Below are 41,404 nucleotides of genomic sequence, written 5' to 3'. Positions count from 1 at the left end.
AGCGTGCAACGCCAGCCCGAACGAATTCGCAAGTATTTCGAGCACGGCCCTGTTCGCTATGCAGCTTGATACAAGTTCACAGGGGCCGGATCAATAATGATGAATTCGCGCATCAACGGCCACACGTGGGGCGTGCCGTTCCAGCGTTCGACCATCGTGATGTACTGGAACAAGGACCTGTTCCGCGAGGCCGGTCTCGACCCGGACCGCGCGCCCGCGACCTGGGAGGAACTGGCCAGTTACGCGCAGAAGCTCACCCGGCGCGACGCCGCGGGCAACGTGACGCAGTGGGGCATCAAGGTGCCGTCGACGGGCTTCGGCTACTGGCTGTTCCAGGCGTTTACGACGCCCGCCGGCATCGAGCTCATGAACCCCGCGGGCACCAGGACGTTCCTGAACGCCCCGCAGGCGGTGGAGTCGCTGCAGTTCTGGGTCGACCTCGCCACGAAGTACAAGGCCATGCCGACGGGCTCGATCGAATGGGGCACCACGCCGAAGGACTTCCTCGAGAAGAAGGCCGCCATTATCTACACGACGACGGGCAACCTTACCAATATCCGCACGAATGCCACGTTCGCGTTCGGCGTGGGCAAGATGCCGGCCAAGGTGCGCGGCGGCAGCCCGACCGGCGGGGGCAACTTCTATGTGTTCAAGAAGAGCTCGCCGGAGGAGAAGCAGGCGGCCATGACGTTCATCAAGTGGGCGACCACGCCCGAGCGCGCGGCGCAGTTCGGCATCGACACGGGCTACGTGGCGGTGACGCCGGCTGCCTGGGAAACGCCGGCGATGAAGCAGTACGTGCAGAAGGTGCCCGCCGCGGCCGTCGCGCGCGATCAGCTCGGCAGCAGCGTGGCCGAGTTCTCCACGCACGACAACCAGCGTGTGACCAAGGCGCTCAACGACGCACTGCAGGCGGCGCTGACGGGCACGAAGTCGCCGAAGCAGGCGCTCGACGACGCGCAACGCGAAGCTGACCGCATTCTGCGGCCATACGCGCGTTAAGTTGCCAGTTAAGGTGCCAGTTAAGCTGCCAGTTAAGGTGCCAGTCAAGCTGCGCGTTAGACCGCGAGTTAACAAGCCTCAACGCCGGCCAGACTTGCTGCTGGTGGCGATGGCGCCGATCGCACCGGATCGGCCCGTCGCCGGCTGTCTGGCCGAACGGCGGCGCCGGCGCGCCTGCACCACCGTGTGGCGCGCTTTCGCCCTGGAGGCTTCGAATCGATGGACTGTCGGATGAACCGTCATGCTCACGCGTGGGCGCCCTGGCTGCTGCTGCTGCCGGCACTGGTGCTGCTCATCGCATTCACTCACTATCCCGCCATCGCCACGCTCTGGCACAGCGTGTTCTCGACCGCGCGCGCCGGGGCGCCGTCCGTGTACGTCGGCGCCGAGAACTATCGGCTGCTCGCCGATGACCCGGTCTTCTGGCAGGCGCTGCGCAACAATGTGCTGTTCGCACTGATCACCGTGCCGGCCGCGATCGTGCTGGCCGTCGTCATGGCGCTGTGGGTACATCGCCAGATGCCGGGCCGCGCATTGCTGCGTCTGGCGTACTTCACGCCCGCGATCCTGCCGATGATCGCCGTGGCCAACATCTGGCTGTTCTTCTACACGCCGCAGTACGGCCTGATCGCGCAGGTCGCGCAGGCGTTCGGCTGGGGTGAGCGCAACTGGCTGGGGCAGCCGGGCACGGCGCTGCCCGCGCTGATGGTCGTAACCGTGTGGAAGGAAGCGGGATTCTTCATGATCTTCTACCTGGCGGCGCTGCAGCAGATCCCGCCCACGCTCGCCGAGGCGGCCGCACTCGAAGGCGCGTCGCGCTGGCAGTGCTTCCGGCGCGTGCAGTGGCCGCTGCTCATGCCGACGACCGTGTTCGTCGTCATCAACGCGCTCATCAATGCGTTCCGTCTCGTCGACCATGTCGTGGTGATGACGCGAGGCGGGCCCGATAACGCGACTCAACTGCTGCTGTACTACATCTACCAGGTGGCGTTCAGCTTCTGGGACACCGCGTATGCGGCGGCGCTGACCGTGGTGCTGCTCACGCTGCTGGCCGTCGTGGCCTTCGTGAAATTCCGACTGCTCGACTCACGCACGCATTATCAATGACCCCCTCTTTGCCTTCGATCCCGGACGCGCGGACGTCCGTCGACAAACGTGCCCGGCGTGCCGTGTTCTGCGCCGCCGGGCGCTCGGGCGGACTCGACGTGGCCGGCGCCTGGCTGCTCGGTCTGCTGTGGCTGCTGCCGCTGCTCTATGCCGTGTGGAGCGCGTTCCATCCGGCGGCCTACGCCACGCGCTTTTCGCTGAGCGCACCGCTCACACTCGAGAACTTCGCGCACGCGTGGCGGGCCGCGCCGTTTGGGCGCTACCTCGTCAATACCTTCGTGCTCGTGACGGTGATCCTCGCGGCGCAGATCGCGCTGGCCACGCTCGCGGCCTATGCTTTCGCGCGCTTCACGTTTCGCGGCAGCGATATCGCGTTCATGATCGTGCTGCTGCAGTTGATGGTCATGCCCGACGTGCTCATCGTGGAGAACTACCGCACGATCGCGTGGCTGGGGTTGCGCGACACGATCGTGGGCATCGCGCTGCCGTACTTCGCGTCGGCCTTCGGCATCTTTTTGCTGCGTCAGGCGTTCAAGACGGTGCCAAAGGAGCTCGACGACGCCGCGCGCGTGGAGGGCGCCAACGCGTGGCAGGTGTTGTGGCGCGTGTACGTGCCCTTGGCGCGTCCGGTGTACGTGGCATATGCGCTGGTGTCGATCAGCCATCACTGGAACAACTTCCTGTGGCCGCTCATCGTGACGAACTCGGTCGAGACGCGCCCGCTCACCGTCGGCCTGCAAGTGTTTTCGTCGACCGATCAGGGCATCGACTGGTCGCTCATCACCGCGGCCACGCTCATGAGCGCTGCGCCGCTGTTCATCGCGTTCCTGCTGTTTCAGCGCCAGTTCGTGCAGTCGTTCATGCGCGCCGGGATTCGCTGACGGCACGGCGGGCGGCGCCGCGCCAAGCAGCGCCGTTTTGCGCCGTTTTGCGCCGTCTCACGCCGTCTCACGCCGTCTCACGTCGTCTCGCGCCGTCTCCCAACCCTGTCTCGCCGCCGCGCCTCGGCAGCTTGCGTCGAGCGCGCACGCCAATGCGAATACGGCACGCGCGAGGGCGTGCCGTGATTCAGCGTCTGACGTAAAGCCCCTTGCGCCCGACCGGCCGGCCGCGTTCTTCGGCGGCCTGGCGCCGCCGGTCTCGCGCGTGCGCCGTGCGTCGTGGCTGCCCGGGGCGAAGCTCGCGCCGCAGTTATTTGTCGGCCGCCTTCACGAGCAGGATCGGCAGCGTCGTGATACGCAGCAGCGTTTCGGCGACGCTGCCCAGCAGCAGACGGTTCAGACCGCGCCGGCCGTGCGTGCCGAGCACGATCACGTCGGCATTCCACTCCTGGGCGTCGCGCAGCACGGCGTCGGCGATTTCGTCGGTGCCGGCCTCGAGCGAGATCATCTTCGTCTCGGCGTCGACGCCGCGCTTCTTCAGGTCGGCCTGCGCAGTGGCGAGAATCTCGCTCGTTTCCTTCTCGAACGATTCCTGGCTCTCGAGGGGAACGAAGCCACTGTAGGCGCCCGCGGCGTAGGCGTTGGCGAGGGAGGGAACGACCGATACCAGGCGGATCTTGCCGTGGCTGAGCGCAACGAGCTTGACCGCTTCATCGATGGCGCGGTTCGAGGGTGTACTGCCGTCGATTGAAACCAGAATGCGTTCGTACATGATGGCGTCCTCTTTGGGCTGGTGGTGCGTGAATGGCGTAATGACGTGGATCGCGTAATGACGTGAATGGCGCGGGTGGCGTGAGCGAATGGCCCGGATCCGCGCACGTGGACGGTGCCCGACGGCGCCCGTGCGCGATCCCGGAGCGCGAGTGGCGGCGGACACGCCCGGCGCGGCAACTCGTCGCGACGATTCGATTCTCGCACTGCGTGCGGCGTAAGTCACCCCGCGCCATGGCGGCACATTGATCGCACGCAATAATGCATCGTAATGCCAACCGGGGACGGATGCACGCCAGGGCGGCGTGCCGCAGGGCCGCGGCGGCGTCAGTTCGCGTGGCAGGCGATGACGAGATTGGCCACGCCGCCGCTCGCCTCGCGCGTGAGCACGTCGTAGTCCTTCTGCGCGCACTGGGTGCGTGCGCGTTGCTCGCAATCCCCGGCGCTGGCGGCCGAGCACTGGATCTGCTGGGTCGGCCGCCCGTCGGAGGTGAACAGCGGGGCAGACGAGCCACAGGCCGAAAGCGTGACGGTGAGAAGCCCCGAGGAAAGCAGAATGGCGATCTTGGCGAGATTTTTCATGGTAGTCGTCTTACAGGCTCACGCGAGTATAACGCGGCGTTGCGACAGCGCACGCGGGGCTGCCCGGCCGGTCGCGGCCCGTCGGCAAACGCCCCGAATCGTCCCGGGTCGTGCGCGACGCCGAGCGCTTCAGACGTCCCCCGCGCCGTCGGGCGGGGGACGCAGCTCGCCGGCGAGCCGCTGGCGATGCAGGGTTCGCAGGCTGTCGAACACGATCAGTGCCACGCCGATCCAGATTGGGACATACGTCCACAATCCGCTCGCGGTGAAAGGCTCGCCGAGCAGGAAGACGGACACGGCAAAGAGCAGTACCGGTTCCACGTAGCTCAGAATGCCGTAGACGCCGATCGGCAGAATGCGCGCGGCCGCGAGCGTGCTGGCGAGTGCGCCCGCGCTGAGCAGGCCCAGCGCGGGCAGCCAGAACCAGAAGCGCGGCTCGCCCATGACCAGGGCGTTCTGGGGCCAAGCCTGCCACAGCACGACGGCGGCGACCGGCGTCATCGCCATCAGTTCGAGAATGAAGCCGCTCAGCGCATCGATGCGCAGCCGGCGGCGCAGCATGAAGTAGGGCGGATAGCCGAACATGATCACCGCCGTCACCCACGACAGTGCCCGTGTCGCCCAAAGTTCGTGGGCAACGCCGAGCGCGGCGGCGATCACCGCTGCCGTCTGCAGCGGCGAGAGGCGCTCCTTGTACACCGTGCGCCCGGCCAGTACCATCGTGAGCGGCAGCAGGAAATAGCCAAGCGAGGCGTCGAGCATGCGCTGCTGCAGCGGCGCCCACATGAAGAGCCAGAGCTGAACGGCGAGCATGGCCGAACACAGCAGCACCGCGCCGAGCATGGCGGGCCGATGCAACACGTGCGAGAACGTACTGCCCAGTACGTGCCAACGCCGCAGCGCCGCGACGATCACGAGCGTGCCGGGCAGGGTAAGCAGAATGCGCCAGGCGAACACATCGAGTCCGGACAGGGGCGTCAGGTGCGCGACGAGCGCGGGCATGATCGAAAACATGACCGACGCCGAGACGGAGAGCGTGACGCCGCGACCGGAAAGCATGGATGTCCCGTGAAAATGAGTGAAACCTGTGTGAGTGACGCCCGTGAGCGGGGTGCACACCCCTGGAGGCAGGCCGCGAGCATAGCAAATTTGCACCAGATTCGGGCGACGCGGGGCAATTTGTGGCGATTTCCATCGGAATTTCGCGCCGCACGCGTATCATCGTCATGTGCCGATCCGGGCGCCCGTTGTTTCGTTCCATGCCGCCTCGGGCGGCGCTTTGCAGGAGATTCGCGCATGTCGTCCGTTCCCGCTGTTGCCGCCGTGACGGAGTATGCGGCCTTCGCCGCGTCGCTGGCCGACGCCGTCCGCCCGCTCTCGCTCGGCTGGTTTCGCCGCCGCCTGGCCGTCGACGACAAGGCCGACGAAAGCCCGGTCACGATCGCCGACCGCGAGGTCGAGACGGCGCTGCGCGAGGCCATTGCCAGGCGCTACCCGTCGCATGGCATCTGGGGAGAGGAGTTCGGCAAGCAGGGGGTGGACGCCGAGTTCGTCTGGTCGGTCGATCCGATCGACGGTACGCGCAGCTTCATCACCGGCCACCCGCTGTGGGGCACGCTGCTCGCCTTGCTGCATCGCGGCCAGCCGGTCGTGGGCGTGATCGATATTCCGGCCACCGGCGAGCGCTGGGTCGGCATCAACGACGTGGCCGGCGGCGTGCGCGAGGCGCGCTTCGGTGGCGCGCCGTGCGCGACCAGCCCGGTCACGGCGCTCGCGGACGCGACCGTATACGCCACCTCGCCCGATATCTTCGATGCCGACGAAGCCGTGCGTTTCGAGCAGTTGACGAAGGCGGTGAACCGTCGCCGCTTCGGCGGCGATTGCTATGCCTACGGCCTGCTGGCGAGCGGCCACATCGAACTGGTGATGGAAGCGGGGCTGCAGACTTACGACTATCTCGCCGTGGCGCCGGTGATCGAGGCGGCCGGCGGCGTGATCACCGACTGGGAGGGCAAGCCGCTCACGCTCGAGTCGCAGGGGCGCGTGCTGGCCGCGGCCAACGCCGAGCTGCATGCGGCGGCGCTGGCGTGCATCCGGACGGTCTGAGGCGTACCCGCAGTATTCGCGACATTAGCTGACGTCAGCGACATCAGCGGACATCAGCGAACGCCAGGGGCGGGGCGGCAGGCCGTCGAGCGGCGCGGCAACGCCTGCCGGACGCCGCAGCGCCGCGCAGGCCTCAAGCGGTGCGAGGCGGTATGGCGCGCCAGATCCGTGGCAGCAACGCACCGAGCACGACGCCGCGCGTGGCGAGAAACGCCATGAGCGCCACCCACAGGCCGTGATTGCCCCACGCGTCGAGCGTGAAGGGCATCACCGCGCCGAACACCACCAATCCGATCAGCGAGGACACCAGCAGCTCGCGCGTGCGCGTCGCGCCGATGAATACCCCGTCGAGCTGGAAACACCACACGGCCACGATCGGCGAGAGGACGGCCCAAGGCAGGAACTCGCGCGCCGTCTCGCGCAGCACCGCCTGGTCGGTGAGCGTGTCGATGATCGCGCCGCCCGCCACGGCATATACGAGCGCGAATGCCACGGCGCAACCCAGCGCCCAGCCCAGCGACAGCCGGATCGCATGGAGCAGCGCATGGCGTTGCCGCGCGCCCACGTAGGCACCGACGAGCGCTTCGGCGGCGTGCGCGAAGCCGTCCAGACCGTAGGCCATGAACGTCTGGAAATTCAGGAGCAGCGCGTTGGCGGCGAGCGTGGTGTCGCCAAGGCGCGCGCCCACGCGTGCGAACCATGCAAAGGCGAGTTGCAGAAACAGCGTGCGCAGGAAGATGTCGAGGTTGAGCCGCAGCAGACGCCAGATCGCGCTGCGCTCGACGAGCGCGGCGAGGCGCAGCGGCGGCAAATGCGGGGTGCGCGCGGCCCACAGCAACCAGGCGCCGAGCGCGAAGCCCAGCACGTCGGCCAGCGCGGTGGCGGCCGCAATGCCGGCCACGCCCCAATCGAAGCCGCGCACGAACAGGAGCACCGCCGCGATGTTGACGAGATTGATGAATACCTGCACGGCGAGACCCTGCCGCACGCGTTGACACGCGAGCAGGTAGCCGAGCACGACGTAGTTGCCCAGCGCGAGCGGCGCGGCGAGGATGCGAATGCTCGCATATTCGCGCCCGAGCGCTTGCACCTGTTCGCTGCCGCCCAGCCACGACACGCCCAGCGCAATCAGCGGCGCGTGAAAGACGAGCAATACCGCGCCGATCGAGAACGCCAATGCCAGCGCGCGGGCAAGGGTGTCGCGCAACTGGACCGCGTCTCGCGCGCCGTATGCCTGCGCCGCGAGCCCGGTCGTGCCCATGCGCAGGAACGAAAAGCCCCAGAACAGCAAATTGAGAAGCAAGGCTCCGAGGGCGACGCCGCCGAGATAGGCGGGGCCCGGCAGATGGCCGGCGACCGCGGTGTCGACCGCCGAGAGCAGGGGCTGGGTGAGGTTGGCGAGCACGATGGGCACCGCCAGACGAAGCAATTGCCGGTGACCGGCGGCCGCGGGGGCAGGGTTCATGGACGTGAGCTGTGCGGCAGCCGGTCGTGGCGGCGCCGTCGGTATCCGCGCGCGGCGGCAGGTTGTGGGTGGGCCGATTATACGTCGCCGATGTCGCCACTGCCCGCACCGCCGCGCCACCGCGCCACCGCGGACCAGGCGTCGCGACGTTGCCCGCTGCGCGCGTGGCGTCCGAACGTTACAATGCATGCCTGTCCTGCCGCCTGCCAACGTCCTCGCATGTCGTCGCCGCCCCGATCCTTCTCCCGTTCCCTCTCCAGCGCCCTCTCCAGCGCCCTCTCCAACTCTCGCTTCCGTTCTCTCTTCCGCCCAGGCCCACGCCTTCCGGTCCTCGCCGCCGCACGTCGCCGCCATGCGCTGGCCGCGGTGCTGTGTCTGGCGAGCCTGCCGGTGTGGGCGGAGATCACGCTGCAGCGTGGGCCGCCGCCGCCGCGCTACGAAAACCCGCCCGCGGCGCCCAAGGGGCAGTTCTGGGTGCCGGGCTACTGGGAGTGGCGGGACGGCCGCTACGCGTGGGTCGACGGTCACATGGAGCCGAAGCGCCCCGGCATGCGCTTCACGCCGCCGCATTGGGACCAGACGGGCGATCACGAATGGACGCTGCGCGACGGTTCGTGGGAGCGCAGCGAGTGGGGGCCCGGCACGATCCACAACATTCACGCCCCGGAATAATCTCGCCCGAGCCGCGCCGCCACGATCGGCCGACGCGACATCCGACGCGACATCCAGCGCCATTCGTTGCCATGCACGACATGCCTGCGACATGGCGTCGCGCCCACACGTTGGTTTTTCATTCTCCACATGAAAAATGCCGCCTCGGGATGCGCCTTGCAAACGACGCCGCGTCAGTGCGTGCGCCCGTGCCCACCGTGCCCCACGAGCTTCCGCGTAAATTGATAAGCATACCGATACATGGAAAGGACGCGGGCGAATCTGTTGCGAGCGGACAAGGGTTATGGCGCGACATGTATTGACACTTCGGGAGCGTTGCACAACACTATGCGCACACTGCGTCGAAAGAGCGCGGAATGGTTGCAGATAACGTAATTTAAATTACTTGTGACGTGTAGTTGCACGAAGTTTTGCGTGCGGCGCATGTGCCGGATTGCGTTCGAAGCGACCAATGGGTATCGCCCGTGGCTGCCCGGGAGGAGGGGCGAAATCGACTGTCGAGCTGTCTCAACGTCTTGGGAGCCGCTATGATCACCGTACCCTTCGGCCTGAATGGCGCCATGGTTGTCGCGTCTTCGCCGGCCCGCATTTCATCGCTTTCACCGTTTTCACCGCTTTCACCGTTTTCATCGCTTTCACCGTTCGGCGACGCTGCGCCGCGACCCACGACCTGAGACCGGCGTTCACGGTCTGGTGTCTCCCTGAATCTGAAGTTTCTTCGACGCAGTAGAGTTCGTCGTCGCGACGTTCCGGCGCGCTTGCCTGTCAGGCCATTGGCCGCCGCCGCGAGCATTGCCAGTAAGGGCGGTCGACGAGCGCGCATGCCGTGCACCGGGAGCGTATATGCAATGTTCGGTTCCATTGTTCGATGCGGTGCCGTTGATCACCGTGTTCGTGTGCGTCGTCCTGGGGCAATGGCTGGGACGGCTCAGGCTCGGCCCCGTCCAGCTCGGCGGCGTGTGCGGTGCGCTGCTGGTGGCGCTGCTCGTCGGGCAGACGGGCTGCATGGTGGAGGGCTCTCTCAAGGACTTCGCGTTCGCGCTGTTCATTTTCGCCATGGGCTTTTCCGCCGGGCCGCAGTTCGTGGAAAACCTCAATCTGCGCGGCCTGCGCTTCGGCGTGCTGTCGATCATCGAAGTGGTGTTCGTGTTCGGCATCGTGATGCTTGCCGTAAACGTGCTGGGTCTCGATCCGGGCACGGCCGGGGGTCTCGCGGCGGGCGCGGCGACGGAGTCGGCCATGGTGGGCACGGCGATCGAGGCGCTCAACCGGCTGGGACTGGCGCCGCACGAATTTAAGGCGCTGCAGGCCAACGTGGTCACGGCCTATACGCTCACATACGTCTTCGGCCTCATCACCATCGTGCTCTTTACCAATCTGCTCGCGCCGCGCCTGCTGGGCATCGATCTCCGGCAGGACAGCGCACGCCTTGCACGCGAGATGGAAGACGAGAACGGTTCCGAGATCGGCGCGCCGGCTGCGCCGGATCTCGTGGGGCGCAGCTATCGCGTGGCGCATACCGGACTCACGGTCGCGGCGCTCGAAGCGGCGTTCGACGGCCGTGTGGCGGTTGAGCGCGTGCGGCGCCGGTCGGCGTCGGTGGCGATTGCGCAGTCCCTCACGCTAGAGCCGAAGGATGAAGTGCTGCTCGTCGGGCGTCGCGACGCCATGCTCGACGCGCACGCGCTCGTCGGCCCCGAAGTCGCCGGCACCGAGACGAACGAGATCGTGCTCGTCGAGCGCGACTTCGTGATGACCAACAAGCAGGCGGAAGGGCGAACCGTGGCCGACCTGCGTCGCGAGGCGCCCGTCGAATTGCGGCATGGCGTATTCGTGAAGTCGGTAAGGCGCATGGGCATGCAGTTGCCGTCGCTCAACAGAATTGCGCTGCAACGCGGCGACGTGATCACGCTGCAGGGGCTGCAAAGCGATGTGGATCGCGCGGGCGAAGTGCTCGGCAAGGCGGTGGCTTACGGCAACAAGACGAGTCTCGTGTTCGTCGGCCTCGCGCTCATCGTCGGGCTGTGCATCGGTCACCTGTCCGCGCGCATCGGCGGCGTGCCGATGACGCTCGGCTCCGGCGGCGGCGCGCTGCTCTCGGGGCTGGCGAGCGGGTGGCTGCTGTCGCACCGGCCGGCGTGGGGCACGTTCCCGCCCGCGGCCTATGAATTGCTCAAGGACCTGGGGCTAGCCGTGTTCGTGGTGTGCGTCGGCCTGTCGGCCGGGCCGCAGGCCGCCGTGTTGCTGCGCGAGCATGGGCTGGCCCTGCCGGTCGTGGGCATCTGCGTGTCGCTGATTCCGGCGCTGGTGTCGCTGTGGGTCGGCCACAAGCTGCTGCGCATCGAGGGCCCGATTCTCATCGGTGCGATTGCCGGTCAGCAGGCGAGTACGCCCGCGATCAGTGCCGTGGTGCAAACGGCGGACAGTGCATTGCCGGTCGTGGGTTACACGGTGACCTACGCCCTGTCCAACGTGCTGCTGCCGCTCATGGGGCCGGCGGTGGTGTTCGTCGCCCATCAGTTCTCGCGTTAGTCGTCGTCGCGCGCGAGCGCGAGCGCATCGGCCATGCCGGCCGAAGGCAGCCGAGCGTGGCCAGGTACGGCCAAGTGCGGCCGCCGGTTCCCCTTTTAGACGGAGGTTCTGCCGTGGAACTCGTGCATAACATTCTCAACCACGTCCCGGAGGTCGCGATCTTTCTGTCGCTGGCGCTCGGCTATGCGATCGGCGCGATCAAGTTCGGCTCGTTCCAGCTCGGTGGTGTCGGCGGCTCGCTGCTCGTTGCCGTAGTGGTCTCGCAGATCGGCATTTCGGTCGATGCCGGCGTGAAGAGCATCATGTTCGCGCTCTTCATCTACGCCGTGGGCTACGAGAGCGGGCCGCAGTTCTTCAGCTCGCTCTCGCGCAAGACGCTGCGCGAGATCGCGATGGCCGTGTTCCTTGCCGCCTCGGCGCTCGTTACCGTGCTCGTCTGCGCGAAGATCTTCGGCTTTGACCAGGGGCTCGCGGCCGGCGTTGCCGGGGGCGGCCTCACACAGTCGGCCATCATCGGCACGGCCGGCGACGCCATCGCTCGCCTCGGCCTGCCCGCCGACGAAGTCAAGCGCCTGCAGTCGGAAGTGGCCATCGGCTACGCCGTGACTTACATCTTCGGCAGCCTCGGCGCGATCATCGTGTGCGCCTCGCTCGTACCGAAGTTCATGGGCCGCTCCCTCAAGGACGACGCCAAGCGGGCCGAACTCGCGATGGCCGGCGGGCGCGCCGTGCTTGCCGCCGACCAGGTCGACTCGCTGCCCGCGCTGGTGGGCCGCGTCTATCGCGTCACGACGGGCGCCGGCCAACGCGTGGTGGACATCGAGAAGCAACTGACCGACGGTGTGACCATCGAGCGATTGCGCCGCAAGGGCAAGATCATCATCGCCACCGACGATCTGGTGCTCGAGGCGGGCGACGACGTCATGCTGATCGGCCGGCGCGAGGCTGCGACCGACGCCTGGCGGCTGCTCGGCGACGAGCAGCGCCCGTCGAGCGATCTCGACATTGCGCTGCGCATGCAGGACGTCGTGTTCGCGCGCAAGGGCGGCAACGGGAAGACGCTCGGCGAACTCAAGGCCGGCGTCGAGCGCGAGGTGAAGCACGGCGTGTACATCGCGAAGATCACCCGCATGGGGCAGCCGGTGCCCGTGCTCGACGACACCGTGGTGTATCACGGCGACGTCGTCACGCTGTACGGCGCCGACAGCGACGTGCAGCGCGCCGCCAAGGAGGCCGGCTATCCGGTCGCGTACTCGGTCAAGACCGACTACGTCTACATGGGCATCGGCATCGTCGTCGGGCTGCTCGTCGGCTATCTCGTGGTCAAGGTCGGCGGCATTCCGCTCACCCTCGGCAGCGGCGGCGGTGCGCTGCTCGCCGGCCTGGTCTTCGGATGGCTGCGCGGCAAACATCCGACCTTCGGCGCCATGCCGCTTGCCGCCAGCTCGTTGCTCAAGGAACTCGGGCTTGCCACGTTCGTGACGTGCGTCGGGCTCTCGGCGGGCGCGCAGGCATGGCAGACGCTGCAGCAAAGCGGGGTCTCGATCTTCGTCGCCGGAGTGATCGTCACGATCGTGCCGTTGCTGCTCACGTATGCGTTCGGCCGCTACGTGCTGCGCTACGACAACGTGGCCATTCTGGCCGGGGCGCTGTCCGGTTCGCGCAGCGCCAACCCGGCTTTCGGCGAAGTCCTCGACAAGGCCGAGAGCAACGTGCCGACGGTGCCGTTCGCGATCACCTATGCCATCGCCAACGTGCTGCTCACGTTGCTCGGCCCGCTCGTCGTTTCGCTCACCTAGTTCGTCGCGCTGCGCCCGCCTTCGCGCCGCGCGGCGCTTTCCGGTATTCGTCCGATCGCCCGTCGTTGCTTTCCCCGCAGACGGGGGCGTCATTGGTTGCTCATGGAGAAATCGCTATGAAATCGAAGGAACTCGATGCACTGGCCAAACTCAGCCCGTTCGAATTCAAGGACACGCTGATCGAACTCGCGCAGGAAAATGGCGCGCAGCACTCGATGCTCAACGCCGGGCGCGGCAACCCGAACTTCCTCGCGCTCGAGCCGCGCCACGGCTTCTTTCAGCTCGGACTCTTCGCGCTGTCGGAGGCATCGCGCCAGTTCACGTACATGCCCGAGGGCGTGGGCGGCATCCCGCCGGGCAAGGGCGTGGAGGCGCGCTGGCAGGACTTCGCGCGCGAGAACCAACAGGCGCGCGGCGTGAAGTTCCTGGAGATGGCGATCTCCTACGTTCGCGACCAGATGGGGCTCAACGTCGAGGACTTCCTCACCGAGATGGTTCAGGGCATTCTCGGTTGCAACTACCCGGTGCCCGATCGCATGCTGCGCAACACCGAGAAGATCGCGGCGAAGTATCTGCGGCGCGAGATGGTCGGCCGCCATCCATTTACGGGCAACTTCGACCTGTTCGCGGTCGAGGGGGGCACGGCGGCCATGACCTATCTCTTCAACACGCTCAAGACCAACCATCTGCTGCAGGCCGGCGACGCCATCGCGCTCGGCATGCCGATCTTTACGCCCTACATCGAGATTCCGGAACTGGCCGATTATCAGCTCCACGAGGTGAATCTGAACGCCGATCCGGCGCTCGGCTGGCAATACTCGAAGAAGGAGCTCGACAAGCTGCTCGACCCGAAGATCAAGGCGTTTTTCCTCGTCAATCCGAGCAATCCGCCTTCGGTCAAGCTCGATGACGCGTCGCTCGATCATCTGGCGGACATCGTCCGGAAGCGGCCCGATCTCATTCTCCTCACCGACGACGTGTACGGCACGTTCGCCGACGACTTCCGCTCGCTGTTTGCGATCGCGCCGTACAACACCATCCTCGTGTACTCGTACTCCAAGTACTTCGGCGCAACCGGCTGGCGTCTCGGGGTCATCGCCACGCACGAGAAGAACGTGTTCGACGACAAGATCGCGAAGTTGCCCAAAGCACAGCGCGAGGGGCTCAACGCCCGCTATGCCTCGATCACGACCGAGCCGGACAAGCTCAAGTTCATCGATCGCCTCGTTGCCGACAGCCGAGCCGTGGCGCTCAACCATACGGCGGGGCTGTCCACGCCGCAGCAAGTCCAGATGGCGCTTTTTTCGCTGTTCTGCCTGATGGACGAGCCGGACGCCTACAAGCACGCCGTCAAGCGCATCGTCCGGCGCCGCAAGGCCGCGATGTATCGCGCGGCGGGAATCACGGAGGCGTCCGGGCCGAATACGGTCGACTACTACAACATTCTGGATCTCGAGGTGCTGGGCACGCAGATCTACGGCAAGGGTTTCGTGGACTGGTTCATGAAGAACGTCGATCCCTCGGAAGTGCTGTTCCGTCTGGCCAAGGAAAGCGGCGTGGTGCTGCTGCCCGGCCGAGGCTTCGGCACGTTGCATCCGTCGGGGCGCGTGTCGCTCGCCAACCTCAACGAGCCCGATTACATCCAGATCGGCGCCACCGTGCGCAGGCTCATGGACGAGTACAACGAGCGCTACCTTGCCGGCGGCAGCAAGGGCGGCAAGAAGAAATGAGACGGAAGTGAGGCGGCGCGGGGAGTCGCGTCGCCCGACGATACGATGCCGCGAGCGCGGCGGCATCGGCTGGCCCCCCGTCGATCGCTCTCCATGGCGATCGAACGTTGCCCGGGACTGCGTCTCCCGGGCTTTTTTTTTTGTGATTTTGTCATGTGAAATGCCCGGATCCTGCCGGATCTTCCGCACCCCTGGCGTGTCTGTCGACTATCTGGAGCGCGCGCCGGGCCGCGGGCAAATAAAAATGCCCGCGCGAGGCGGGCGAAAATCACTACAGGGGAAGTCACGCATTAGGATCGGCAATCGGTCGAAAGAGTTCCCTCGGTTTCGTGACTGGCAGTGCGCAGTTCGATGGACGTAAAATATTCACTTGTCGCTACAACACCCTGTCGTGCCGGAAGCGGCGCACGAGGCGCAGCGGACGCAGCAGGCGGCTCAAGAGGCCGCGGCAAGGCAATCGCGCGGGGTGGCAATCTCGGGTGTCGAATGTTGGTAAAGCCGGTCGCGCGCAGCGGCCTTCTGCTGGCGGTGTGCCTTGTCGTGGGAGTCCCGCCGGGCGCGCATGCGCAGTCACTGTTCTCGGATCCCAATCCGCCATGTTTCACCGAACAGAACGCGGTGTCCTACGGTTTGTGGGATCGCGGGCTTGCGCCGCAATATTTCGCGCCGCCGCCACCGCCGCCCGAGCCTGCCACGGCCCAGGACCCTGACGCGGCGGCGGATCCCATCGCGCTCTTCGCGGGCGCCGACCCGAATGCGGGCGCCCAAGCGGTCGATCGCGAGGCCGCGCAGCGCGCGGCTGCAGCCTCTGGCGCTACCGCCGGGGTGGCAGATGGCGCCGCGCCGCTCCCTTCGCTTCCTTCACCCTCGCTTGCCGCTGCGGACTTCGCCGTCTCGCCCGAGCTGAGCGCGGACGGGACCGCGATTTCGGCAGTCGACATCGACGCACCCGTGGCGGCGCCGGACACGGCTGCCCAGGCGCCCGCCCCGGACGTCGCGCCGCCGAACGCCTTCCTCGCGCGCGCCTCGTGCCTGCGCGGCCTGCCGCGCCACGAGAGTCTGGCAGATCGCAACATCCGCATGCTCATGCGCCGCGGCCTCGTGATGCGCGACGAGCAACTGCCGTTCGTCGTCACGCGCAGTCGCACGCCGGGCGAGGGGGCGGTCGGGCTTCAGGTGCTCAACGAGCGGCCGTATCAGTTCAACGTCGGGGTCAACAACAGCGGGATGACGACCACCGGCAAGATGCAGGGCACGGCGAACCTGCTGATGAACAACCCGCTTGGCATGTCCGGCAGGTTCAATACCACGCTGAGTCAGGATCTGCAGAACGCCCGACACGATGCAACCAACCGTGACCTGATCGCGAGCTATTCGGTGCCGATCGACGCCGAGTGGACTGTGGGCATCACGGGCAAGACGAACGCGGCGACGGACCAGCTCGCTTCGGCGACCACGCAGACGCAAACGCTGCAGTGGCGCGTGCGGCGCGCCTTCGACTTCACGCCGAACGGGTCGACCGGGATCGAGTTGCGCTACAACCGCAGCCGCACCGAGGATCCGAACGCGATTCACACCTACGACAGCTACGCCGAAGTGGGCCTGAGCCATACGCACTATCTGGGCACGTCGAAGCTCGATCTGTCCGTGATGCAGCGGCTCAACGCGCCGTGGATGCCGGCGTCGAGCGGCCCGCCGGGCTGGTCCTACCGCTTCCAGTCGATCGACGCGAAGCTCACCGTGCCGTTCTGACGAACGCCATCACGGTGTCGAGAGACACCGTTCTCACGAGCGCGGCGGGCATCAGCGCGAAGTGCTCGTTCTCCCCGAAGAGAATGATGGGCTTGCCGTAACGCACGGCGAGCCCGACTTCGTCACGGGTGCCGTGGTTGCCGGGCAGCGCCACGATGACATCGCTCGACAGCACGTTGATGTGATTGCGCGAGAGGGTGCCCGGCGGTGCATCGGGCAGATGGCGCGAGAGCGGGCTGACGATGGGCACCTCGACGAAGGGATTCGGATAACCGGGCAGCGGGTGGTATGTCTCGCTTGTACCGCCATTGCCGCCATCGATCGTCACGGCCTCGGTCGGCACGATACCGATGCTGCGCCCGGCGCGCCCGGGCACCGCGCAGAAAGCTTCGCTCACGCTCGTCATCACGCCGCCGCCGCCACCGGTGAGCAAGTGAAAGCCGCCCAGGGCGAGCGCGCGACCGAGCGGCACGGCGAGTTCGGTCCATGGCTGCTTGCCGGAGCCCATGACGCCAACGGTCTTGATACGCGCGGGAGGGGAGGATTGGGGCATGATGGCCGGTAGATGGTGAGCGCTGCCGATGATATCCGAAATTGACGCGAATCGCGTCGGCGCATCGGGCGCAAAAAAAACCCGCCGGGTCGGCGGGTGAGGAAGCAGGCCTCCCACGGGGAAGTGAAAGCCTGATCTCGCGAGGTGTTTGCGAGACCCGTGTAGTATCGTGATGCGGACGTCTGTTGGCTATGGGTCAAGTCCTAAAGTGCGTGTAAGACGCTTTCCAATTCCGTCTCGCAACCTTTCCTACGCGCAGGGGCCTTCCGATGACCGAACCCACCGAACCCACCGAGACCACACCCGCCGGCGCCGCCCAGATCGCCGCCATGCAGGCGTTGCGCGCCGCGTTGCTGGCGCAGCACAAGGTGCTGATCGCCAACGACCGTCAGCAATACGAAGCAGTGTTCGGTCCCGTGCCGACCGGCCGCTTCGTCCAACTGCTCACCGAAGACCCATGGTTCCGCTGGCTCGACCCGCTCTCGCGGCTGATCGTCGCAATCGACGAGTGGTTCGAGCAGACGCCGCCGACCGAGGCGGGCGGCATCGCGCTGGCCGACATGGCCGCAACACTCTTTCGCCATACCGACGCCGAATTCGGCGAACGCTACCGGCTGGCGTTGCAGCAGGCGCCGGACATCGTGCTCGGCCAAAGCCGTGTATTGGCCGTGCTGCGCGACGTGCCGCAGTCGGCGGCTTCGCCCTCCGCATCCGTCGAGCAGGAGCCCGATGCGTCGGCGAACGAGGAAGGCGGCGCTTGAGCAGGGCGGGCGCAGACCGTCAAGCCGAATATTTGTTCCTGGGCTGATCGTTTTTTGGGCAATGCTCTTGACATCCCCGGTCTACGGGGCGTTCGAGCAGGCGGTGACAGGTTATCCAGTGGGTTATCCACAAAGGGTGTGGACAACTTTCGAGGCCGGCGCGCGACGGGCTGCAGAATAGGGCACCGGCGCGTATTTCGTTGCCCGACATAGCGCACGTCCGTTTCGTCAGAAGCACCGGAGTCGTCTGGCCCTGTGGGAATCGCGGGCGTTGGCCCTATGGCAACGCGACGTGCGCTGCCACAATGAGGGCTTTGCCCGCGCTTGACGCATCGCTTTCATGACCACCACGCCCATCGTGCTGCTGGTGCTGCTTTCGGCACTGATGCACGCTACCTGGAACGCTTTTCTTCACGCCAGTCCCGACCGGGTGTGGCAAGTCGGCATGATGGCCGTGCCGCAGTTGTTCGCGGCGCTCGTGGGCATCGTGCTCTTGCCCCTGCCGCCCGTGCAGGTCTGGCCGCTCGTGCTGCTCTCGGCGTGTGCGCAGGTGGCCTACACGGCGGCGCTCATCCGCGCGTATCGGGTCGGGGAGTTCGGCCAGATCTATCCCATCGCCCGGGGCATTTCGCCGCTGCTGATCTCGGGGGCGGCCCTGCTGCTCGCCGGCGAGTGGCCCACAGGGACCGCGACGATCGGCATCGTCGGCATCTGCGCTGGCATTCTCACGCTCGCGCTGCGCGGCCGACGCCTGTCTGGCGACAGTGTGCCGGCGGCGTTGCTCACCGGCGTATTCATCGCCGCTTACACGATCGTCGACGGCTTCGGCGTGCGTCTGTCGAACGGCAACGGTTTCGGCTATATCGCCTGGGCCTATCTGTTTGCGAGCGTGCCGCTGGTGGGCGCGGTCTGGGCCCTGCGTGGCGGCTCGCGCGGCATGTTTCTCGCCGGGCGGCGTCGCGTCACACAGGCGCTGGGCGCCGGCGTCGTCGCGCAATGCGCCTATGGCATGGTCGTCTTCGCGCTGCAATTCCTGCCAATGGGGGTGGTCTCGGCTCTGCGCGAGTCGAGCGCCATTTTCGCCGTGCTGCTGGGGTGGCTGTTCCTGGGGGAAAAGCTCAACGCCCGGCGGCTGGCGGCATGCGCTCTCGTGGTGGGCGGCGCGGTGCTGATCAAGCTCGGCGCCTGAGAGGCGCCCGAACCGTGACTGGGCAGCGCGCACGCGCCACCCCGGCGGGGAGGCTGGAAGACCGAGGAAGCGCCGTGCAAGGCGAGCGGGGCCGGCGAAGCGCGCCGCCGGGACGCGCGCCGCCTTGCCCGTCGCGTGGACTTGCCGGCGGGCGTCAGCCGCGCGGCCAGAGCTCGGCGCGATGCGCCGTGATCGCGGCGACGACGATTTCGCGCATGCCGTGCCCGTCGGTCGCTTCGAGGTGTTCGAGAATCGTCATGCGCATGCGCGGCGCCCAGAAGCGGCGCAGATGTCCGGCAATGCTCTCGAGCGCTTCCTTGCGGTCGGGCATCGTCTCGAAGAAGTCCCCGATCTGATTGGCCATCTTGACCAGATTGTCGGTGTCCATGATCTTTCCTGTCCCCTGTCGTAGTGCTTTGTCGGTGTGCTTCGATGCTTCGCGTGGCCAATCTCGCGTCCGCCGCACCGTCTGCTGGCAATCGACGGTGAAGCCCGCCGGGCTGTCCGGCGCCGGACGCGGATTGTCCGTCGCCCCGCGCCGCCCCGCAATGTTGCGCAGGGCGGCGCGCGTTCCTCCTTTACTGCCGCCGCTGCCGCGGCAGCGGCGCGATCACGTCGTGCCGGCCTCGGCCGTGTTGTGCGCGTGGGCGAGCAGCGCTTCTTGCTGACGATTGAAGTCCGAGTACTGCCGCTGCCACTCCGACGGCTGCGCGACAGGCGTGACCTGCACGGCCGTCACCTTGTACTCGGGGCAGTTCGTTGCCCAGTCCGAGTTGTCGGTGGTGATCACGTTCGCGCCGGACTCCGGGAAGTGGAACGTGGTGTACACCACGCCCGGCTGCACGCGCTCGCTCACGATGGCGCGCAGCACCGTCTCGCCGGCGCGGCTCTCGATGCCGACCCAATCGCCGTCCTTGATGCCGCGTTCGTCGGCATCATGCGGATGGATCTCGAGCCGGTCCTCGCTGTGCCAGTAGACGTTGTCCGTGCGGCGCGTCTGGGCGCCGACGTTGTACTGCGACAGAATCCGTCCGGTCGTGAGGATGAGCGGGAAGCGGCGCGTGACCTTCTCGTCCGTCGGCACATATTGCGTGATCAGGAACTTGCCCTTGCCGCGCACGAATTCGTCGATGTGCATGACTGGCGTGCCTTCGGGCGCCGCTTCGTTGCACGGCCACTGCACGCTGCCCAGGCGATCGAGTTTCTCGTAGCTCACGCCGGCGAACGTCGGCGTGAGACGCGCGATCTCGTCCATGATCTCCGACGGGTGCGAGTAGTTCATCTCGTAGCCCAGACGCCTGGCGAGCTGGATCGTCACTTCCCAGTCGGCGTAGCCGGCGCGCGGCGGCATGACCTGACGCACGCGCGAGATGCGGCGCTCGGCGTTGGTGAACGTGCCGTCCTTTTCGAGGAACGACGAGCCCGGCAGCAGTACGTGCGCGTACTTCGCGGTCTCGTTGAGGAAGATGTCCTGCACCACGATGCACTCCATCTGCTCGAGCGCATGCGTCACATGTTGCGTGTTCGGGTCCGACTGCACGATGTCTTCGCCCTGGCAGTACAGGCCCATGAAGGTGCCCGCGAGCGCCGCGTCGAACATGTTCGGGATGCGCAGGCCGGGTTCGGGCTGCAGCGTCACGCCCCATTCGGCTTCGAACAGCGCGCGCGCGGTCGAGTCCGACACATGGCGATAGCCCGGCAGTTCGTGCGGGAACGCGCCCATGTCGCACGAACCCTGCACATTGTTCTGGCCGCGCAGCGGATTCACGCCCACGCCTTCGCGACCGATGTTGCCGGTGAGCATGGCCAGGTTGGCGATGCCGATCACGGTGGTCGAGCCCTGCGCATGCTCGGTCACGCCGAGGCCGTAATAGATCGCAGCGTTGCCGCCGGTGGCGTACAGCCGCGCCGCGCTGCGCACGAGGTGCGCCGGCACGCCGGTGTGCGCTTCGGTGGCTTCCGGGGAGTTCTCGGCGCGGGCGATGAAATCGCGCCATTCCCGGAACGCCCGGTCTTCGCAGCGCTCGGCGATGAACTCGCTGGCCATCAGCCCTTCGGTGACGATCACGTGCGCGAGCGCATTGATCATCGCCACGTTGGTGCCCGGGCGCAGTTGCAGGTGATAGTCGGCGTGGATGTGCGGACTCTTCACCAGATCGATGCGGCGCGGATCGATCACGATCAGCTTCGCGCCCTGGCGCAGGCGCTTTTTCATGCGCGAGCCAAACACCGGATGGCCGTCGGTCGGGTTGGCGCCCATCACGAGGATCACGTCCGACTTCTCGATCGACTTGAACGTCTGCGTGCCGGCCGATTCACCGAGCGTCTGCTTGAGCCCGTAGCCGGTCGGCGAATGGCAAACGCGCGCGCAGGTATCCACGTTGTTGTTGCCGAACGCCGCGCGCACGAGCTTCTGCACCAGATAGTCTTCCTCGTTCGTGCAACGCGAGGACACGAGAGCGCCGATCGAGTCGCGACCGTACTTGGCCTGAATGCGCTTGAATTCCGACGCCGCGTAGTCCAGCGCCTCGTCCCACGACACTTCCTGCCACGGGTCGGTGATCTTCTTGCGGATCTTCGGCGTGAGAATGCGGTCCTTGTGCGTGGCGTAACCCCACGCGAAGCGGCCCTTCACGCAGGCGTGGCCTTCGTTGGCCTGACCGTCCTTGTGCGGCACCATGCGCACGACCTCGTTGCCCTTCATCTCGGCCTTGAACGAGCAGCCCACGCCGCAGTAGGCGCAGGTGGTGATCTTGGCGTGCTCTGCCTGGCCGAGATGGATGACCGACTTTTCCTGCAGCGTTGCCGTGGGGCACGCGGCCACGCACGCGCCGCACGAGACGCACTCCGAGTCCATGAACGGCTGGTCCTGACCGGCCGAGACGCGCGCTTCGAAGCCGCGCCCCGAGATCGTGAGCGCGAACGTGCCCTGCGTTTCCTCGCAGGCGCGCACGCACCGGTTGCAAACGATGCACTTCGAGGCGTCGTAGGTGAAGTACGGGTTCGACTCGTCCTTTTCGCTGTCGAAGTGATTCGCGCCGTCGAAGCCGTAGCGCACCTCGCGCAGGCCCGTCACGCCGGCCATGTCCTGCAGTTCGCAGTCGCCGTTGGCCGCGCACGTCAGACAGTCGAGCGGGTGATCGGAGATGTAGAGCTCCATCACACCCTTGCGCAACTCCTGCAACTTCGGCGTTTGCGTGCGTACCTTCATGCCGGGCTCGACCGGCGTGGTGCACGACGCGGGAAAGCCGCGGCGACCTTCGATCTCGACCAGGCAAAGGCGGCACGAACCGAACGGCTCGAGCGAATCGGTGGCGCACAGCTTGGGCACGTTCACGCCGCTTTCGGCCGCGGCGCGCATGATCGACGTGCCCGCGGGCACGGTGATCTGCTCGCCCTCGATCTCCAGCGTGACTTCCTGCGCCGATTCGCGGCGCGGCGTGCCGTAGTCCTTCTCAAACATCGGGTCCATCATGATGGGCGGTCTCCTAGGCGGCCTTGGTCGGCAGGTTCGACGGTTCGGCCGCGCCGAAGTCTTCGGGGAAATGGTTGAGCGCCGAGAGCACGGGGTAGGGCGTCATGCCGCCCATCGCGCACAACGAACCGGCGAGCATGGTGTCGCACAGGTCGCGCAGCAGCTTGATTTGCTTGGGACGGTCGCGCCCGTCGATGATCTTGTCCATCACTTCGACGCCGCGCGTCGAGCCAATGCGGCAAGGCGTGCACTTGCCGCACGATTCGATGGTGCAGAACTCCATTGCATAGCGCGCGAGCTTCGCCAGATCGACGGTGTCGTCGTGCGCCACGATGCCGCCGTGGCCGAGCACCGCCCACAGCGCCGCGAAGGCCTCGTAATCGAGCGGCGTATCCCATTGTGATTCGGGCAGGTACGAGCCGAGCGGGCCGCCGACTTGCACGGCGCGCAGCGGGCGGCCCGTCATGGCGCCGCCGCCGTAGTCGTACAGGATTTCGCGCAGCGTCACGCCGAAGGCCTTCTCGATCAGGCCGCCGTACTTGATGTTGCCCGCGAGCTGAATCGGCAGCGTGCCGCGCGAGCGGCCCATGCCGAAGTTCTTGTAGAACTCGGCGCCGCGATCCATGATGATCGGCACCGAGGCGAGCGAGATCACGTTGTTGATGACCGTCGGCTTTCCGAACAGCCCCTCGATGGCAGGCAGCGGCGGCTTGGCGCGCACCACGCCGCGCTTGCCTTCGAGGCTCTCGAGCAGCGCCGTTTCTTCGCCGCAGACGTATGCGCCCGCGGCCTTGCGCACTTCGAGATGAAACGTCTTGCCCGAGCCGAGAATGTTCTCGCCGAGATAGCCGGCCCGGATGGCGTTGGCGATCGCTTCGTTGAGCACGTCGATGGAGTGAGGGTATTCGCTGCGCACGTAGATGTAGCCGCGCGTGGCGCCTACGGCGATGCCCGCGATCGTCATGCCCTCGACGAGGACGAGCGGGTCGCCCTCCATCAGCATGCGGTCGGCAAACGTGCCCGAATCGCCTTCGTCAGCGTTGCACACGATGTACTTTTGCGCCGCCGGCGTATTCAGCACCGTCTTCCATTTGATGCCCGTCGGAAACGCCGCACCGCCGCGCCCGCGCAGGCCAGATTCGGTCACTTGCGCGACGATGGCCGCGCCGTCCATGCCGAGCGCGTTGCGCAGGCCGCGATAGCCCGCGTGCGCGACGTAGTCATCGACCGAGACGGGGTCGGTCACACCCACGCGGGCAAACGTCAGTCGCTCCTGCTTCTTGAAATACGGAATCTCTTCGGTCAGGCCGAGCGCGAGCGGGTGGTCGCCGCCGGCGGTGAAGTTCGCGTCGAACAGGCCGGGGACGTCGTCGACGTCGACAGGGCCGTAGGCCACGCGGCCGGCAGGCGTAGCGACTTCGAGCAGTGGCTCGAGCCACAGCATGCCGCGCGTGCCGTTGCGCACGAGTTCGATGTCGATGCCGCGCCGTGCCGCTTGCGCGACGATGGCGGCGGCAACATCATCGGCGCCCAGCGCGAGGGCGGCCGAGTCGCGCGGCAGGTACAGTCGCACCGTGCCCGGCGTTTTGGCGGAGTGGGCGGTTTGGCTCATACGGCTTCCTTGGCGCGGGCGACCAGGCGGTCGAATTTCTCGGGGGTGACGCGCGCGTGCAGCTTGTCGTCGATGGTAATGGCAGGCGAGGTGGCGCACTGGCCGAGGCAGTACACCGGTTCGAGGGCGACGTCACCGCCGTGCGCGTGCATCGCGCAGCCGAGCACGCGTTGCGCATGCGCGAGCAGTGCGTCGGCGCCCATGCTCTGGCACGCCTCGGCGCGACAGATCTGCACGACGTGACGCGGCGGCGGGCTGGTGCGGAAGTGGTGATAGAACGTGATCACGCCATGGACTTCGGCGCGAGAAAGGTTGAGGGCGTTGGCGATGACGGGGACGGCTTCCGGGGGTACGTAGCCGAAGGCGTCCTGAACGTCGTGGAGGATCGGCAGCAGGGGACCTTCCTGAGCCGAATGAGCGTCCAGAATCGCCTGCACCGTCGCGACGGAAAAAGCCTCGCGCATGGCTGATGTCTCCTGTGCGGCGCACTGTGGGGACTGCGCGCCTGAGGGTGTGGTTATGTTGTTGTCCTGCCCCAGGGGCGGGAAACCCATTTGTCACATCCGGCGACGCTGCTCGGGTCTAGCGATCAGCGCGGCGCCGGACGAGCGTGCGGCACATAGCCCCCACCATATGCCGCACGGGCTCGGTTTCCCGCCCCGTTTGCTTACTTCCTCAACCAGCGAACCGGAAAAGCCCGGTTCGAATCCTGCTGCGACCCACACGCCCTTTGGGTGACGGACGGGGCGCCCGGTGCGTCCTTCAGTTCGGTGGCCGGGTGGCGAGCCGCCGTGATCTGCAGGACTCCGTATGTGAAACACGATATATCATATACGGTATACGTGCAATAGCGCCGAACGTGGTTTGGCAGCCTCGTTTACCCGCATTGGGAGAGAAATGGCGGCTCGCACGGAACGTGGGCCCAAATCCCGCGGTGAGGGGCGGGCGCTGGGACGTGGGACGTAGAGGCGAGGGCGGAGGGGGAGAAAGGGGCGGTAGGAGCCGGTAGGAGCCGGTAGGAGCCGGGACAAAACAAAGGCCGGTGACATCCCGATGTCACCGGCCCCTTCTTTCCGATGCTACGCGCGAACGGATACCCCGGGTATGCCGGATACGCCGCGCACGCGTCCGATTATTCGAGGAAGTCGCAGTGCTCTTCGACGAAGGCAGCCAGGCCCAGCGTGTGATCGCGCGCCAGCTTTTCGGCAAGCTCCGTGTCGCGCTTTTCCAGCGCGGTGATGATCTTCAGGTGATCGACGATCGAGCGGGCGGCCCGGTCGTTCTGGGCGATCGTCACCTTGCGGATGGCGCGCACATGAATGAACAGATTCTTGATCGTGTTGGCGATCGCCTGCGACCCGCCGAGATTGATCAGCGCCTGATGGAAGTCGATATTCGCATCGGAATACTCTTCGATGTGATCGGTCGGTGGTGCGTTGACGAACTCGTCGAACAGATGACGCAGCTTGGCGATCTCTTCATCGCTCGCATGCAACGTGGCCAGTCGTGCGGACATCCCTTCGAGGGCGGCCCACATCTGAATCATCTCGACGATCTCACGCTTCGTCTTGCGGATGATGAAGATGCCCCGGCGCGGCACCGTGCGCAAAAAGCCTTCCTGTTCCAGCAGGGTCATGGCTTCGCGAATCGGCGTGCGCGAAACGCCAAGCACCTGGATGAGCTGACGCTCGTCCAGGCGAATCTCTTCCTTCTGGTTATAGATGTCGGCGTCGGCGATGGCTTTTTTCAGCAGCGCATACGCCTGATTGCGAAAACTCGTGGTGGTGTCGATCGGCTCCAGCGCGAGCGGAGTCACGCGCGCCGGAGTTGGGGTGATCAGGGACATGCAATAGTCTCCTAGGTATTACGGCCCCGTCAGAGGCGCAATGCTTGCTGCCCCACGATGGTTGCCGGCTTGGTGACGAGTTTACCCGATTCGTTTGCCTGCGTGGTTTCCGCCAGATACGCGTAACGGCCGTTCTTCTCGGCCTTTTCGAGCACCGAAGCGGGCAGGGCGACGAAGAGGTGAACCATCGCGACCCCGGCGGCAAGGGCAGAAGCAAGGGCGATCAAAGTAAGCGCAGCGACGAGCATGATGACACTCCTGATAAACGTTGACAGATTGAAATGTGGGGGAGAACTTGCTTTGCATTGTATGTCGCGCCGCAGCAAGTCTCAAGATATACCACATACCGCATATCAAAATTCATCATTTTTCGGGACGTTTTTTACGCCCCCATGCCGGTCGGCTGCCCGGATTTGTCTCTTTTTCCGATAGTGCTGCGTCGATCAATGATGGCGATGAACCTCCTCGAATGTCCGTCCAGCTTGCATTGATGCAGATTTCGGGACGCCGGTCGCGCATGCGATTTGCGGCACGTTCGGCGATGCCTACGGGGTACGGCAAAAGCGGGTTATTGCGTTGCCGCGAAACCACAGCCGACGGCGCCAAAGGCCGCAGCGTGGACGCGGTTCGCCGACAAGAAACCGGCGGTGTCCGGCAGCGTCGCGATCGGCGAAGTGACGGGCCGGATAGCGAAAACGACGGCGCTGCGACGATCTGCCGCCTGTTCGCGCCGCGCCTTCGCACGCTGCCTATATATATAGTGCGCCGTGGCGGGGAGACCTTGCGGCGCCCCCGCCACGGCGCCTGGCGCGCACGGCTTGCCATCGTGATGGCGCCTCATGATGGCGCCTCATGATGGCGCCTCGTGATGGCGCTTCGTGATGCCGGTGACGCCTGCGATGCTCGCGACGCTGGTGATGCTCGGGGCGTTGGACGCCCGTCGCGCCGCGCTGATGTCGTTATGCCGCTTTCGCGAGCCGTGCCTGGGCGGCGGCGACGGCTTCGGGCTGCGTCATGAATTCGCGCTGCTTGACGAGCGCGAGAACGACATCGAGCGTGGGGGTCGGCACGTTGGCAAGGCGCCCCATTTCCTGCACGACCGTGACGAGCGGGTCGATTTCCATGGCGCGGCCGCGCTCGAGATCCTGCAGCATCGACGTCTTGTGGGCGCCCACGGCGCCAGCGCCGTTGATGCGACGCTCGACATCCACGCGGAAGTGCACCCCGAACTTGTCGCCGATCGCCTTGGCCTCGAGCATCATGGCGCGCGCGACGGCCCGCGTGCCCGGATCGCTCGCGATGATGTCGAGCGTGCCGTGCGTGAGCGCCGAGATCGGGTTGAAGCAGAGGTTGCCCCAGAGCTTGAGCCAGATCTCGTCGCGGATATTCTCGCGAATCGGCGCGTCGAGCCCGCCTTCGATCATGAGCTTCGAGAGTTTTTCCACGCGCTCCGTGCGCTCGCCGCTGGCTTCGCCGAGCGGGAACTTGTTGCCGTAGACGTGTTGGATCACGCCAGGCGCCACGACCTCGGTGGCCGGGTAGACCACGCAGCCGATAGCGCGCTCGGGACCGAGTTCGCGCCACTGGCGGCCATTCGGATCGATGCTCTCGAGCGTGCTGCCTTCGAGTGCGCCGCCGTGCTTGTAGAAGTACCAGTAGGGGATGCCGTTCACGGCAGTGACGACCGCGGTGTCCGGGCCGAGCAGCGGCTGCATCGCGTCGAGCACCGATGGCACCGAGTGCGCCTTGAGCGCAATGATCACGTAGTCTTGCGGGCCGAGCTCGCGCGGGTCGTCCGTGCAGCGCAGTTGCGCCACGCGTTCCTCGCCGTCGATGAGCAGCTTGAGTCCGTTCTCGCGCATGGCGGCAAGGTGCGGGCCGCGCGCCACCAGACTGACATCGGCCCCGGCGCGCGCAAGCTGCACGCCGAGATAGCCACCGATGGCCCCAGCGCCATAGATGCAAATCTTCATGAAGTCTCTCCCTCCAATGGTCAATCGAAACCCGGATCGTTATTTATTCTTCTAATACCAAATGTTGTATATCGTATATCACAACCTATCCCACGCCAAGCATTCCAGGACCGGATGCCGTCATGGTTTCCCCGCACAGCGGGGATGAAGCGGGCCACGGATGTGTGAGCCCGACCGCCATGACAAACCGTGGTGAAAACCCCGTAACGCACGCCCGCGAGTGAATTATTACGGTGTGTTACAGCCACGAAAGCGGGTGGGGGAATCGGGCTTTTTGTGAGTGCAATTCACATAAATATCGTCTTGTGCCCGTTTCAAAAAATTTCAAGGAGCCCTATCTAAAAGGCCTGCGCGCCTTATCCGGCAAGCTTTGCGGATCAGGTTAACTCCTTAGTGTTTTCGCATTGCGTTGTTGCGCCGCTCAGGCCTACAGTGGCGTTACTGTATCTAGCCGCCACTTAGGACAGTGCCTCGCGTGCCGTGGTCGCTTTCGCTGCAATGGACGAAAACGACTGTGGCACGCGAGGTGAGAAACGAGGAAAGCAATAAATTAGTGTTGACTTATATCTGATATATCGTATATTTCGTTCGGTATATTTACGGGAGGCGCCGTATCCCGTGAGCATCAGAGAACAAGTCGACGAGGCAATGACCTCGTAAAGCATACCCAGGGGGCGTAGACCCCATCCGGAAGGTGTTGTTGTTGTGAAGCTGCCAAACAACTGAGAACCGATGGAGGAGGTACATAGTGGAGACGACTAATCAACACGGTAAGCAATCCGTGTTCGCGAGCCCTTGGGTTCAGCTCGTGTTCGGCGTGATTTGCATGGCGATGATCGCCAACCTGCAGTACGGGTGGACGCTGTTCGTCAACCCGATCGATGAGAAGTATCACTGGGGCCGTACCGCAATTCAGGTCGCGTTCACGATTTTCGTCGTGACCGAGACCTGGCTGGTGCCGATCGAAGGGTATCTGGTCGACAAGTTCGGCCCGCGCCCGGTGGTGGTCGGCGGCGGGCTGCTGTGCGGTGTGGCATGGGTGCTCAACTCCTTTGCCTCGTCGCTGCCGATGCTGTATTTCGCAGCGGCCGTGGGCGGTATCGGCGCCGGCGCCGTGTATGGCACCTGCGTGGGCAACGCGCTGAAGTGGTTCCCGGATCGCCGCGGTCTTGCCGCGGGCCTCACCGCCGCCGGTTTCGGCGCCGGGTCGGCGCTGACCGTGGTGCCCATCGCCAACATGATCAAGTCGAGCGGCTACGAGAACACCTTCCTGACCTTCGGTCTGGGCCAGGGGATCATCGTGCTGGTGCTGGGTCTGGCGCTGGCCAACCCGCCGGCCTCGATCGAGGCGCTCAAGAAGCTGGCCCCGGGCGCGATGCGCTACAACGCCAAGCCGACGGAAGTCATGCGCTCCCCGGTGTTCTGGCTGATGTACCTGATGTTCGTGCTCATGGCCGCCGGCGGTCTGATGGCGACAGCCCAACTCGGCCCGATCGCCAAGGACTACGGCCTCGATCAGGCGCCGGTCTCGATCCTCGGCTTGACGTTGCCCGCGCTCACCTTCGCACTGGCCATCGACCGCGTGCTCAACGGGGTGACGCGTCCGGTGTTCGGCTGGATCTCGGACAAGATCGGGCGGGAGAACACGATGTTCATCGCTTTTGCGATGGAAGCCGCGGGAATCTACGCGCTGGCCAAGTTCGGTCAGCACCCGGTGGCCTTCGTGATCCTGACCGGCCTGGTGTTCTTCGCCTGGGGCGAGATCTACAGCCTGTTCCCGGCGACCTGCGCCGACACCTACGGCTCGAAGTACGCCGCGACCAACGCGGGGATGCTCTACACCGCGAAGGGGACGGCCGCGCTGCTGGTGCCTTTCTCGAGCGTGATCACCTCGTCGACGGGTAGCTGGCAAGCCGTGTTCATGATCGCTTGCGCCATGAACGCTTTCGCCGCCTTCCTTGCCCTGTTCGTCCTCAAGCCGATGCGTGCCCGCCTGGCGCAGCGTTACGCGAGCGACTACAAGGCGGAATCCGAGCCGATCGTGAAGCCTGCGGACCTGACCCGCAGCACCACGTAAGGCGAACTTCGCAACATGCAAGAGCAGACTGGCTGGCTTGATTAGAAATGTTTGACCGGCGTGCAATCCGCGCCCCGCGGGGCCGGTTGCACGCCCGGGTGAGCAAGTAGAGAAGCAGTACGGGACCAACCCACTAATCGTCAGACAAGACGACGCAACACTGAAACCGGAAAAATTGGAGGAGAGAATTATGTCCATTGCGATGACCGTGCCAGTCGGCAAGGCGGAAAACGACACCGCGGGCGATACGCTCAAAGACAGCAGCCGACACGCGAACATCGTGTCCGAGGCAGAAACGACGGATGGATTTCATCTGGTCATCGATGCCCTGAAAGCGAACGACATCGACACCATCTTCGGTCTGGTGGGGATCCCCATCACGGACCTGGCCCGTCTCGCGCAAGCCGAAGGCATGCGTTTCATCGGCTTTCGCCACGAACAACACGCCGGCAACGCCGCAGCGATTGCCGGCTACATGACCCAGAAGCCCGGCATCTGCCTGACCGTGTCCGCACCGGGCTTTCTCAATGGCTTGACCGCACTCGCCAACGCCACGACCAACTGCTTCCCGATGATCCTCATCAGCGGTTCGAGCGAGCGCGAAATCGTCGACCTGCAGCAGGGCGACTACGAAGAAATGGACCAGCTCAATGCGGCCAAGCCGTATTGCAAGGCCGCCTATCGCGTGCTGCACGCCGAGGATATCGGCGTGGGCGTGGCCCGCGCCATTCGCGCAGCCGTGTCGGGCCGTCCGGGCGGCGTCTATCTGGACCTGCCGGCCAAGCTGCTGGCCCAGACCATCGACGCGAAGAAGGGCAAGGACTCGCTCATCCGTGTGATCGACGCCGCACCGCGCCAGATCCCGGCGCCGGACGCCGTGCAGCGCGCGCTCGAAGTCATCAAGGGTGCGAAGCGTCCGCTCGTGCTGCTCGGCAAGGGCGCGGCATACGCGCAGGCCGACGCCGACATCCGCGCATTCATCGAGAAGACCGGCATTCCGTATCTGCCCATGTCGATGGCCAAGGGCCTGCTGCCCGACACGCATGAGCAATCGGCCGCTGCCGCGCGCTCGTTCGTGCTGCAGGAAGCCGACGTGGTCGTGCTCATCGGCGCACGCCTGAACTGGCTGCTCGCGCACGGCAAGGGCAAGACCTGGGGCTCGGCGCCGAAGAAGTTCGTGCAGATCGACATCTCGCCGACGGAAATCGACAGCAACGTGCCGATCGCCGCACCGGTGATCGGTGACATCGGTTCGTGCGTCTCGGCGCTGCTCGCCGGCGTCGACGCCAAGTGGGTCAAGCCCTCGGCGGAGTGGACCGGCGCGATCGCCGAGCGCAAGAGCAAGAATCTGGCGAAGATGGCCGCCACGCTCGCGCAGAATCCGTCGCCGATGAACTTCCACAGCGCACTCGGCGCCATTCGCGACGTGCTCAAGAAGTATCCCGACATCAACCTGGTGAACGAAGGCGCGAACACGCTCGACTATGCGCGCAGCATCATCGACCAGTACCAGCCGCGCAAGCGCTTCGACTCGGGTACGTGGGGCGTGATGGGTATCGGCATGGGCTTCGCCATCGGCGCGGCCGTGACGAGCGGCAAGCCGGTGGTGGCTATCGAGGGCGACAGCGCGTTCGGCTTCAGCGGCATGGAACTCGAAACCATCTGCCGCTACGAGCTGCCGGTCACCACCGTGATCTTCAACAACAACGGCGTGTATCGCGGCACCGACGTGAACCCGACGGGCGGCAAGGACGTGGCGCCGACCGTGTTCGTGAAGGGCGCGCGCTACGACAAGATGATCGAGGCGTTCGGCGGCATTGGATACAACGTCACCACGCCGGCCGAGCTCACCAAGGCGCTGGAGGAATCCATCGCAGCCGGCAAGCCGGCCCTGATCAACGCGGTCATCGACGAATCGGCGGGTACCGAAAGCGGTCGTCTGACGAATCTGAATCCGCAAAGCGCGGCGATGAAAAAGTAATTCGAGTCAATCAAGGAGACACGACATGAGCAAACCTTTGGAAGGCATCAAGATCATCGACTTCACGCACGTGCAAGCGGGCCCCGCCTGTACTCAGCTGCTGGCATGGTTCGGTGCGGACGTGATCAAGGTGGAACGCCCGGGTTCGGGCGACGTCACGCGCAACCAGCTGCGCGACATTCCCGACGCCGATGCCTTGTACTTCACGATGCTCAACAGCAACAAGCGCTCACTGACGCTCGATACGAAAACGCCGGAAGGCAAGGAAGTGCTCGAGAAGCTGGTGAAGGAGTCGGACGTGCTCGTCGAGAACTTCGCCCCGGGCGCGCTGGATCGCATGGGCTTTACTTGGGAGCGCCTGAGCGAGCTCAATCCGAAGCTGATCGTGGCCTCGGTCAAGGGCTTCTCGGACGGTCACCACTACGATGACCTGAAGGTGTACGAGAACGTGGCGCAGTGCGCCGGCGGCGCCGCGTCGACGACCGGCTTCTGGGACGGTCCTCCCACGGTGTCGGCCGCTGCATTGGGCGACAGCAACACCGGCATGCACCTGGCGATCGGCATTCTGACGGCGCTCATCGGCCGCGGCCAGACGGGCCGTGGTCAGAAGGTGGCCGTCTCGATGCAGGACTCGGTCATCAACCTGTGCCGCGTGAAGCTGCGCGACCAGCAGCGTCTGGAGCGCGTCGGCTACCTGGAAGAGTATCCGCAGTACCCGCATGGCGAGTTCACCGACGTGGTGCCGCGCGGCGGCAACGCGGGCGGCGGCGGTCAGCCGGGCTGGGTGCTCAAGTGCAAGGGCTGGGAAACCGACCCGAACGCTTACATCTACTTCACGATCCAGGGCCACGCCTGGGAGCCGATCTGCCGCGCGCTGGGCAAGCCGGAGTGGATCGACGATCCCAACTACGCCACGCCGCAAGCCCGCCAACCGCACATCTTCGATATCTTCGCGACCATCGAAGAGTGGCTGGCCGACAAGACGAAGTTCGAGGCGGTCGACATCCTGCGCAAGTACGACATCCCGTGCGCGCCGGTGCTGTCCATGAAGGAAATCGCGAATGACCCGTCGCTGCGCGCGTCGGGCACGATCGTGGAAGTGCCGCACAAGCAGCGCGGCTCGTACCTGACGGTGGGCAGCCCGATCAAGTTCTCGAACCTCAAGCCGGAAATCACGGGCTCGCCGCTGCTGGGCGAGCACACCGACGAGATCCTGTCCGAGCTGGGGTACAACAAGGAGCAGATCGCCAGCCTGCACGCATCGCGCGCAGTCTGAGTCCGGTCTGAGCAGCAAGGGCGGGTACGCACCCGACGCATCGTCACCCTGCCGGGGCGGCGATGCGGGTGCGGCACGTCCGGTGTTCGCGGGTGCGGGCTCCATGTGGAGTACGCGCCCGTTTTTGTTTTCGGGGCCGCGTTGCCCGTTAATTGATGTACTTTATTGGCATATTTGCCGGTCCGAGTGAACGATAATGGGCCGGCATGCCAATCGCATTCCCCACTATTGTCCTGGAGACATCATGAGCGCATCCGTCGACGTCAATCAGTTGGTGCAGGTCGTGGGCGACGCCATCGTCGTTGCCGACCCGAACAACATCATCACGCTGTGGAATTCGGGCGCCGAGAAGATGTTCGGTTTCTCGAGCGAAGAGGCGCTCGGTCAGCCGTTGGACATCATCATTCCCGAGCGACTGCGCGCGCGTCACAACGAGGGTTATGCGAAGACCATGGCCACGGGGCAGACGAAGTACGGCAGCGATCTGCTCAAGGTGCCGGCCACGCACAAGGACGGCCGCGCCATGTCGATCGCGTTTACCGTAGCGTTGCTGCACGGCGCGGCCGGCGAAGTGACCGGCATCGTGGCCGTGATTCGCGACGAGACCGCGCGCTTCCAGGAAGACCGGCAATTGCGCAAGCGCCTGAACGAGCTCGAAGCCAAGCTCGCCGCCACGGCCGGCTGAGCGCACGGTGTCGCCCATCACGCTCGTGCGGCGCATCTGACGTTCGCGAGGCCGGCGCGAGAGCCGCGGGCCTGCGACGACACAGCCACGGCCCAGCACCGAAATGCCGCGTCTTCCCGCAGGGAAGCGCATTGCATTTCGGTGCTTTTTTATTGTGACGTGGTGTGGCTGCGTCTTTGAATATTTTGTATTCAATATATTTAAAGACAATTACCACCGTCCTGGGAAAGGAACCATGCGCTCTCCCGCTCCCGGACATGCCTCTTAACTGCTGTTAATCCCTGCTACTTCCCTCTACTCCCCGTGCTTCCTGTCACCCCCTGTTAACCCCTGTTACCCCCTGTTAACCCCTAGGTGAAACGAGGTCAAAACGCTGTCGGATTCGCGTGTTGCACTGCGAATGCCTTGTCGGACAAAGGCTTCCCGGGATGTCGGGACTCTTCATGCCGCGCGACGGCAGGGATCACCGGCAATAAAAAGCCGTTGATAAAATATCGTGTATGAAATACCGTATATCACAAGAATGCGTCAGCGATCGCGACGGCGCCTGAAGTGCGGCGACGGCTCTCGCTGAACCGGCATCACCCCATTTGCTTGTCTTGCATACCCATTACATAAACGCCGTCGCATCAGGAGGAGACAAACCATGATGATCGTCGCCAGCATCCGGCGCGAAGCCAGCCCTGCGGGTCAGCCGCACGCCATGCGTGCGTGCGCCGCGCATCCCGTCCGACTTTCGATCCGTGTTTCGATCCGTGTGCCGGCCGCCGCGGCCGCAACCCTTTGCTGAGCGGAGACGACCATGGGTAAAGCACTCGAAGGTGTTCGCATTCTCGATTTCACGCACGTCCAGTCCGGCCCGACGTGTACGCAATTGCTGGCATGGTTCGGCGCCGACGTGATCAAGATCGAGCGGGCGGGGCACGGCGACGTCACCCGCGAGCAGCTGCGCGACATTCCCGATGCGGACAGCCTGTACTTCACGATGCTCAACAGTAACAAGCGTTCGATCACGCTCGATACGAAGCACCCGGAAGGCAAGGCGGTGCTCGAGCGAATGATTCGCGATTGCGACGTGCTGGTGGAGAACTTCGCGCCGGGTGCGCTCGACCGCATGGGCTTCACCTGGGAGCACATCCACTCGCTCAACCCGCGCATGATCGTGGCGTCGGTCAAAGGCTTCGGCCCCGGCCCGTACCAGGACTGCAAGGTCTACGAAAACGTGGCGCAGTGCGTGGGCGGTGCGGCGTCGACCACTGGCTTCGACGACGGCCCGCCCATGGTGACCGGCGCGCAGATCGGCGATTCCGGCACGGGACTGCACCTGGCGCTGGGCATCGTCACGGCGCTCTATCAGCGAACGATGACCGGCAAGGGCCAGCGCGTGCTGACGGCCATGCAGGACGGCGTGCTGAACCTGTGCCGCGTGAAGCTGCGCGATCAGCAGCGTCTGGAGCGCACTCGCGTGATGGAAGAATACCCGCAGTACCCGAACGGCACGTTCGGCGACGCGGTGCCGCGAGCGGGCAATGCATCGGGCGGCGGACAACCCGGCTGGATCCTCAAGTGTCGCGGCTGGGAGACCGACCCCAACGCCTACATCTACTTCATCACGCAGGCGCCCGTGTGGGGCTCGATCTGCAAGGTGATCGGCAAGCCCGAGTGGGTCGAGCATCCGGATTACGCCACGCCGCGTGCGCGCTTGCCGCGCCTGCGCGAGATCTTCGACACGATCGAGCAATGGACCATGACGAAGACCAAGTTCGAAGTCATGGCGATCCTCAACCAGTACGACATTCCGTGCGGTCCGATCCTGTCGATGAAGGAGATCGCCGAGGACATGTCGTTGCGCGAGACCGGCACCATCGTCGAGGTCGATCACCCGCAGCGCGGCAAATACCTCACCGTGGGCAACCCGATCAAACTGTCCGACAGCCCCACGCACGTGGAGCGCTCACCGCTGCTCGGCGAACATACGGAAGACGTGCTGGCGGAGTTCGGCTACAGCCCGCAGCAGATCGCCGCGTTGCGCGAAGTCGGCGCGGTCTGAGCCGCGCCCAATGGAATCAAGACACCGCGCCCGGCGCGCGCACGGCAGACGTTGCCGCGCCACCGGGCCGTCACCGGAATGGCAAACGCATGAAACTCTGGACTCGCTTCAAGACCGCGCATGGGCGCATCGGCTTTGGCCTGCTGCAGGGCGATCAGATCGCCGAACACCGCGGCAATCTCTACGATCAGCCGGTGCCGACGGGCGCGACCGTGGCACGCGACGCGGTCGATCTCCTGTGCCCGTGCGAGCCCACGAAAATCGTGGCGCTCTGGAACAACTATCACGCGCTCGGCGCGAAGCTCGGCAAGGCCGCGCCCTCGCACCCGCTGTTTCTCATCAAGCCCGCCACCTCGCTCGCCGGGCCCGACGCGGTGATTCGCCGTCCCGCGTCGTATGCGGGAAAGATCGTCTTCGAGGGCGAACTCGGCGTGGTCATCGGCAAGCAGGCGAGCAACGTCAGCGAGCAAGCCGCGCGCGACTACATCCTCGGGTACACGCTGGTCAACGACGTGAGCGCCGTTGAGATCATCGAGCAGGACGGCAACTTCGCACAGTGGACGCGCGCCAAGGGCTTCGACACGTTCGGCTGCCTCGGGCCGGTCATCGCGCAGGACTTCGACTGGCGCGAAGCCGAGCTCGTCACGCGTCTGGACGGCGTCGAGCGTCAGCGCTACCCGCTCGCCGACATGATCTTCAACCCGTGGCAACTCGTTGCCCGGATCTCGCAGGACATGACGCTGTTGCCCGGCGACGTGATCGCCGTGGGCACGTCCATCGGCGTGGGTTCGATGAAGGAAGGCGCGCTGGTGGAGGTGAGCATCGACGGACTGGGCACGCTCGCCAACCGCATGGGCGGCTGAGGTCGCCGCCGGAGACAGCCGGGCACGCCGGGCATGGGGGGCGGCAACAGCGCAAGCGATTTCACGGTGGTCGGCCGGGGTGGCAATGGCCTGAGTCGATCGCCCTTTTTCATTCGGCAGGCGGCGCACGACGTGCGTGGTATTGCGTGGTATTGCGCAGTATTGCGTGGTATGGCGCGGTCTGCCTTGGGACTGAGCCCGGCGGGCCGGCAACGTCGTTCACGGCGCCGGCGGCGGCACGGGACTCTTGTAAGCCATCATGCCGTCGATCAGCGCGGCGCCTTCGGCGAGCAGGAACTCCCGGAACGCGAGCGCGACCGGCGGCAGGCGCTTGCTGCGCCGATGCACGACGTACCAGCTTTGCCAGGCTGGAAAGCCTTGCACGTCGAGCACCGCCAGTTCGCCCGTGCGCAGTTCCATGCCGACCGTGTGCGCCGACAGGAAGCTGATACCCATGCCCGCGATCACGGCTTGCTTGATGGTCTCCGTGCTCGAGATCTCCATCGCGATCTTCAGTTGCTGGGTGCGATGGCCGAAAGCGTCCTGCAGCGAGTTCCAGGTGTCGGAGCCGCGCTCCCGGCTGATGAACGGCTCCTGCGTGAGCCGCGAAAACGGGATATGCCGCTCGCCGGCGAGCGGATGGTCGGGGGGCGCGACGATGACGTATGGGTGCGGCGCGAACGCCTCGTTGATCGTGTCGACTTCGTGGGGCGGACGCACCATGACGGCCAGGTCGGTGAGGTTCTCGGTGAGCTGATGCAGCAGTTCCTCGCGGTTGTGCACGGTGAGGTTGAGCGTGACGCCGGGATGCCGCGCGGTGAACGCCGCGAGCAGGCGCGGGAAGAAGTAGTCGCCCGCGCTGATCACGGCCACGTTGAGCTTGCCGCCGGTAATGCCCTTGAGGTGGTCCATCGCCTCTTCGGTCTCGCGAAAGAGCGCAATGATCGCGCGGCTGTAGTGGAGCATTTCGGTGCCCGCCGGCGTAAGGAAGATCTTCTTGCCGAGTTGCTCGAAGAGCGGAAGTCCGGCGTGTGTCTCGAGCTGCTTGACCTGCGTCGAGACGGCCGGTTGGGTGAGGTGCAGTTCTTCGGCGGCGCGCGAGAAGCTCAGGTGGCGCGCCACCGATTCGAAAACTTTCAACTGGCGGAGCGTGGCGTGTTTCATGCGACGGGGACCAGAGAGGGATAAGGGTTCAAGAGTTGCGAGGCGCGTGCGGCGCAACGCGGACCGCCAGCGGTGCGTGCCTGGGGAAGTATAAGTAATCGTAGATGATTTGCATAATTAACTTTAACTGTCTTTTATGGATTGGGCTGCGTAATCTGCAATGGCAGCCCGCGAGAACGTGATGTGACAGCAAGGGGGTGGCGAAGGCCAAACCCAGCGAGCGCGGGGCAACGTGTTCTGGAGACGATCACTGTTTTGGGAGAGCGCCATCATGTCTGTCATCGAAACGCATATCAAACCCGCCGCCCTGGCACCGGTTGCCAACGCCCATCTGCATGCGTTCAACAACGCATTTGTCGAACTGGGTCTCGACTGGTATTGGGATCACTCGACGTACACCCGTTTGCTGCACCTCACGGGCAATCAGGATTTGCCGCTGGCGTATCTCGAAGGCGCTTCGGCGCAGGCGTTGCGCATGGCCGAGCTGACGCTGATCGGCGCTTACCTCGACGGTCATCAGCCGCACCTGCTGCGCGCCTACGAGCCGGAATTCCTGTGCGATCTGATTCACTGCACGAAGGTGCGCTGTTTCGAAGCCGCCAATGAAGGCCGTTCGATGCAGCCGCCGCGAGCCGCGCTGGCCTGAGTTTTACAACACCACAGGGGCTCAGACCCCGAGACAATAACTATGCATATTGGCATTCCAAAGGAGACGGTCGCCGGCGAAACCCGCGTCGCGGCCACACCGGAAACGGTGAAGAAGCTGGTGAGCGCAGGGCATCGCGTCACCGTCGAGCATGGTGCGGGCGAGGCGGCGAGCGTGCCCGACGCGGCGTATGTTGCCGCGGGCGCGTCGAGCGGCAGCGCGGCCGACGCCCTGGGCGCCGAACTGGTGCTCAAGGTGCGGGCGCCGTCGGTAGCGGAGATCGCGCAGATCCCGCGCGGCACGGTCGTGGTCGGCATGCTCAACCCGTTCGACGCGCAGAACAACGCCCGCATGGCCGCCGCCGGGATTACCGCGTTTGCGCTCGAAGCCGCACCGCGCACCACGCGTGCGCAGAGCATGGACGTGTTGTCCTCGCAGGCCAATATCGCGGGCTACAAGGCGGTGATGCTCGCCGCGAACCTCTACCAGCGCTTCATGCCGATGCTCATGACGGCCGCCGGCACGGTCAAGGCCGCGCGTCTGGTGGTGCTCGGCGCCGGCGTGGCCGGGCTGCAGGCCATTGCGACAGCCAAGCGGCTGGGCGCCGTGATCGAGGCGTCCGACGTGCGCCCGGCCGTGCGCGAGCAGATCGAGTCGCTCGGCGCCAAGTTCATCGACGTTCCCTTCGAAACCGACGAAGAGCGCGAGATCGCGCAGGGCGTCGGCGGCTACGCCCGCCCCATGCCCGCCGCCTGGCTCGCGCGCCAGGCGCAGCTCGTGCACACGCGGCTCACGCAGGCCGACATCGTCATCTCGACGGCGCTCATTCCCGGACGCCCGGCGCCCACGCTCATCGCCGAGGACACCGTCAAGGCGATGAAGCCCGGCTCGGTGATCGTCGATCTGGCGGCCGGGCGCGGTGCCGAGCACAACGGCACGCGCGGCGGCAACTGCCCGCTGTCGGTGGCCGACGAAGTCGTGAAGGTGCACGGCGTGACGATCGCCGGCTACACGAATCTGGCCGGCATGGTGGCGGCCGACGCGTCGGCGCTCTACGCGCGCAACGTGCTCGACTTCCTCAAGCTGATCATCGACAAGGAAGGCAAGCTCGTCATCGATACCAACGACGACATTGTCGCGGCGTGCCTGATGTGCCGCGACGGTCAGGTGCTGCGCGCCGCATAAGGAGGGGGGACGCAAATGGAATTGATCAATCACACGGTGATCAACCTGATCATCTTCGTGCTGGCGGTGTACGTCGGCTATCACGTGGTGTGGAACGTCACGCCCGCGCTGCACACGCCGCTCATGGCGGTAACCAACGCCATCTCGGCGATCGTGATCGTCGGGGCGATGCTCGCGGCCGGCCTCACCGAAGGCGGGCTCGGCAAGACGATGGGCGTGGTGGCCGTGGCGCTCGCGGCCGTGAACGTGTTCGGGGGCTTCCTCGTCACGCAGCGCATGCTGGAGATGTTCAAGAAGAAAGACAAGTCGCCGGCCAGGGCGGCAAACGACGACGCGACGAAGGGAGCGCACTGACATGAGCATGAATCTTGTGACGCTGCTGTATCTGGTCGCGTCGATCTGTTTCATCCAGGCGCTCAAGGGCCTGTCGAACCCGAAGATGGCGCGACGCGGCAACGCGTTCGGCATGATCGGCATGACGATCGCCGCGTTCACGACCGTGGCGCTGATCTTCGAGCTGCGCAGGCTCTCCGGCGGCGGCTACTCGGGCCTCGGCCTGATTCTCGCGGGGCTGGTCCTCGGCGGCGGTATCGGCGCGTATGTCGCGCGCAAGGTCGAGATGACCAAGATGCCGGAACTCGTGGCCGCCATGCACTCGCTGATCGGCCTGGCGGCGGTGTGCATCGCCGTGGCGGCAGTCGCCGAGCCGGCCGCCTTCGGCATCGTGCCGGCCGGCGAGACGTCGCTGCCCGCGGGCAACCGCATCGAGCTCTTCATCGGCACGTTCGTCGGTGCGATCACGTTCTCGGGCTCGGTCATCGCGTTCGGCAAGCTCTCGGGCAAGTACAAGTTCCGGCTGTTCCAGGGCGCGCCGGTCGTCTACACCGGCCAGCACACCGTCAACCTGCTGCTCGCCATCGCGATGCTCGGCTTCGGCGTCATCTTCTTCCTGTCGCAGAGCTGGCTGCCGTTCATCCTGATGACGGCCATCGCCTTCGTGCTGGGCGTGCTGATCATCATCCCGATCGGCGGCGCGGACATGCCGGTCGTCGTGTCGATGCTCAACTCGTACTCGGGGTGGGCGGCGGCCGGCATTGGCTTCTCGCTGAACAACCCGATGCTGATCATCGCCGGTTCGCTCGTCGGCTCGTCCGGCGCGATCCTGTCGTACATCATGTGCCGTGCGATGAACCGCTCGTTCTTCAACGTGATTCTGGGCGGCTTCGGCGCGCAGGCGGGCGCCGGCGGCGCGGCCGATGCGCAGCAACAGCGGCCGGTGAAGTCCGGCTCGCCCGACGACGCGGCCTTCCTCATGAGCAACGCCGAATCGCTGGTGATCGTGCCGGGCTACGGCCTGGCCGTGGCGCGCGCGCAGCATGCGCTCAAGGAGCTGACCGACAAGCTCGTGGAGAAGGGCGTGAGCGTGCGCTACGCGATCCATCCGGTCGCCGGTCGCATGCCGGGGCACATGAACGTGCTGCTCGCCGAAGCCGAAGTGCCATACGACCAGGTGCTCGAAATGGACGAAATCAACGGCGAGTTCGGCCAGACGGACGTGGTGCTGGTGCTGGGCGCCAACGACGTGGTCAACCCCGCGGCGAAGAACGACCCGCAGTCGCCGATTGCCGGCATGCCGATTCTCGAGGCTTACAAGGCCAAGACGATCATC

The 41,404-nt window shown here is 65.5% G+C and carries 35 protein-coding genes and 1 pseudogene; 22 read left to right on the top strand and 14 right to left on the bottom strand.

Going from position 1 to position 41,404, the window contains the following annotated elements; all coding sequences use genetic code 11:
- Nucleotides 1-90: 90 nt before the first annotated feature.
- The 3 genes and pseudogenes from CDN36_RS20990 to CDN36_RS20980 form a co-directional block, all read left to right on the top strand.
- Nucleotides 91-1,002, top strand: a pseudogene (locus CDN36_RS20990) (ABC transporter substrate-binding protein); the annotation flags it as partial.
- Nucleotides 1,003-1,233: 231 nt separating this feature from the next.
- Nucleotides 1,234-2,109, top strand: coding sequence for a carbohydrate ABC transporter permease (locus CDN36_RS20985; RefSeq protein ID WP_150557300.1), 876 nt, complete (start codon nucleotides 1,234-1,236; stop codon nucleotides 2,107-2,109).
- Complete coding sequence (locus CDN36_RS20980) at nucleotides 2,106-2,990, top strand: carbohydrate ABC transporter permease (protein WP_150557299.1); 885 nt, start codon at nucleotides 2,106-2,108, stop codon at nucleotides 2,988-2,990. Before CDN36_RS20985 ends, CDN36_RS20980 begins: the two co-directional genes overlap by 4 nt.
- 310 nt (nucleotides 2,991-3,300) lie before the next feature.
- Here CDN36_RS20980 and CDN36_RS20975 read toward each other — a convergent pair whose 3' ends face one another.
- From CDN36_RS20975 to rarD, 3 genes are all read right to left on the bottom strand, one after another.
- Entirely contained in the window at nucleotides 3,301-3,762 is a 462-nt protein-coding gene (locus tag CDN36_RS20975) for a universal stress protein (RefSeq protein WP_150557298.1), read from the bottom strand.
- 326 nt (nucleotides 3,763-4,088) lie between these two features.
- Nucleotides 4,089-4,343: a hypothetical protein gene (locus CDN36_RS20970; RefSeq protein ID WP_150557297.1), complete on the bottom strand. Its 255-nt coding sequence runs from the start codon at nucleotides 4,341-4,343 to the stop codon at nucleotides 4,089-4,091.
- Between the two features lie 129 nt (nucleotides 4,344-4,472).
- A complete protein-coding gene (gene rarD, locus CDN36_RS20965; protein ID WP_150557296.1) occupies nucleotides 4,473-5,402 on the bottom strand; it encodes an EamA family transporter RarD in 930 nt (309 codons plus the stop codon).
- A 237-nt stretch (nucleotides 5,403-5,639) separates the two neighbouring features.
- On the opposite strand from rarD, the gene hisN reads away from it, so the two are divergent.
- Nucleotides 5,640-6,449: a histidinol-phosphatase gene (hisN, locus tag CDN36_RS20960; protein ID WP_150557295.1), complete on the top strand. Its 810-nt coding sequence runs from the start codon at nucleotides 5,640-5,642 to the stop codon at nucleotides 6,447-6,449.
- A 133-nt stretch (nucleotides 6,450-6,582) separates the two neighbouring features.
- Here the strand turns inward: hisN and CDN36_RS20955 are convergent, their stop codons facing one another.
- A complete protein-coding gene (locus CDN36_RS20955; RefSeq protein WP_287497776.1) occupies nucleotides 6,583-7,914 on the bottom strand; it encodes an MATE family efflux transporter in 1,332 nt (443 codons plus the stop codon).
- Between the two features lie 366 nt (nucleotides 7,915-8,280).
- Between CDN36_RS20955 and CDN36_RS20950 the strand changes: the two genes are divergently transcribed.
- The 5 genes from CDN36_RS20950 to CDN36_RS20930 all read left to right on the top strand — a co-directional run bounded on the left by CDN36_RS20950 (nucleotide 8,281) and on the right by CDN36_RS20930 (nucleotide 16,399).
- A complete protein-coding gene (locus CDN36_RS20950; protein ID WP_244958219.1) occupies nucleotides 8,281-8,586 on the top strand; it encodes a hypothetical protein in 306 nt (101 codons plus the stop codon).
- 843 nt (nucleotides 8,587-9,429) lie between these two features.
- Nucleotides 9,430-11,118, top strand: coding sequence for an aspartate-alanine antiporter (gene aspT / locus CDN36_RS20945; protein ID WP_287497775.1), 1,689 nt, complete (start codon nucleotides 9,430-9,432; stop codon nucleotides 11,116-11,118).
- A 113-nt stretch (nucleotides 11,119-11,231) separates the two neighbouring features.
- Nucleotides 11,232-12,917 (top strand): aspartate-alanine antiporter, encoded by a 1,686-nt coding sequence (gene aspT, locus CDN36_RS20940; protein ID WP_287497774.1) that lies wholly within the window; start codon nucleotides 11,232-11,234, stop codon nucleotides 12,915-12,917.
- 116 nt (nucleotides 12,918-13,033) lie between these two features.
- Complete coding sequence (locus CDN36_RS20935) at nucleotides 13,034-14,647, top strand: bifunctional aspartate transaminase/aspartate 4-decarboxylase (protein ID WP_150557291.1); 1,614 nt, start codon at nucleotides 13,034-13,036, stop codon at nucleotides 14,645-14,647.
- A 486-nt stretch (nucleotides 14,648-15,133) separates the two neighbouring features.
- Nucleotides 15,134-16,399 (top strand): ShlB/FhaC/HecB family hemolysin secretion/activation protein, encoded by a 1,266-nt coding sequence (locus CDN36_RS20930; protein ID WP_287497773.1) that lies wholly within the window; start codon nucleotides 15,134-15,136, stop codon nucleotides 16,397-16,399.
- Here CDN36_RS20930 and CDN36_RS20925 read toward each other — a convergent pair.
- Nucleotides 16,383-16,952, bottom strand: a complete 570-nt coding sequence (locus tag CDN36_RS20925; RefSeq protein WP_287497772.1) for an SLOG cluster 4 domain-containing protein — start codon at nucleotides 16,950-16,952, stop codon at nucleotides 16,383-16,385. The genes CDN36_RS20930 and CDN36_RS20925 overlap by 17 nt on opposite strands.
- 269 nt (nucleotides 16,953-17,221) lie before the next feature.
- Here CDN36_RS20925 and CDN36_RS20920 point away from each other — a divergent pair, with 269 nt between their 5' ends.
- Nucleotides 17,222-17,713 (top strand): hypothetical protein, encoded by a 492-nt coding sequence (locus CDN36_RS20920; protein WP_150557289.1) that lies wholly within the window; start codon nucleotides 17,222-17,224, stop codon nucleotides 17,711-17,713.
- Between the two features lie 340 nt (nucleotides 17,714-18,053).
- Nucleotides 18,054-18,902 carry an EamA family transporter gene (locus CDN36_RS20915; protein ID WP_287497771.1) on the top strand — a complete coding sequence of 283 codons (849 nt, stop codon included), beginning with the start codon at nucleotides 18,054-18,056 and terminating at the stop codon, nucleotides 18,900-18,902.
- A gap of 154 nt (nucleotides 18,903-19,056) precedes the next feature.
- Here CDN36_RS20915 and CDN36_RS20910 read toward each other — a convergent pair whose 3' ends face one another.
- From CDN36_RS20910 to CDN36_RS20875, 8 genes are all read right to left on the bottom strand, one after another.
- On the bottom strand, nucleotides 19,057-19,290 hold the full coding sequence (locus CDN36_RS20910) for a formate dehydrogenase subunit delta (RefSeq protein ID WP_150557287.1): 234 nt from the start codon (nucleotides 19,288-19,290) through the stop codon (nucleotides 19,057-19,059).
- A 222-nt stretch (nucleotides 19,291-19,512) separates the two neighbouring features.
- Nucleotides 19,513-22,377: a formate dehydrogenase subunit alpha gene (gene fdhF / locus CDN36_RS20905; protein WP_287497770.1), complete on the bottom strand. Its 2,865-nt coding sequence runs from the start codon at nucleotides 22,375-22,377 to the stop codon at nucleotides 19,513-19,515.
- Between the two features lie 13 nt (nucleotides 22,378-22,390).
- Nucleotides 22,391-23,989 carry a formate dehydrogenase beta subunit gene (locus CDN36_RS20900; RefSeq protein WP_150557285.1) on the bottom strand — a complete coding sequence of 533 codons (1,599 nt, stop codon included), beginning with the start codon at nucleotides 23,987-23,989 and terminating at the stop codon, nucleotides 22,391-22,393.
- Nucleotides 23,986-24,453, bottom strand: coding sequence for a formate dehydrogenase subunit gamma (locus CDN36_RS20895; protein WP_150557284.1), 468 nt, complete (start codon nucleotides 24,451-24,453; stop codon nucleotides 23,986-23,988). Before CDN36_RS20895 ends, CDN36_RS20900 begins: the two co-directional genes overlap by 4 nt.
- 668 nt (nucleotides 24,454-25,121) lie before the next feature.
- Complete coding sequence (locus CDN36_RS20890; protein WP_039409675.1) at nucleotides 25,122-25,835, bottom strand: GntR family transcriptional regulator; 714 nt, start codon at nucleotides 25,833-25,835, stop codon at nucleotides 25,122-25,124.
- Between the two features lie 29 nt (nucleotides 25,836-25,864).
- The gene (locus CDN36_RS20885; RefSeq protein ID WP_150557283.1) at nucleotides 25,865-26,083 is read right to left on the bottom strand and encodes a hypothetical protein; all 219 of its coding nucleotides are present in this window, start codon (nucleotides 26,081-26,083) and stop codon (nucleotides 25,865-25,867) included.
- A gap of 320 nt (nucleotides 26,084-26,403) precedes the next feature.
- Nucleotides 26,404-26,676, bottom strand: coding sequence for a hypothetical protein (locus tag CDN36_RS20880; protein ID WP_287497769.1), 273 nt, complete (start codon nucleotides 26,674-26,676; stop codon nucleotides 26,404-26,406).
- 118 nt (nucleotides 26,677-26,794) lie between these two features.
- Nucleotides 26,795-27,808 (bottom strand): 2-dehydropantoate 2-reductase, encoded by a 1,014-nt coding sequence (locus CDN36_RS20875; protein WP_150557282.1) that lies wholly within the window; start codon nucleotides 27,806-27,808, stop codon nucleotides 26,795-26,797.
- An 826-nt stretch (nucleotides 27,809-28,634) separates the two neighbouring features.
- On the opposite strand from CDN36_RS20875, the gene oxlT reads away from it, so the two are divergent.
- From oxlT to CDN36_RS20840, 7 genes are all read left to right on the top strand, one after another.
- A complete protein-coding gene (gene oxlT / locus CDN36_RS20870; RefSeq protein ID WP_502920393.1) occupies nucleotides 28,635-29,885 on the top strand; it encodes an oxalate/formate MFS antiporter in 1,251 nt (416 codons plus the stop codon).
- 190 nt (nucleotides 29,886-30,075) lie between these two features.
- The gene (gene oxc / locus CDN36_RS20865; RefSeq protein ID WP_287497768.1) at nucleotides 30,076-31,866 is read left to right on the top strand and encodes an oxalyl-CoA decarboxylase; all 1,791 of its coding nucleotides are present in this window, start codon (nucleotides 30,076-30,078) and stop codon (nucleotides 31,864-31,866) included.
- A 25-nt stretch (nucleotides 31,867-31,891) separates the two neighbouring features.
- Nucleotides 31,892-33,142 (top strand): formyl-CoA transferase, encoded by a 1,251-nt coding sequence (gene frc / locus CDN36_RS20860; RefSeq protein WP_150557280.1) that lies wholly within the window; start codon nucleotides 31,892-31,894, stop codon nucleotides 33,140-33,142.
- A 244-nt stretch (nucleotides 33,143-33,386) separates the two neighbouring features.
- Nucleotides 33,387-33,827, top strand: coding sequence for a PAS domain-containing protein (locus CDN36_RS20855; protein WP_150557279.1), 441 nt, complete (start codon nucleotides 33,387-33,389; stop codon nucleotides 33,825-33,827).
- A 646-nt stretch (nucleotides 33,828-34,473) separates the two neighbouring features.
- Entirely contained in the window at nucleotides 34,474-34,617 is a 144-nt protein-coding gene (locus tag CDN36_RS20850; protein ID WP_287497767.1) for a hypothetical protein, read from the top strand.
- A 12-nt stretch (nucleotides 34,618-34,629) separates the two neighbouring features.
- A complete protein-coding gene (frc, locus tag CDN36_RS20845) occupies nucleotides 34,630-35,877 on the top strand; it encodes a formyl-CoA transferase (RefSeq protein ID WP_150557278.1) in 1,248 nt (415 codons plus the stop codon).
- 89 nt (nucleotides 35,878-35,966) lie between these two features.
- A complete protein-coding gene (locus CDN36_RS20840; protein ID WP_150557277.1) occupies nucleotides 35,967-36,740 on the top strand; it encodes a fumarylacetoacetate hydrolase family protein in 774 nt (257 codons plus the stop codon).
- A gap of 219 nt (nucleotides 36,741-36,959) precedes the next feature.
- Here CDN36_RS20840 and CDN36_RS20835 read toward each other — a convergent pair whose 3' ends face one another.
- Nucleotides 36,960-37,904 carry a LysR family transcriptional regulator gene (locus CDN36_RS20835; RefSeq protein WP_150557276.1) on the bottom strand — a complete coding sequence of 315 codons (945 nt, stop codon included), beginning with the start codon at nucleotides 37,902-37,904 and terminating at the stop codon, nucleotides 36,960-36,962.
- 271 nt (nucleotides 37,905-38,175) lie between these two features.
- Here CDN36_RS20835 and CDN36_RS20830 point away from each other — a divergent pair, with 271 nt between their 5' ends.
- The 4 genes from CDN36_RS20830 to CDN36_RS20815 all read left to right on the top strand — a co-directional run.
- Nucleotides 38,176-38,550, top strand: coding sequence for an HAD family hydrolase (locus tag CDN36_RS20830; RefSeq protein ID WP_150557275.1), 375 nt, complete (start codon nucleotides 38,176-38,178; stop codon nucleotides 38,548-38,550).
- A 42-nt stretch (nucleotides 38,551-38,592) separates the two neighbouring features.
- Nucleotides 38,593-39,735 (top strand): Re/Si-specific NAD(P)(+) transhydrogenase subunit alpha, encoded by a 1,143-nt coding sequence (locus CDN36_RS20825; protein ID WP_287497766.1) that lies wholly within the window; start codon nucleotides 38,593-38,595, stop codon nucleotides 39,733-39,735.
- A 15-nt stretch (nucleotides 39,736-39,750) separates the two neighbouring features.
- Nucleotides 39,751-40,089 carry an NAD(P) transhydrogenase subunit alpha part 2 gene (locus CDN36_RS20820; protein WP_206111096.1) on the top strand — a complete coding sequence of 113 codons (339 nt, stop codon included), beginning with the start codon at nucleotides 39,751-39,753 and terminating at the stop codon, nucleotides 40,087-40,089.
- 1 nt (nucleotide 40,090) lies between these two features.
- The coding region (locus CDN36_RS20815) for an NAD(P)(+) transhydrogenase (Re/Si-specific) subunit beta (RefSeq protein WP_287497765.1) at nucleotides 40,091-41,404 on the top strand (1,314 nt) is incomplete at its 3' end.

Origin of the sequence: Pandoraea sp. CB10b_02 (assembly GCF_002216225.1) — a bacterium.
In the GTDB taxonomy this organism is placed as follows: Bacteria; Pseudomonadota; Gammaproteobacteria; order Burkholderiales; family Burkholderiaceae; genus Pandoraea; species Pandoraea nosoerga.
Note: the sequence above shows the minus strand (reverse complement) of the source record. Positions and strands in the feature narration are given on the sequence as shown.

Coding starts and splice junctions, on each gene's coding strand:
- CDN36_RS20825 (WP_287497766.1), top strand. CDS start 38,593: ATGCATATTGGCATTCCAAAGGAGACGGTCGCCGGCGAAACCCGCGTC.
- CDN36_RS20840 (WP_150557277.1), top strand. CDS start 35,967: ATGAAACTCTGGACTCGCTTCAAGACCGCGCATGGGCGCATCGGCTTT.
- CDN36_RS20985 (WP_150557300.1), top strand. CDS start 1,234: ATGAACCGTCATGCTCACGCGTGGGCGCCCTGGCTGCTGCTGCTGCCG.
- CDN36_RS20890 (WP_039409675.1), bottom strand. CDS start 25,835: ATGTCCCTGATCACCCCAACTCCGGCGCGCGTGACTCCGCTCGCGCTG.
- CDN36_RS20935 (WP_150557291.1), top strand. CDS start 13,034: ATGAAATCGAAGGAACTCGATGCACTGGCCAAACTCAGCCCGTTCGAA.
- CDN36_RS20900 (WP_150557285.1), bottom strand. CDS start 23,989: ATGAGCCAAACCGCCCACTCCGCCAAAACGCCGGGCACGGTGCGACTG.
- CDN36_RS20875 (WP_150557282.1), bottom strand. CDS start 27,808: ATGAAGATTTGCATCTATGGCGCTGGGGCCATCGGTGGCTATCTCGGC.
- oxlT (WP_502920393.1), top strand. CDS start 28,635: ATGGCGATGATCGCCAACCTGCAGTACGGGTGGACGCTGTTCGTCAAC.
- CDN36_RS20910 (WP_150557287.1), bottom strand. CDS start 19,290: ATGGACACCGACAATCTGGTCAAGATGGCCAATCAGATCGGGGACTTC.
- CDN36_RS20885 (WP_150557283.1), bottom strand. CDS start 26,083: ATGCTCGTCGCTGCGCTTACTTTGATCGCCCTTGCTTCTGCCCTTGCC.
- CDN36_RS20855 (WP_150557279.1), top strand. CDS start 33,387: ATGAGCGCATCCGTCGACGTCAATCAGTTGGTGCAGGTCGTGGGCGAC.
- CDN36_RS20820 (WP_206111096.1), top strand. CDS start 39,751: ATGGAATTGATCAATCACACGGTGATCAACCTGATCATCTTCGTGCTG.
- CDN36_RS20970 (WP_150557297.1), bottom strand. CDS start 4,343: ATGAAAAATCTCGCCAAGATCGCCATTCTGCTTTCCTCGGGGCTTCTC.
- rarD (WP_150557296.1), bottom strand. CDS start 5,402: ATGCTTTCCGGTCGCGGCGTCACGCTCTCCGTCTCGGCGTCGGTCATG.
- CDN36_RS20835 (WP_150557276.1), bottom strand. CDS start 37,904: ATGAAACACGCCACGCTCCGCCAGTTGAAAGTTTTCGAATCGGTGGCG.
- CDN36_RS20975 (WP_150557298.1), bottom strand. CDS start 3,762: ATGTACGAACGCATTCTGGTTTCAATCGACGGCAGTACACCCTCGAAC.
- CDN36_RS20920 (WP_150557289.1), top strand. CDS start 17,222: ATGACCGAACCCACCGAACCCACCGAGACCACACCCGCCGGCGCCGCC.
- fdhF (WP_287497770.1), bottom strand. CDS start 22,377: ATGATGGACCCGATGTTTGAGAAGGACTACGGCACGCCGCGCCGCGAA.
- CDN36_RS20830 (WP_150557275.1), top strand. CDS start 38,176: ATGTCTGTCATCGAAACGCATATCAAACCCGCCGCCCTGGCACCGGTT.
- CDN36_RS20930 (WP_287497773.1), top strand. CDS start 15,134: ATGTTGGTAAAGCCGGTCGCGCGCAGCGGCCTTCTGCTGGCGGTGTGC.
- CDN36_RS20895 (WP_150557284.1), bottom strand. CDS start 24,453: ATGCGCGAGGCTTTTTCCGTCGCGACGGTGCAGGCGATTCTGGACGCT.
- CDN36_RS20955 (WP_287497776.1), bottom strand. CDS start 7,914: ATGAACCCTGCCCCCGCGGCCGCCGGTCACCGGCAATTGCTTCGTCTG.
- CDN36_RS20850 (WP_287497767.1), top strand. CDS start 34,474: ATGATGATCGTCGCCAGCATCCGGCGCGAAGCCAGCCCTGCGGGTCAG.
- aspT (WP_287497775.1), top strand. CDS start 9,430: ATGCAATGTTCGGTTCCATTGTTCGATGCGGTGCCGTTGATCACCGTG.
- CDN36_RS20880 (WP_287497769.1), bottom strand. CDS start 26,676: ATGAGGCGCCATCACGATGGCAAGCCGTGCGCGCCAGGCGCCGTGGCG.
- frc (WP_150557278.1), top strand. CDS start 34,630: ATGGGTAAAGCACTCGAAGGTGTTCGCATTCTCGATTTCACGCACGTC.
- CDN36_RS20925 (WP_287497772.1), bottom strand. CDS start 16,952: ATGCCCCAATCCTCCCCTCCCGCGCGTATCAAGACCGTTGGCGTCATG.
- oxc (WP_287497768.1), top strand. CDS start 30,076: ATGTCCATTGCGATGACCGTGCCAGTCGGCAAGGCGGAAAACGACACC.
- CDN36_RS20915 (WP_287497771.1), top strand. CDS start 18,054: ATGACCACCACGCCCATCGTGCTGCTGGTGCTGCTTTCGGCACTGATG.
- hisN (WP_150557295.1), top strand. CDS start 5,640: ATGTCGTCCGTTCCCGCTGTTGCCGCCGTGACGGAGTATGCGGCCTTC.
- CDN36_RS20980 (WP_150557299.1), top strand. CDS start 2,106: ATGACCCCCTCTTTGCCTTCGATCCCGGACGCGCGGACGTCCGTCGAC.
- frc (WP_150557280.1), top strand. CDS start 31,892: ATGAGCAAACCTTTGGAAGGCATCAAGATCATCGACTTCACGCACGTG.